The organism is Pseudoalteromonas sp. 20-92 (assembly GCF_030847595.1).
GTDB classification, from domain to species: domain Bacteria; phylum Pseudomonadota; class Gammaproteobacteria; order Enterobacterales; family Alteromonadaceae; genus Pseudoalteromonas; species Pseudoalteromonas fuliginea.
Map to the genome: position 1 here is coordinate 1 of NZ_JANJGQ010000024.1, position 57,671 is coordinate 57,671.

The window sequence follows — 57,671 nt, forward strand, 5'->3', positions numbered from 1 at the left end:
CTCTGTAAAGGCACTGTACTTACGCAAAAATATGTACAAGGTGAAAAGCTAAGTAAAGCCGAACTTATCTTTTTCAACCAAACAGTAAACGACTACCGCGAGCGCCTATCAAGTATTAGCTGGTTTATGCGGTTGTTAAATGAAGACATTGCCCGCAGAGCAAACAAAGAAGATAACTGCACAGGTAGGTTCTGGGAAGGACGATTTATGTCCCAAGCATTATTAGATGAAGCTGCACTTGCTGCTTGTATGGCGTATGTCGATTTAAACCCTATTAGAGCGAAAATGGCTGATACGCCTGAGGAATCAGACCACACCAGCGTTAAACAACGACTAACATACGCAAAAGAAGGCAAACAACCAAAACGACTACTGCGTTTTGCAGGAATACCACGTCAGATAATGCCAAAAGGGCTGCCGTTTGAGCTTAAATCGTATCTTGAACTTGTTGAGGTAACAGGGCGGATAATACGAGAGGATAAACGCGGGTATATTGATAATATGAACCTACCTTTGTTAGAAAGGCTTAATATCTCCCCAGAAAACTGGTTAAAGCTTACAACCCAATTTACGCGCGTATTTCATGGCGCAGTAGGCAGGCCAGCCTCACAAGCAAGTTACTGTGAAAATTTAAAGCGTAAACGGCGGTCAAATATTAGCAATTGCGAAAAGCTACTCGCATAAAACTTAAGCTACTCAGTAAAACTATTCAGTAATAAATCACAACTGCATTATGCAGTTATTTTCATGCGTGTAATTTAGGTTTAATAGGGCTAATGACTTATTTAACGGATGAAATAAAGTGATCCAGTTATAAAAGATAAATTCTTAACCTGAAGAGCGAATTTTTTGGCATAGTTTTGTTTTTTCAATTAAAGTGGCTGTCTAGTTTAGTCCGGTCTAGTTTAGTCCGGTCTAGTTTAGTCCGGTCTAGTTTAGTCCGGTCTAGTTTAGTCCGGTCTAGTTTAGTCCGCTGTCTAGTTTAGTCCAGTTCTGGGCTTCGCCCAACAACGTTCGCATTTTACCCTTGGCAAAGCGTTAACTTTCTTATTTATTGTATTGGAGTCCAAGTTGGAAAATAAAGAAAAAGAATTTATTAATTTTGGTGATTACAAAGAGTTTTTTGATGGGGAGTTAACCCTCAATCTTGAGCTTAGTTATGAATCAGGAACCGCAATTATCATTGCAAGTCATGATGGATTTGATTCCTTAGATGTAGTGCTAAAAAAAGGTCACAGAAGCGTAGTTATTTTTGATTATTCTTATGAATTGAAATTATTAAAAATTGAAGATAGCTTGAGGAGATCTCAAATCCAAGTATATAGAACTCCCATATCACATTTTGCATATGTTGATATGCTTGATTCTACTGTTTCAGGAGTTGATGATGGAGAAGGAAAATTTGAACAAGTTGAAATAGTTGAACTAAAGCAAAAGTTAGATTATGTAGAAAAACAGCTGACAGAATTAGCCGGTCTTCATAAAGAAGAGTTGGATTACATTAAGGCGGCGTTTCAACTATTGAATAAAAAACTAGATGGGGGCACTAAAACAGCTTGGAAACAAACTGCTTATAGTGTTGCTGCTAGCATCGCATGTACTATCACCCCGCAATATGCCGAACAAATATTTACATTGTCTCATTCGGCTTTTACTCATATTGCAAATGGTGTTAGTTTATTATCAAACAAAAGCTAACAAAAGTAATTGCTGTCAAATCTTTACTTTATACATCAAAGCATAAACTGGTTTAAAGGTTTTGATTCAAGCTATTATCCCCTCTAAAAGCGCAGCGCCTCATACCCACTTTGTGAATTAGTCTTAAAAATAAGATGGCTGTCACATTAAACGTAAAACATCGGCGAATTAGCACTCTAATACACGCCGATGTTTATAACTTATTTAAGTAACTACCTTACTAATAAGGTATTAGCCTTAGTCTTGTTTACGGTAAAGGCTTATTAAACAGATTGCCAAAAGTAACGTTGCAATCATGCCCGAAGCGCCAGCAACACCTGATGGGAGAAATCCATCACGGCCAAAGGTTATTAAAATACCATTGGCTAACATTGCAACTCCGCCAGCTAAGGCTGTAAGGCCTCCAATCGCTTTGCCACCTTTAGCAATAAAAGACAGTCCAAAAACAAGTGCTGCTAATCCCAATAATACTTTGGCTGCGTAGTAAATCATGAATGACAAAGACACCACACCACTAATTAAAGGTTGTGCGCCTTCTACGGTACCCGCAACTTTTCCAAATGTAGAAAACAAAGTTAGGCCAATGCTTACCTGAACTATGTTAAGTACTGCGCTAAACGCGATAGCCGACCAGCCTAGTTGAGCGTTTTTTGCTTGCACCATGGCAGAACCCGCAAAGGCAACAAGTAAAGTAAAAACGAGTGCTTCTAGTCCCCAAGCAAACTGTCTTGAAAAGCTAATTTGAGCACTGTAAAGGGCAGAAAAAATAGCCTGTGATATCGCTAACACCAACAATAAAGATGCTGTAATTAGGATGGTGCGTTTATTCGTAAATTCCATTTGGACCTCTTATAATTTTATATTTAATGCTTTTAAAAGCTGTAATAGCTCTCATACTTGGGTAAAAGACAGGTAAAACGAGTTAATTATTTCATGTAAACCTATAAAAGTATTAATTAATAAAAAATAGCCTAAAGCTATGACTTTTTGAATCAAAATTTAATTGGCAAAATCGTTTTGATTCAAGCAATGTGTGGTCTAAAAGCGCAGCGCCTCTTGAGTATGTGGTTAAACGGCTTATTACTTAAAACGTTATGATAAAAACGTAAAATGAGACCAGTCACTTAACGCTGTAATAGTTTGCTTTGTAGGAGGGGCAACATAGATTAAACCTGCAATGGCAATAATTGAAGCTAGCGTAATTAATTTATTATCAAAGTCAGCTATTTTTAAAGCAGTGCCGAAAGAGCGTTTAATGGTGACATTACTTAAATCGACACTGTAAATTTCATCCAGCAATAAATGAATTAACCCGCCGAGTAAAATAAACCCACCTGTTAACCAAGCAAAGACGGCTGCTTGTGTAGTTGATTGGTCATTTAGTTTCCATGTTACTTGAGTTGTTAATAGCGCGCATAACAGTATAAATAGTAAAGAGTGGCAACTGCCTCTGTGTACTGTGATCCATTCAAAAATGGGTCTAATAATGTATTTCATAAATCCGTAAACCAATAAGGGCACTACGATTAACTCAACAAAGCTAATTTCAATAATGAGCTTGGTGGTTATGTAATGCAGTACCAGTAATACAGCGCTGAGTGCAAATAAGTTAAAAATAGTATCGAGTGACGTGGAGTTATCTGAATCTATGTCGGGTAATAAGCCGCCAATTGAGCCTAAAAACCATAACCAGAGTGCGCCCTTTAAATCAATATGGCCTGCAGATAATAAGGTGGCAGAGCATAAGCCTGTGATGATTACGGCAGTATTAAGATGAGTATTGAAATTTGCCATTGTATCTCTTGATAATAAAATAGGTGGGCATTCTAACAATTGAAAAGTTTATTGTTCACTATTCTTTATAGATTGGTCTTTAAATATGTTTTATCACTTTGATTAGTTGCTGCTTTTTACAATTCTTATTCTTTATCGTGCTTAGTTGTTCCACTAAATGGTAATTTTGGATAGAACAACTTTTCGTTAATTAAACTCAGCACGATGTATCTATTGTTAGCTATGAATATGTTATAGTGTTGCAATTGGTGTTTGATATAGTATAACATTCACGGTATTCTAATTTCCCCTTAATAGAGTTTGAATGTGACAACATCAACAGCAATTAATCAAACATCACCAATAGAACCTCAACGTGTGGAACAAACACGTAATGAAGCATCAAATACGACCCAAGCCACTAAAAACGAAGCGGTTATTGAAGTAGACTCGTTAAGTTTTGGCATTAAAAACAACACCATTTTAAAAAACTTAAGCTTCAGCGTGGCGGCAGGTGAGGTTTATGCGCTACTAGGGGGAAATGGCGCGGGTAAATCAACCACGTTAAAAACGTTACTTGGCTTTAATAAACCAACGCAAGGCTCTGTAAAAGTAGCGGGTAAAGAGGTGAGTAAAGCACTTGATTTTGTACGCGGTAAAACGGCGTACTTACCAGAGTCGGCTACGTTATACCCGCATTTAACAGCACGCGAAAACGTAGAATATTTTTTATCACTCGCTGATATTACAAAATCGTTTGAGCAAATTAACGTGGCTTTTAATCGTGTTGCACTGGAACAAGATGCGTGGGATCGCAACATGCAAACTTATTCAAAAGGCATGAGGCAAAAAACAGCGATTGCACTTGCGATACTGCGTGAAGCACCGATTTTTTTACTTGATGAGCCAACCTCAGGCCTTGATCCAGTTGCTATTGATGAATTTAATCAACTTGTACGTGAACTTGCATTAACGGGTGCGACTATTTTAATGGTTACACACGATGTATATGGCGCATGCCAAGTAGCAAACCGAATTGGTTTACTAAGAGCGGGTGAGCTGGTGGGCGAATTTGATGCACCCGAAAACGGCCGCATTGATACCGAACAAGTTCATGCAGCCTTTGCGCAAAGAGGCGCGTAATGAGCATAAATAACTTTTCAAAAGTGGTTATAGTTGCCAAAGATGAATGGCGCTATTGGCTACGCTCAAAACTAGCAATGACTGTGCTGGCTATTGGTTTATTGCTAACGCTTTCGTCGGTAGTGGTTACCGCCATTACTATGCATGAACTTAGCCATGCTCGCCATGAATTACAAACAACAAGCGATAAAAGCTTTGTTGATCAACCCGATCGCCACCCTCACCGAATGGTGCACTATGGGCACTATGCATTTAGAACGCCGTCGCCACTGAGCACGCTCGACCCAGGTATTGACGCTTACACAGGTAACTCAATATTTTTAGAAGGGCATAGGCAAAACAGCGCAATGTTTGCCGACCAACGACAAGGCACAGCGCTTACCAAATTAGGTAGTTTAACGCCTGCCTTTATTGTGCAAACATTAGCGCCGTTACTTCTTATATTAATTGGTTATAGCTCTATTAGTCGTGAGCGTGAGTTGCAAACGCTTTCATACTTATTAGCGCAAGGTACGTCGGGTATTACGCTTATTGCTGGTAAAGGTTTAGCGCTACTCTCTGTTGCGGGCTTAATTATTGCGCCATTGGCGGTATCGGCTTTATTTACGGTGTCTGCAGGCGAAAGCTTACTAGCCGTTGCAAGTTTTGTTGTGGGTTACGCTTTATATTTAAGTGTGTGGGTATTACTCATTTTATTAGCATCGAGTGTGTTAAATAAAAATAGTAGCAGCTTTACGGCGCTGGCGTTTATTTGGATTTTACTGTGTATTGTTATGCCACGTGTTGCAAGTACTACGGCTGCAACAGCTATACCATCAACCGGTAAAATAGAAACCGATTTTGCAGTTAAAGCTGAGCTTAGAAAATTAGGCGATGGCCATAACACGAACGACCCTGCATTTAAGCAATTTAAACAATCACTCCTTGAAAAGTATAACGTAAATAGCATTGATGAGCTGCCAGTAAACTTTAGAGGGTTAGTGGCCAGTGAGTCAGAGGCAAAACAAACCGATGTACTAAACCAATTTGCCGAGCAGCGTATGCATGCTGAGCTTAAGCAAACGCAAGTGTCGCGTTATTTCGGTTGGGTTTCACCTATGGTGGCTATTCGCTCTCTCTCTATGATTGTGGTGGGTACAAGTATAGAAACACACCATCGCTTTTTACGCGAAACCGAGCAACTACGTTTTGATTTTGTGCAAGGGCTTAACAAAGTTCATATTGAAAAACTTAACTACCAAGACGACATGAACCGCAATGCCAATGCCGCAGCAACTCAAAAAGCACGCGTAAGCGCTGATAATTGGAAAATTCTACAAGAGTTTAACTTTACTGTAGATAGCGCAAATATTCGCACACAAAGAAGTGTGCCTGCTTTTTTACAATTATTACTGTGGATTGCAGTGCTAGTTGGCGGTATTAAATTTGTAGGGAAGCGTTTGTCATGAACTATTTAATTAAGCAATTTACACGTGAATGGGGCTTTTTACTGCGTCAAAAATACGTAGTGGTGTTACTACTTTGTAGCTTTGTTTTATCGGTTTTTTCTATTTACAGCGGGCTAAGCGAAGTAAGCGCGCAGCAGCAAACCATTGAGCGTTTAAAAGTAGCAGATCAAAGCGATCGCGCTAACGTGCAACAAAAGCAAAGTGATGCGGGTATGTTAGCGTATTACAGCTTTCATTTAACGTATTCTCAGCCATCTAACCTTGCATTTGCTGCATTAGGTGAGCGCGATATTTTCCCGTGGAAGCACCGCGTTAATTTGTTGGCGCTTGAGGGGCAAATTTACGAAAGCGATGCACAAAATGCTGAGCTGGCCCAAGCCGGAAAAATAGACTTTGTGTTTGTAATTAGTGCGCTTGCACCATTGGTTATTATTTTGCTGTTTCATGATTTATTTGCAAGCGAGCGCACAAGCGGCAGGCACGATTTACTGGTAACTACAGCTAAGTCTTACTTTGCCTTGTGGGGCGCACGAATAACCGTGAGGTTTGTAGCGGTAATAGTGTGTTTAATGCTGCCATTTTTTGTGGGTGCTTTTATAGCTGGAGCAAGCGCCTTTGAAGTGACGTATGTATCGCTTTTATGCATTGCATACCTTGGATTTTGGGCGGTGCTTAGTGTGTGGCTAGGTAAAAATGCAACCAGTGCGCCGCGTGTTGCTTCAAGCTTAATTGGTTTGTGGGTGTTATTTGCTTTTATTATTCCTATTTTAGGCGACCTGGCTATTAATAAAGCGGTGCACTCTTCTAATGGTGGCGACATTGTCCTTACCCAACGAGAGGCGGTAAACGGAGCGTGGGATTTACCTAAATCAGACACCATGGATGCTTTTGTTAAAGAGTACCCGGCGCTTGCGCCTTACATTGATATGAGCAGCGAATTTGAATGGAAATGGTATTACGCATTTCAGCAAATGGGTGATTTAAAAGCGGCAGAGCTTTCAAAGGCCTACCGCGATGCTGCGGCTAAAAAATATGAGCTAGCGGGGGCTGTATCTTGGTTGTCGCCACCCCTTTTATTACAACGTAGCCTAACGCGTGCAGCTAATACCGACTCGCTTGCCGCTTATAACTACGAGCAGCAAATTAGAGATTACCATCAACAATTGCGCGAGTTTTATTACCCGTGGTTATTTTACAAAGGCGACCCAACTAAAGCGGCACTTGAAAACATGCCACGCTTTGAAAGCACCACGCAAAGCAGCAACTAAAAATACAGCGCTAAACATAGCTGTTTAGCGCAATTACATATTTAAAACACAATTATAAAATACGTACATTACTCACAAGGTAAATCATGAAAACCAATATAAAAGGGCATAAGCTCACCTATTTAAGTGCTTGTTTAGTAAGTTTGTTTAGCAGCCAAACCATGGCCGCTGAGCAAAAACAGCAAGTTAGAAGCGTAACGGATGACACAATTGAAAAAGTAACCGTTGTTGCAACTCGCCAAGCTTACCAAGGTAACTTTAGCCCTTTAGAAACACCGCAGTCAGAGCTTAAAATAGATTTAGAAGTTCTTGAAAACGCAGGCGCAGTAACCCTTGACCAAGCACTTGATTTATCGGCCTCTGTTGCGCGCCAAAACAACTTTGGTGGGCTTTGGAATAGCTTTTCGTTACGTGGCTTTGTAGGCGATGAAAACCTACCAAGTAACTACTTAGTAAATGGCTTTAATGCAGGTCGTGGTTTTGGTGGCTCGCGTGACTTATCTGGTATTGAGTCGGTTGAGGTTTTAAAAGGTCCGCGTGCGGCTTTATTTGGCCGCGGTGAACCAGGTGGAACAGTAAACTTAGTTACTAAACGCCCAACATTTGATACTGCAGGCGAAGTTAAGCTTTCTGTAGGTAGTTTTGATACTTACCGCGCCGATGTTGATTACACAACGCCGCTTAACGACGACGTAGCAATTAGACTAGTTGGTTTTTACGAAGACGCCGAAAGCTTTAGAGATACAATAGAAACCACTAAACAGGGCTTTAGCCCGTCAATAGTATGGAATATTAATAACAATAGCCAACTAATATACGAGCTTGAATATTCAGACCAAGAAGTCCCGTTTGATAGAGGCGTATTAGCAATAGATGGCGAGCTTGGGCTTATCCCTGAAAGTCGCTTTTTAGGTGAACCGGGCGATGGCCCAATTGAAGCTGATGTACTAGGGCATCAATTAGAGTACATTCATGATTTTGATGATAACTGGAGCATTTTATTTGGTGCAAACTACCGTGATACCTCTATGGAAGGCTTTGCAACTGAAACCGGTTTTGGCGGCGTGATTGACGGTGAAGTAAATCGCTTTAGACGATACCGCGACTTTGACGCGAAATACCAAGTATTTAGAACTGAGTTAAGTGGTAATCTTGAGCTTAGCGGGTTTGAGCACCGTTTAATTATGGGTGTTGATGCCGATAAATTTGAAAACGACCAAGTAATTTTACGTGTGCGTGGCGATCAATATATTAATGTATTTAACCCTGTTTATGATGCGTATGAATTACCAACGCCAACAGCTAATACTGACCGTGTAGAAATTCAAGAGTCGGTAGGGGTATTCATTCAAGACCAAATAAGCATTACCGATAAGTTAGATATTCGTATTGGTGCACGTTTTGATGATTACGAGCAGCGCTTAAATAACCGCTTAGCAAATTCCAACACAAAACAAACTGAGTCACGCGTGAGCCCGCAGTTTGGTGTGGTTTATGAAGCCAGTGATTACGTATCTGTATATGGTGCTTATGGAGAAAACTTCCGTCCGCTTTCGGGCGCTGATGCTAATGGAGATGGTTTTGAGCCTAACCAATCTACATCTGCTGAGGTGGGTGTTAAATTTACTCTAAACGATGGCGCCTTATTTGGTACTGTTGCCGTGTTTAAAGTAGAGCAAGACAACATGCTAGTTGTAGATGATGCAACTGCGTTTACTTACGCAGCCATTGGTGAAGCACAAAGTAAAGGTGTTGAGATTGATATTACAGGCGAACTTACTGATACATTAGAAGTTTGGGCGTCATATGCGTACGTTGATGCAACAATTGAAAACTCATTTTTTGATGCCAACTTTGGTTTCACAGTAGAAGCGGGCGCGTCATTATTAAACGTGCCAGAGCAACAGCTTAGTTTACAGTTAGTTCAATCAACAGATCTTTACGGTAAAGCCATTAAGTTTGGTGGTGGTTTATTACATGTGGGTAAGCGCAATGGCTTTTTTGGTACCGACTTTGAACTACCAAGTTACACAACTGCGCGTGCTTTTGTAAATTACGATATAACAAACGCGATTGGTATTACGGCTGAGGTAAATAACTTGTTTGATGAAACGTATTATACAAACTCGTTTGCCGATGCGTGGGTACAACCTGGTACACCCAGAAACGTTAAGTTTTCTGCATCATATAAGTTTTAAACTGTTAATCTAAAACCCAAAAAGGCTGCTTAAATTAGGCAGCCTTTTGTTTTTAAAACCTCTAAAATACGTACTTAAAACGGTGCATAGCCATCATTTGGTTTGTTAGGGTTAATCCAGCGCTGTTTAGCATCAATAGGAATCCGTGGTGCCCCTTGTGCTGGTAATCGACCGCGCTCTCCATACAGCCACAATACAAAGTTAGTTCGCTCGCCACTGGTAATAGGTTTAGCTGCGTGTGCAATATTGCCACGATGTAACATGGCAGTACCTGGCTTAAACGTAAGTGATTTAATGTCACCTGTGTACGGGTGATAAAAGTCAACTTCTGACCCTGTAAACTCTTCGCCTGGTAAGTTTAAGTTAATGTTAAGCGTTACAGCTGATGCGTCGGTATGTGGGCGAATTGACGAATCTGTATTTGGCTCATAATAAATTGAAAAACCAAATGTTTGTGTATCAAACCCTATAACCTCAGGGAACAGCATACGCGAAATAGGGCGCATATAAGTGTTTAGTATTTCGTTATAAAATGCCTGAAAGCTTGGCGCGGCTAAATAACCTTCTGATCGGCTATCAAGCATGGCACCACGGCGATTTAACACTATACCGTATGGCGGGCGCATAGGAATTTGCGAATTCCATACTTGTTCTAAATATCCGCGTAATACTGCTAGGCGCTCAGGATCAAAAAATTGAAATTGAAACACATCAGGCGCTACTTCGTGTAATAACGCTTTTACGGCCAGCTCTTTTGCTGGATCGTCCCATGCTTGTTTTACTGCTTCACGTAGGTTTTTATCAAGTAGTGTGTCGTCAAGCGTAAACGTTGAGCTATCTATTGATGTTGTTTCCCATTCGATCCACGCGTTTGTAGTTAGGTCGGTGTTGCTATTCCAAAAGTGTTGTACTGATTGTTCACGGTAAAGCATGGCTTGTCGTGTTGGTAATTCTAGAGCACGCACTAGCTGTAATTGGTTGGCAAACATTTTGTGTCACTCCAGTTGTTTAATTTGGTTTATATCAATCTAGGAGTGCAATTTATTGCATTTGATTTAGTAGATAAACAGCCTGCTTTGGGAAACAGAATATACTATTTATTGATAATGAAGGTTTGTATACTTATTTGAAGCAGAGAAAGCTAGTTTTGTAGATAAGTAAAAGGCTGCACAATATGCAGCCTTTTGTTGGTGTAATTTAAGTTGCTTAATAAATACTAGTGAGTTGCTCTGTCGCCCCAAATTTCTTCTAGACGGCTGTCGCGACCACAACGCCAACGATAAGTGTTGTATCGGATTGGGTTGTTTTTGTAATAATCTTGATGAAAGCTTTCCCTACCTTTAATAGGGTAAAAGGTACTTGCGTTTAGTATAGGTGTAACCACAGTTTGATTAGGAAACTCGGCTACAACAGCTGCTTTTGTTTTTTCAGCTAATTTACGTTGTTCGTCGTTTTGTACAAATATAGCGCTTAAGTAACTAGGGCCTTTATCGCAAAATTGGCCTCTTGCATCAAAAGGATCAATATTTACCCAGTAATGATCAAGTATACCTTGATAGCTTACTATAGCTGGATCGTAAGTGATTTCTACGGCCTCGTAATGGCCTTTATGATTACCATTGTATGTCGGGTTTTTAAGTTTACCGCCAGTAAACCCCGAAATTACATCGGTTACACCTTCTAGCTTTTCAAAATCACTTTCCATACACCAAAAACAACCTCCAGCTAGAACGGCTTTTTCGGTTTTAGCTGCATGAGTAAATGTGCTAAACAATATTGCGGCAGATGTTAATGCTAATGCGAGTGATTTTTTCATAAAATTATCCACCTGAAGTGTGAGTTTAAATACTTATGAAGTTAGACCCGCTAAGTGCTAATACTATTTCATTGTAGAGGCATAGTTTTAGCTGGCTAACTTATATATGGTGCAAACTAATGTGCTTATGATGTCTTATAAACGTAAAGCAGGTATTTAGATCACTTTTTAGTTAGTAGCACGGTTTAATTGGGTTAGCCAAGTATGCGCTATTTAATGGGGTGTTGAATTATGCTTACGTGTTCATTAAAGTGACAACATTCGTGATATAAATTAGCAGGTGATAAATGAACCAGTTAACAGAAACATCAATAAGCTGTCCTTATTGTGGAGAAAGTATAGAAGTATTACTTGATGCAGCAGATATTGATGAGCAATACATAGAAGACTGCCAAGTGTGCTGTAAGCCTATTTCGTTTGTGGTATTTGAAAATGATGACGAACTAAACGTTAATGTTTACAGCGAAGACGATGCATTTTAACTCGTTAATTAGATAGTCGGCTGCAAAATTGCAGCCTTTTTACTGTGTATGTGTTTGGTTAGCTATTTTGCTCACGTGCTAATTGGTTAGGGAGAAGTTCTTCTACTATTTCGCGTGCTGGAAGTGTATAGCGTGTGCCGTCAAACATTACTGAGGTAAACTCGTTAATATTAGTAATGCCTGTTAAGGTCCAGCCTTCGCCGCGCTTTGGGCAATATACTGTGGTAGTGGGTTGTATTACTTTAAAATCGTCACTCATTACGTTATCCACTCTTTTTGCTTTAAAGATAATGCTTGTTAATGGGGTATGGTAAGTTAATAATGCGTGCCCATAAAGAGCTAATTTAACTAACCACTTAAATAAAATGTTTAATACCACAAAGCTTGAACGCGTTACGCTGCGTTTAATTACCCACAAACACGCTGCGTGTTTATTTAATATTTTAAACCACCCGCATGTGTCAGAATTTAACGACTACGAAACACCGCTTAGCAAAACACAAATCAAACAATTAATACAAGATGATATTAGTGCCTACTACGAAGGCGAAGTGATTAGAGTCGCAATTGAACATAATACATCAGGGAAGTTAATGGGTACTTGTGGGCTTTATAATTTAACGCCGTGTAAAAGTAGTGCCTTTATAGGGTTTGAGCTGCACCCCGACTTTTGGGATAAAGGCATAATGTTTGAAGTAGTGAGCGGTTTTATTGAAACCCTAGTTAAGGATATTGCGCTTAAACATTTGTCGGCTGAGGTGAGTGCACACAATGCACGTTCCCATAATTTACTTATTAAGTTAGGTTTTAGCTTAAGAGAAAATTCTATTTGGCATAAATCACTTTAACTCAAGACGGCAATTATAAGTGCTTATCTTTTTTGAATCCTCAATCCTTAAAGCTCAGTAAATAAAATACAAAAAATAGCGGCTTTCTATTATAGTTAAGCGTAAGCAAATGAATTTGTTACCCGTGTTTTATTAAACATTTACGCTTAACAAGGATTTTATATGCTAGAAAAACTCTCTCAAGATGCGCTTGTAATTTGGGCGACCATTGACCCTATAGGCACTATGGCGCTGTTTGCTTCGCTTACTTCTCATTTAACTGATCAACAACGTCGTAAAACTGCATTTAAAACGGTGCTTTATGCCGGGGGCGTATTATTAGGTTCTATTTTAATAGGACAACTAATACTAAATGCGATGGGAATTAGGTTGGTGTCGTTTCAGTTAGGGGGCGGAATTATATTATTTTTGTTTGGCCTGCAAATGATTTTTGGAAACGATTCTAACAAAGCTAAACAAGACCCCGATCACGATATTGCGGTGTTTCCGCTTGCTATACCTGCAACGGCGACTCCTGGCGCTATTTTGGCGGTAATACTACTTACCGACAACCATATTCACCCAATTACTACTCAAATAGGCACAGCGCTTGTTACACTTGGTGTGTTGGGTATTACTTTAATACTGTTGCTGCTTTCGGGTAAAATTATTAAGCTAATTGGTACTGGCGGCGCGTCTATTTTAACGCGAGTGATGGGCATGATTTTAGCCGCGTTTTCGGTTGAGCTTATTATGACCGCGCTGGAAATAAAACAATGGGTTAAGCTCGATTAAATAACTCCTAAACATTGAAAGGAATGCTGCATGACAATAAAAATAACAAAACACTCTTTTATTAATTTAAGTTTAGCCGTAGTCATTTTTGCTATTGGTATTTTAGCCATACGTTATTACAACCATTATGTATCGGCCTATACAGATGTAACAATTAACTCAAGCGTGCTTAATGAGTCGCGCAAAGTGTTTATAAGATTACCTGCTAATTACAATCCAAAAAAAGCGTATCCGTTAATTATTAAAACCGATGGTAACTTTAATTTAGATACATGGGACAAAGCACTTACAAAACAAGCTAAGAGCGAAAAAGGGGATAAGGCTATATTGGTGTCTATTCCTAATTTGTTTTTTACGGATACACGTAATCGCGATTTAGTGCCTCCTTATGCCCGCCAAGATGTAAATACACAAGCGCGTCCAGAGCACGAAACACTGATTGAACCAAATGGCGAAGCCGACAAATTTTTAGCGTTTATTGAAACTGAGTTACTCCCTTATTTATCAGCAAAATATAAGCTTAGTAATAATCGTGTATTAAGTGGTTTTTCGGCAGGTGGTAGCTTTGTACTTTATACACTGCATACAAAGCCTGAGCTGTTTAATGGCTACTTTGCATTTAGCCCAGCTGCTTGGTACGACGACATGACCGTAGTTAATAATGTAAAAGCATTTTTAACTACTCAAGCAAACAAAGTTAAGGTGCCTACTTATTTATATCTATCGGTTGGTGGGGCAGAGCACCCGTTAATGTTAAAAGCGTTTAATAATTTAGAGACCGCTTTAACAGCCAACCCTAATAATAACCTTGTGTGGCAAAGCGCTGTAAATGAAGGTGCTGAGCACTCAGATAATCCACCACTTAGTGTAGCTAAGGCATTAGCTGGTTATAGTACGTTTATTAAAAAGTAGATTAGATTGATTCAAAGTGTTAACTGTGTGTATATACAGTTAACGTTGTTCTGTGTATTTAGAATGCTTAATCAGCTTTATAGTACTTTACTTAGTTTAATATTATCAACGGCTTACAAAATCAAGCTGGTTTAGATTATTTTTGACAGGAAATACACTTACTGTGTTTATATATAGTACTTAGCTATTGAGTTAGAATGCAGTCAGTACCTATGAGCATATACACATCTATTTGTTACTGCTTTTAATCAGCCTTTCGCCTTTGTGATCAGCAATAAGCAGTGTAAGTACTTTGCAAGTTCAATATAGTTTCAGCATCTTTTTATACTCTTAATGCAGTTAATATAAGTTGGCTGGTGGCTTCATAGCAAAAGAACACATCATACTAAGTATTATTTTAACGCTAAACTTAGCAATAAAGTTAAATTATAAAAAGTAATCAAAGAGGTAGTCAAAATAATAAAGCCTGCGGTAACTACATCCACTAAAAATATAAATGCCGAGTGTGGACTATGAGTGATTAATTAAAGTTTTCCTCGCTCATTGTAATGAGCAGCAAAACGGTAAACGTAAAAAATAGGGGCATCGTGAATGGTGCTATTACAAATTAAAAAAGCAGATAGCAATGCGGCTGTTAATATATTTGTTTAAATAGCCTTAAATGCAAAATTCAGTATTGAAAAAAGTATGGCTGAATAAAAAAAGCCCAGTTAAAAAAGTTAAAAGGGCTAAAAGGGTTGTGCTTAGGGAAGTTATAGTCTTTTTTAAAACTTATATCTAAAACCAAATGCTATACCGTCATCTTCCGACTGCTCCATTTGTGCTTGTTGATCGTCGTTATCGCTTTCAAAGTCGCTAAAGTCTTTACGCGCTTCTACGTAGGCAATAGTGTCTTCGTCAATTAAGTAGTGAAGGCCAATAACAGCAAACTGACGTTTAAATATATCGTCTGGGTCGGCGTTAAAGTTTGGCTGAATTACGTAATCATCACCGGCATCAAACACGTTGTAGGCAATAAAAGGGCGAAAATCGTTATCAAAGCGGTATGATGCAAATGTTTCTACACCGATTGCGTCTTTAATTAAGCGACCAATGTTATCTGTGTCGTGGTTTTTGTTTTTATTTACGTTGGCTGCAACGTATAGGCCGGGCTCATCAATGTTGCCCCACATAATACCTGCACCATAAATTAAATCTTCAACATTACGAGTAGAACCATCGCCAAACGTTAAATCAAACTCACCACGGTTAACACCTGCTGTAAGTGTTAGCATGTTAGTTGGGGTATAAGTTACAGACGCACCAAATGTGTAATTAAATTCAACTTCTTGGGCTGCACTATCGCCAGAGTTCCATAGCGCTTCACATTCTTCTTCTGAAATGTCGGTTACGTCACAGGTATAGAATTCGCTGTTCTTAAGCTGCGCTTGTACTGCAAAACTAAAATCGTTATAGCGATTGCGGTACTGCACTAATTTATCTCCACGGCCAGTGCCATTAACAGCGCCATCGTCTTTGTTATAGGTGTAAACACCAGCCGCATTACCATCCCATACAAAGCTATTATTTGTGCCGTTAACCACGTCATACCATGCACCCCATTGTTTACCAATAGTTAGTTGCCCGTACTTTTCGTGCGAAAGGCCTGCGTAACCTAAACGGTTATACAAAAACTCGTCCTGAATAGACTCAAAACGATTGTTATAAATAATATCACTGCTGCCAACAGGGTTTACACCCCATTCCACGAGTGCAAGGGCAGTCCAGTCTTTCTTAAGCTTTCGGGTAAATCCAAAGTTGATGCGCGAAGTACCGTTAACAACTTCGGTTTCGTTTTGTGTATTAATTACACGTACATCAAGATATCCACCTACTTCAACAGTGTTTTTATCATCTTTGTATAACTCTACTGCCGAAACAGCGGGTGCGAATACAATACTTGCGCTAATAAGTGTTGCTAATTTTTTGCTCATCTTGTGTGTTGCCCTGTGTAAATTGGTCAGTTTTTTACGTAGGTAAAAATTCAGATTCGAAGACTAACAAAGCAATAAACGGCTCAAAAGTGAAAAATACTCAATAAAATTAATCGTTAAACTTAACGGATATTCACTAAAGGTTAATTTTGTTTTTCAGGTGTTGCAAAAGTTTATGTTTTTAATGATTTGATAGGTAAATAGGATGAGGAATTAGCGATGTGTAAAAATTGTAATTTGAATTAATTTCATCTTGGTTAAAAAGTAGTAACTAGTGTAAAAGCTCTAAAAGTACTTTATTTTCATAAATATAACTTTTTATTATTATAGGGTGAACAAAAATGAGTTAAGTAGACACACAAACACGTTAAAAGTGTTTTTACTCTAATTTGTATCGTAATTTCTAATCTCTTATGCCTGTTTATAAAACATACTTTATGGATTTTAATTAGAATAAGTTGAATAAAAATTAACGAAACCATTAAATCTAATCCGTTATTTTTACTACTAACTACATAGCCATAATAAATGGCTAAAACGCAGTGGTTTGCTTTTAAACTTTCATAGAAAAACAGGCCATTTTGGTTTAAACTGCGCGCAATTTAAATACATCATTACTCCTTTGGAGGGTAGCGCTATTATTAGTACAGCTAATGTCACCATGCAATTTGGTGCTAAACCATTATTTGAAAATATCTCAGCAAAATTTGGCGATGGTAACCGTTACGGTTTAATCGGTGCAAATGGTTGTGGTAAATCAACATTTATGAAGATTCTAAGTGGTGAGCTCGAAGCGTCTTCAGGTAATGTAAGTACTGATCCAAATGAACGTGTTGCTAAACTAAACCAAGACCAGTTTGCCTACGAAGAATACTCAGTAATTGATACTGTGATCATGGGTCACAAAGAGCTGTGGAAAATAAAACAAGAACGTGACCGTATTTACTCTTTACCAGAAATGAGTGAAGAAGACGGTATGAAAGTAGCCGATCTTGAAACTGAGTTTGCTGAAATGGATGGTTACTCTGCTGAATCTAAAGCAGGCGAGCTTCTATTAGGCGTAGGTATTGGCACTGACCAACATTTTGGCCCTATGTCAGAAATTGCACCTGGTTTTAAACTTCGCGTGCTACTTGCACAGGTGTTGTTTTCAGACCCAGATATAATGCTACTTGATGAGCCTACCAATAACTTGGATATTTACACCATCAAGTGGTTAGAAGACGTGTTAAACCAACGCGACTGTACCATGATAATCATCTCGCATGACCGTCACTTTTTAAACTCTGTGTGTACTCACATGGCCGATATTGACTACGGTGAGCTACGGATTTACTCAGGTAACTACGACGAATACATGTTTGCAGCAACGCAAGCACGTGAGCAGCTACTTAGCGAAAACGCGAAGAAGAAAAACCAAATTGCTGAACTTCAACAGTTTGTTTCTCGATTCTCTGCTAACGCATCTAAAGCTAAGCAAGCAACATCGCGCGCTAAACGTATCGACAAAATTCAGTTAGACGAAGTTAAAGCATCTTCACGTCAAACGCCATTTATTCGTTTCGACCAAGAAAAGCAGTTATTCAGAAACGCGCTTGAAATGACGAACCTAACACAAGGTTTTGACGACAATACGTTGTTTTCTGGACTTGAAGGTTTAGTAGAAGTTGGCGAACGCATTGCTATTATTGGTGAAAATGGTGTTGGTAAAACAACATTACTTAATACATTAGCAGGGCGCTTAGCGCCTAAAGCTGGTGAGTTTAAGTTTTCTGAAAACGCGAACATTGGTTACTACGCACAAGATCACGCTGATGAGTTTGCAACCGACATGAACTTGTTTCAGTGGATGGAACAATGGCAACAAGAAGGCGACGACGAGCAAGTGGTTCGTAGCTTTTTAGGCCGTATGTTATTCTCTCAAAACGATATTAAAAAATCAGTTAAAGTAATTTCAGGTGGTGAGCAAGGCCGCATGCTGTTTGGTAAAATTATGATGCATAAACCAAACATATTGCTAATGGATGAGCCAACCAACCACATGGATATGGAATCTATTGAAGCGCTTAACTTAGCCCTTGAAGCTTATGAAGGTACATTGATGTTTGTCTCGCACGACCGTCAGTTTGTATCATCGGTTGCGACCCGAATTTGGGAAGTTAAAGACGGTAAAGTTATCGACTTTAGAGGCAACTACGCAGAATACCTAGCGAGTAAAGAAGCTTAATTAGCTATTTACCCGTTAACTCTAAAAAGCCATGTTTAAACATGGCTTTTTTTGTTTTTGTGAGTCGCAATTAAACTTGGTTTGGGTATAATACCCGCCTAAAACCGGACATAAGTCCGCTATTTTTAAAATACATTACTGAGGAGTATTTATGACTGTTGGCATTATTATGGGTTCTAAATCAGATTGGCCAACCATGGAACATGCAGCACTTATGCTAGAGCATTTTGGTATTAAGTACGAAACCAAAGTCGTGTCTGCACACCGCACTCCTCAATTACTTGCTGATTACGCAAGTTCAGCCGCAGAACGTGGTATTAAAGTTATTATTGCTGGCGCTGGCGGCGCAGCGCATTTACCAGGTATGGCAGCTGCTTTTACGTCGCTTCCTGTACTTGGCGTGCCTGTAAAATCAAAAGCATTAAATGGTGTTGATTCACTTTTATCTATTTGCCAAATGCCTAAAGGCGTTGCAGTAGGTACGCTAGCAATTGGTGAGCCGGGCGCAGCAAACGCGGGGTTATTAGCTGCACAAATTTTAGGATGTCAAAATCCAGAAATTTTTGCAAAAATTGAAGCGTTTCGTAAAGCGCAAACCGACACTATATTAGCTAATCCAAACCCTGCAGAGTAATAATGAATATTTTAATATTAGGTGCAGGGCAACTTGCACGTATGATGAGCCTTGCCGGCGCGCCGCTTAATTTAAACGTTGTGGCGTACGATGTAGGCAGCAAGCAAATTAAGCACCCACTAACAGGCGATGTTTATAGCACGTCGCTTGAGCAAGCTATATCAAACGCTGATGCCATTACTGCCGAGTTTGAGCATATTCCTGATGACGTACTAACACTTTGCTGTAACAGCAATAAGTTTTACCCAGGTAAAGCTGCAATTAAAACCGGTGGCGATCGCTCGCTTGAAAAAGCATTGCTTGATAAAACAAACGTAACTTGTGCGCCGTACCAATTAATTACTGAAAAAGCGCATTTAGAGCTTGCCGTTAAAACCCTAGGTAAACCACTTGTAATTAAAACATGCCAAGCGGGTTACGATGGAAAAGGCCAATGGCGTTTAAAATCGGATGATCAAATAGACGAAATTTGGTCACAAATGGCTGATTTTATTGCATCAGGCACGCAGCTTGCGCCACATACGATAATTGCTGAAAAAATGATCCCGTTTGATCGTGAAGTATCTATTATTGGTGCGCGCGACAAACACGGTAATGTTGCTATTTATCCGCTAACAGAAAACGAGCACACCAATGGTGTATTGACGCTCTCTATTGCCGGTAAAAATAATCAAAATGTTGAAGCTCAAGCAAACAATGCATTTACAAAAATAGCAAACGAGCTTAACTACGTTGGCGTATTGGCTATAGAGTTTTTTGATGTTCAAGGCACATTACTCGTTAACGAAATTGCACCGCGCGTACATAACTCTGGCCACTGGACGCAACAAGGTTGCCATTGCTCCCAGTTTGAAAACCACATGCGTGCTGTTGCAGGTTTACCGCTTGGTAATACAGAACTTAAACACGTTACAGCAATGATTAATGTATTAGGACAATCAAGTATACCGAGTGAAATTTTACATATAGCGAATGTTACAAGTCATTGGTACGGAAAAACAGCAAAGCCAGGGCGTAAAATGGGCCATATAAATGTATCGGCTACAAATATAAATGAACTCGCCGATAAGCTTGGCGAACTTTCAGAATACCTACCTGAACAAGAGTACCCTGGTATTTTAAAAGCAGCTGCCAATTTAGTACTCAGTGAATAGTTATTATACCTTGATATAAATACCGGCTTAAGCCGGTATTTTTTTGTCATAAAAATGGGCTTTGAATATGTAATACTGTTAAAGTCTAATTTTAAATTTGTGAAGTAAAACAATGAAACTAAAAACAATATCTGGCGTGCTAGCCATTACTGCATTATTTAGCTTAAATACATTTGCATCAGACTCTCTTCGTGTTGCTACTTTTAATGTAAGTATGGATGCAACTAATCACACACCTAAAGGCGTGCAAGTTAAAAGTGATGCCTTAGTTAACTCACTTAAAGCAAACCACCAGCAAATTAAGAACATAGCGGAAATTATTCAGCGTGTTCGCCCTGATATTATTTTACTTAACGAATTTGATTACATCCCAAAAGAGCAGGGCACTGAATACTTTAATAAACATTATTTAAATGTAGGTCAGCAAGAACAAGCCGCTATTAACTATCCTTACTCTTATATAGCCCCAGTAAATACAGGCCTAGCCACCGAGTTTGATTTAGATAATGATGGCAAAAAAAATGGCGTGATGGGCGATGCACAAGGCTTTGGCTTTTTTGAAGGGCATTATGGTATGGCTATTTTGTCAAAATACCCAATCGATTTTGATAAAGTAAGAACCCTTCAAACTTTTAAATATAAAGACATGCCAAATGCACAAATGCCTGTAATGCCTAAAACAGGTGAAAATTGGTATAACGCACAAGAATGGCAAACACTTAGACTCAGTTCTAAATCGTTTTGGGATTTACCTATTAGCGTAAATGACAAAACCATTCATGTTATTGCATCTCACCCAACACCGCCTGTATTTGACGGTGAAGAGGACAGAAACGGCAAACGTAACCACGATGAAGTAAGGTTAATTGCAGATTACGTTTCAAATGCTAAGTATATTTACGACGATAAAGGCGAAAAAGGCGGTTTAAAAGCTCGCTCTCGTTTTGTTATTTTAGGTGATTTAAACGCAGCCCCAGAGGGCGATAAAGCCCGTACAAATACCACCGACCAATTACTTAAAAACCCATTAATAAATGCTCACTTTGTTCCAAAAAGTGAAGGTGCTAAAGAGCAGTATGATATGCCTTATGCACAAAATTACAGTGCTAATTGGCAAGCCCGTGTTGATTACGTTTTACCGTCAAACTATGGCTTAAAAATTAAGGACGGTGGGGTGTTTTGGCCAACTAAAACCAGTAATGAATACCGTTTAATTAAAGACAGAAACGCATCAAGCGATCATCGACTGGTGTGGCTTGATTTAGTAATTGAATAACGTCTATTACAATTAGTAAACTGAGCTTTACCCTGTTTAATGGCTATTTATCTTAAATAATTGCAATAACTTGAGTGCTTCTGCTTAAATACGGCCTAATTATAATAACCGTATAGAAGCACTATGATTTTTAATTTTTCTTCATCTAAAACATTAGTGGCCTTAGCCGTTGCCTCAAGTATCATGCTTGCAGGTTGTAGCGCTACCGCTAACACCTCTTCAACACAGCAAAGTGCTTTACCAGCAACCAAGGTTGCTGCGGTTGTAAACACACCAGCAGATATCGGCTCACAAAAAATAACGCTAGAACAAGCAATGGCCGATCCCGATTGGATGGGTAATCAGCCAGAGAGCGCTTATTGGGCAAGCGATTCAGCTACTATTATTTATGCTCAAAAAGAGCAAGGTAATACATTACGCAATTTATTTAGCCAATCTGTTAACAGCCAAACAGCAGAGCAGGTAGCACTTAATAAACTTCATACTGTGGGTTCAAATAAAGCTGTTTATTCTAAAAATAAAACAATGGCGGCTTACACATTTAAAGGTAATGTGTTTGTTAAAAACCTAAAAACCGGTGAACTTAAACAAATTACAGCGACATCAACAAGTGAGTCTAAACCACAATTTTTAAACAATGGTGATTTAGTTTACCGCCAAGGTAATGTGTTTTTTAGAGTTGATTTAAAAACAGGTTTAACGAGCGAGCTTGCTAACTTAAAACTTGCTGATGAGCCTAAAGGCATTGAAGAGCCAAGCACGTATATTGCTAAAGAGCAGCATAAACTGATTAAATTTGTGGCGCTTCAGCAAAAAAATAAAAAAGATAAGCAAGCACGTAGTGAGCAAATTAATGAACAAAACGATTCAATTGCTAACACGGCTTACTACTTAGGTGACGGTAATAAAGTTGCAGAGGCACAGCTTTCACCAAATGGTGATGCGTTATTAGTCGTAGTTAAAGAAAAAACTGATTGGCGCGCAGATGGCGATATTATGCCAAATTACATCACTAATGATGCAACCATTGAACCTAAAAAAGCACGCCGCCGTGTAGCTGACGCTAAAGAAGAAACCTCACAGCTTGTCTACATCAATTTAACTAACAAAGAGCAAACATCACTTAGCTTTAATACCTTACCAGGTTTTGATGAAGATGTTTTAGCCGCAGTTAAAAAAGAAAATTATGCACGTGATGGTAAAACATATAAGTCTAAAAAGGCGCCTCGTGGCATTAACGTTATTATGGACTGGGGTTTTGAGCAAAGCCCAATAGTATGGAACGACGACGGCTCACAAGTGGCTGTCATGCTTGAAGCGTGGGACAACAAAGATCGCTGGCTTGCTACCGTTGATTTTAAAAACAACAAACTTGTGTCGCAACATCGCCTACATGACGATGCATGGATTGCTTACGCATTTAACGACTTTGGTTGGTTACATAACTCAAACACGCTTTATTACCTTTCAGAAGAATCTGGTTACAGCCAGCTTTATAAAAAGCCAGTCAATGGTAGTGCAACTGCGCTTACACAAGGCCAATTTGAGGTTTCTAACTTAACGCTTACCAGCGACGACAGCGCAATTTATTACAAAGCGAATGTTGAACACCCAGGCCTGTACGAAATTTACCGTGTTAACCCGCAAACCGGTAAGAGTGAGCAAGTTACTGATTTAAACGGCATGACCAATTACACGTTAAGCCCTGATGAAACCAAGTTACTCCTTAAGCACTCTACTATTACCATGCCTAATGAGCTTTATGTAGCAGACGCTAAAGCCAATGCAAAAGCAACGCGCTTAACGCATACAGTGTCGGATGAGTTTTTAGCTAAAAAACTAACTGCACCTAAAATTGTTGCCGTGCCATCGAGCCATACTGAACAACCTATATACGCAAAAGTATACTACCCAGCTGATTACGTTGAAGGTGAAGTAGGTAAAAATCGCAAAGCGGTTATTTTTAACCACGGCGCGGGTTACTTGCAAAACTCACATATGGGGTTTTCGGTTTATTTTCGTGAATTTATGTTTCATTCATTGCTCGCTGATGAAGGTTATATAGTAATGGATATGGATTACCGCGCATCTAAAGGCTACGGGCGTGATTGGCGTACTGCGATTTATCGTCAAATGGGCACACCTGAAACACAAGATTTAGCCGATGGCGTTAAATGGATGGCGCAAAATGCCAACGTTGATACCAAAGCAGTCGGTACTTATGGTGGCTCTTATGGCGGCTTTATGACCTTTATGGCATTGTTTACTGCGCCTGAGTTATTTCAATCAGGTGCGGCACTACGCCCTGTTACCGATTGGGCACATTACAACACAGGTTACACGGCTAATATATTAAACCATCCTGATGTTGACCCGATTGCGTATGAACGCAGCTCGCCAATTTATTACGCTGAGGGTTTAAACAAACGTTTACTCATTAATGCCCCCATGGTTGACGATAACGTGTTTTTTCAAGACTCAGTGCGTTTAGTACAGCGCTTAATAGAGCTTGAAAAACAAAACTTTGAAACAGCTATATTTCCTGTTGAACCACATGGTTTTGTACAGCCTTCAAGTTGGTTAGACGAATACCGCCGTATTTATAAGTTATTTAAAGAAACGCTTTAATCTTTACGCTTAAATTATAAAAACAAAAACGCCGCATTGGTTGACTAAACTAATGCGGCATTTTTATTGGATTAAACAAAATCTAACTTTATTTTTTCTTTTTAAGGTTCTTTTTAAAGAACTCTATAACCAGTGGTATGGCAAGCAGAGTCCCGCCAATAACACCAATTAAATGTGCATCAATAGCTACAGTTGAGTTAATAAGCTTTCCTATATCAGCATTAGGGCCGCTAAATTGCTCAAACGCTATTTTAATCCATACGCCTATAAATAATAAATACCCCGACTTAAGCCCTACAGTTATATCTTTAACTGCCCCCCAAATAATTACGCCATGCAGCAGAGCACTTAATCCGGTATAAATATGTATGCTTGGGCAAAACCAATACACGCCAAGTCCACACCACAGTGCCAGCGCACTTATATTAACGGCGTAACGAGTAGGTGATGTGTATTCGCCATGCAGTAACCAAATTAATAAAACACCACTGGCATTTAATCCCAAATGAGCCCAATTAGCATGAACAAATTGGCTAGAAAAAATTCGCCACAGTTCGCCTTGATTAATTAGCTCTCGGTTAAATTCAAGTAAATTATTTAAATCAAATGCAGCAAAAATGGTACTAAAAAGCAGCAGAATAATAGGCGGTAATATATAACGAGGTTGAATAGGTAAATTAAGCATTTTATTGTAATTTTTTAGTATAAATTTTTGCATATTGTGCCCGTTTAACTTTAAGATGCCAATTACCTTATCGTTATTAAGTGTTTTTAGACTTTTTATGCATTTTAAACTTAACTCATTATTTGCTATTGGACTGTGCGCAATAACATTGCCTTCTTTTGCACAGCAACCGATAGAAACTCGCGAACCAGAAGCAGCAACGGGCCTTAGTCACAAGCAAGTTGTGGTAGGTGACAAGTACATGGTTGCAGCGGCAAATCCGTATGCTTCAAGAGCCGGTCAACAAATTTTAGCCCAAGGCGGCAGTGCCGTTGACGCTGCAATAGCAACTCAACTAGTGCTTACTTTAGTTGAACCGCAATCCTCTGGTATTGGCGGTGGTACATTTATGATGTATTACAACAAAGCTAACAATAAATTGACTAGTTTTGATGGCCGCGAAACCGCACCTGCAAATGCAGATGAAACGCTGTTTTTAGATAAACACGGTAAAGCCGTTAAATGGATTGAAGCCGTTGTAGGCGGACGCTCTGTTGGTGTACCCGGTATTTTACATGCCTTTGCAAGTGCGCATAAACAATACGGTATATTGCCATGGGAAGCGCTTTTTAAACCCGCTATTGAACTTGCTGAGCAAGGCTTTGTAGTTTCGCCGCGTTTACATGGCTTATTAGCCCGCCAGTTAAACCCCGGTGTAATGAGCATGCCGATAATCAACGAATACTTTTACCCAAATGGTAAACTGATTGAAGCGGGCACAATTAAAAAGAATCAACCGCTTGCAGATTTATACAAAGACATTGCAAAGCAAGGCATTGATGCATTTTACAAAGGCGAAAACGCTAAACAAATAGTTAATGCTGTACAGCGCTCTAAAATTGCCCCAGGCAAATTAAGCGTACAAGACTTAGCAGATTACAAAAGCAAAGAACGCGATGCGGTATGTATACAATACCGTGCCTATAACGTGTGTTCTATGGCGCCACCAAGCAGTGGCGGTGTTGCGGTACTGCAAATGCTAGGCTTACTTGAACATAAAGATATGAGCGCACTTAAGCCAAACGGCGAAAAGGCGATTCATTACTTTAGCCAAGCTTCGCGCATAGCATTTGCCGATCGCGATATGTACATGGGCGATCCCGATTTCACCCAAGTACCTACAAAAGAGCTCCTAAACAAAGATTACATTGCCTCGCGCGCTAAATTAATTACAGAAACAGATCAAAAAGCCATAGCTGGTAATCCTGTAGGGTACTTAAGTTATGCAATGGATGATTCATACGAATTACCTTCTACCTCACACGTATCTGTTGTAGATTGTAAAGGCAATGCCGTTTCGATGACCAGTTCAATTGAAATGGCGTTTGGCTCTACGGTTATGGTTAATGGTTTTATTTTAAATAACCAACTAACTGACTTTTCGCTTTCGCCACGTAAAAACGGCAAGCTTGTAGCAAACCGTGTAGAGGCTGGTAAACGCCCGCGTAGCTCTATGTCACCAGTAATGGTATTTAACAAAGATGGCAGCTTACGTTTAGTTGTGGGTTCTCCTGGTGGTAGTCGCATTATTGATTATGTTGCGCAAGTGGTTGTTGGCGTTATTGACTGGAACTTATCAGCGCAAGACGCTATAAACTTACCACGTACAACAAATCGTAACGATTACACCAGCCTTGAAAAAGGCACAACGCTTGAAGCTATTGCACCTTTGCTTGCTAAACGCGGACACAATGTACGTGTTCTCGATTTGAACTCAGGCTTACATGCCGTTGAAATTAAAAATAACAAATTGTATGGCGGCGCCGATCCGCGCCGTGAAGGTGTTGCATTATCTGATTTAACTGATAATCACGTCACTATCAAATTTTAATTTATGTATAATACACTTGCAGGCAGTGCGGCTTGCAAGTGTTTTTCTCAATGGTCTGACCAACTTAATTGTCATTGCAATTAAACTTCTAACAATGATAATGACAGATCATAACTTAAGACTCCGTTAAAGCTTGGAAATATGACAACAAATACTGATCCTAACTACTTATATATTCATCATTCTGGCCCTGGCCTAATTGAAACGCCGCTATTAAACAAAGGCAGTGCCTTTAGTAAAAAAGAACGCGAAAATTTCAATCTTGCTGGTTTACTTCCTCCACGCTTTGAAACAATTGAAGAGCAAGTGGAGCGTTGTTATCAGCAGTATTCTAGCTTTACCGAAAATTTGAATAAGCACATTTACCTGCGTGCAATCCAAGATAACAACGAAACACTGTACTACCGTTTAGTGCGTGACCATCTTGAAGAGATGATGCCTATTATTTACACGCCTACAGTTGGCGACGCTTGTGAAAAGTTTTCAGACATTTATCGCAGTGCACGTGGCTTATTTATTTCGTACGAAGACCGTTTTCAAATTGATGACATTTTACGCAACGCTACCAAAGGTAAAGTAAAAGTTATTGTTGTTACCGATGGCGAACGTATTTTAGGCCTAGGCGATCAGGGTATTGGTGGCATGGGTATCCCAATTGGTAAATTGTCACTTTACACAGCGTGTGGTGGTATAAGCCCAGCATACACATTACCTGTAATGCTTGATGTAGGTACTAATAACGAAAAGCTTTTGAACGATCCTATGTATATGGGCGCACGCCATAAGCGTATTGCTCAAGACGAATACGATGAGTTTTTAGATTTATTCATTAAAGCGGTTAAACGTCGCTGGCCAAATGTATTGCTGCAGTTTGAGGATTTTGCACAGCCAAATGCAATGCCATTACTTAAGCGCTACCGCAATGAAATTTGTAGCTTTAATGATGATATTCAAGGTACGGCGGCTGTAACGGTTGGTTCTTTACTTGCTGCGTGTCGCGTTAAAAATTCAACACTGAGCCAACAAAAAGTGGTATTTGTTGGTGCTGGTTCTGCTGGTTGTGGTATTGCTGAGCAAATTATTAGCCAAATGGTTTTTGAAGGCATTACAGAAGCACAAGCGCGTAGCCAAGTATTTATGGTTGACCGTTTTGGCTTGCTTAGTGAAGGTATGGAAGGCTTACGCGACTTCCAACAAGCACTTGCACAACCTAAAGGCTCGTTAAGTGATTGGACTTACAGCGGTGAATACGCATCACTTCTTGATGTGATGCACTGTGCAGAACCTGATATTTTAATTGGTGTTTCAGGCCAACCAGGTTTATTTACCGAGCAGGTAATTCGTGCAATGCACGCAGGTTGTGAGCAACCTATTATTTTCCCATTAAGTAACCCATCTAAGCAGGTAGAAGCATACCCAGAAGATGTAATTAAATGGACAGATGGTAAAGCGCTTGTTGCAACCGGTAGCCCATTTGCACCCGTTGAGTACAATGGCGAAACGTTCCCAATTCCACAATGTAACAACAGTTATATATTCCCAGGTATTGGCTTAGGGGTTATTGCCGCTAAAGCAACGCGTATTACGGATGCAATGTTAAGTGTGTCTAGTGAAATGCTTGCAGAGTCGTCGCCGCGTGCCAATACAGGTAAAGGTAGTTTGTTACCTGCGCTTACTGAAATTGAAACGCTAAGTAAACGTATTGCATTTGCTATTGCTAAAAAAGCGATTGAAGAAGGTGTTGCACTTGAGATCACTGATGATGCTTTATGGGCCGCAATAGACAAAAATTACTGGTTACCAAAATACCGTAACTATAAGCGTTGTAGTGTTTAATTAGATTTATACGTAATTAAAAATAAATAACGTTGTAGGCACAGTTACAATGCTTAACAAAAAACAGGCAAATGCCTGTTTTTTTGTGCTTGTTCATATTTAATTAACCGCGTACGGTGTTTACTGGGTTTAACAAAATTAAAGGATCGACTTAATGAAAACTCTTACCCTTGTTTTAGGTAGCGCGCTGGCTTTAAATGTACTTAGCTTTGATGCACTTGCTGCAGCTACTCCCGATGCCCCTCATATTTACGTAAAGGGCGAAGCCACTCTTACCACAATGCCGGATTACGTACAGCTTAGTGTAGGTATTACCGAAGTTGATAAGGACTTAATTGCAGCTAAAAATAAAACCGATTTAACCATCGCTAAAGCAATTAAGCTCGTAAAAGAAGTAGGGGTTAGAGAAGGTGATATAAATGCTGGGCAAATTTCAATAAACCGTGATAGTCAATATAACCGCACAACCGGTAATCAAGACTTTAAAGGCTTCAAAGTTTCTCGCACATTAACAGTAAAACTCAACGATATAAATAAATACCCAGAGTTACTACAAAGCTTAGTTAACAACGGAATTAACGAAATTAACCAAACGCAATTTTTAGCAAGTAACTACAACGAACTACATAAAAAAGCGCAAAAATTAGCAATAAAAGATGCACGCGATGCAGCAAAAGAGTTTAGTGAAGATTATGGCGTTGATTTAAAAGGTTTGTATAGCGCATCACTAAGCCCACTCAATGTGCAATCACAGCCTTATATGCGTGCAGAAAAAGTAATGATGGCTGATAGCGCACCAAGTAATTATGTACCTGATGCCTACCATGCCGGAGAGATTAAAGTAACAGCCTCAAGCTATGCTGTGTACTACATAGATTAAAATATAGGTTCTTCCTAGGGACGATTAACTCTATGTTGCTCGGTTTTTACTTAGCCCACTAGGTTACAAACCTCGTGCCGCGATTTAATCGCCCCTAGATTGAACAAATTTCAATCTAAATAATTCAACACGCCCTAGTGGTGCTCAAAACGTGCCACCAACTTCTCACCTTGCTCTTCGCTAATGCGGGCAATTGCATTGAGCATATTAGTTATTTCTCTCCTGTCGTATTCATTTGTGACATGTTCATTGATGTCATCAACAATCGCATTTAAATAATTAAACAAGCTGTTTCGTGCATCAGTGTCTTTGTGTGCAATAAACAAAATGTTTTTAAACGCCTCAAGCACGTTTGTCATTACGTATGCATCGCCTTTTGCGTAATTACGAAGCGGCGTAAAGTTGTCATGTAATAATTCGTCAAAGCTTGTTTCATGAAGGTATAGCAATGGGGCATTGTCACTGTGCTTAAACGAGTAGTTAATATCGTTAATTGAAAGCCTTTGAATAAGTAAAATGCTCAGCATATCAATTGATTTAACCGCAGTACCTGGATCGTTTATGCCTGGGCTCATTGCTTTAACCGCAATTTCTGATATTTGCGTCAACCCATAACGATAATGATCGCTAATGTATTCTTCTATATAAAAAATAAAGCAGTCGAGAATTTTATTTATCAGCTCTTCATCGTTTGCTATATCTTTATTACATTTTAAAAACGGGTAACCTTTAACGGTAAAATAACCTTGGTTAACAGAGATATATACCTTTATATCTTGCTCTGCCAAAATGGCACACAGCTTATCGGTATGTACGCCTTTATAATATCCCTCTGTTTTACTGACAACAGAGTGCCACTTGCTAAAGTCTGGAAAGTCTTCAACTGGGTTATCTGATTGCCTTTGTATTATTGTTTTAATTTCGTTTTTAGTTTGGCTAAATAAGCCATTTAATACGTTATCAACCTGGATCGCACGAGATATTGAATGTATAAAAAATACAAATAAACCTAATGAAATCAAGCCAAAAATAAGTGCGAACAACACACCAATTGAAGGAATTGCCGTACTGCCACCATCAAGCTTATTAATATTTATAAGCATAATAATTGAGTAAATTATGCTGCCTAAATAAAAACCCAAAACCATTTGGTGTGATTTACGCGTAATAAGCCCTGGCACTACGCGAGGCGATAAACTCGCACTGGCCGAATTTAAAACAACCATTACCATCGAAAAACTAAACACGGTAAGCGAAATAATACTGCCTGCTAAAGTGCTTAAAATAGTACGCGCGTTTTCGGCGCTATCAACAAGTACAACCGATATAAACGATTTTAGCTGCTCAATAGGGGCTAAATATTCAACCGACATAGTTATAATGGCAAATACTAAAAAGCCCACTGAAAGCATCGAAGGGTAAAAGCCAATACTGTTAATCATTTCACGGTAACTGTCGGCTACTTTGCGAGGTACAAACATAAAATCCTTATGTAATTTTCTACTTACTTAATACCCTTAGCTTAGCATAGGCATTTATTAAACTTCTGATAATGCTGCTCAAATTTATATGTTATTATCACGCCCACAATAATAAAGCGCATGCTTATGCGATAAAATAACAGGAAAACGCCATGATCATTTCAACTTATGCTGCATTACTTGCATTGTTTTACATTTATTTGAGCTTTAACGTAATAAAAGTGCGCCGAGCGGAGCAGATATCACTTGGTGATAATGGTAACGCAACGCTGCAACGTGCTGTGCGTGCCCATGCTAACTTTATGGAGTACGTGCCAATTGCTTTAATTTTACTTTTTTTGGCAGAATACCAAGGGCTTGCTAGCCATTACTGTCATATATTAGGTGGTGCGTTATTAATAGGGCGTGTGTTTCAAAATATAGGCATAGTAGAAAAAAACCTGAAATATCGCCAAATTGGTACTATTGCGACATTTTTAGTGATTATTGTTAGCGCCTTTTTATTGCTAGTAACACGTGGCTAATTAAAGAAAAGTTAATGAGCAAAATATTTATAATAGGTTTACCGCGTACCGGCACAACCAGTGTGTGCCACGCATTTTTAGAGCTTGGTATTACAACGGCGCATACCGCGTATACTAATGCTTGCTTTGAAAATGCCAGCGCAATTGCCGACACTCCCATATTTAACGATTTTAAAGCGCTTGATATTCATTATCCAAACTCTAAGTTTATTTATTTAGAGCGCGAATTGAGTGCGTGGCTTGCATCAATAAAGCAGCTTTTAACGCGTATGCACACTAATTTAACACGCGGCGACGGGGGCTTTAATATTCATATAAAACGCTGTTATTTAAACACATTTAGTGAGCTTTCGCTTAATAATATTAGCAACGATAGTTACTTAACTCACTGCTATAAAACACATTTTAATGACGCTCAAACGTACTTTAATAACCGCGACAACGATTTTTTATCCATTGATATAGCAAAACCAGAAAGCTACAAAAAGTTATGCAACTTTTTAGCATTAAAAAGTGATAAAACTGATTTTGAAAAAATGAATATGGGCGGTAAAGTCACCGCATGGAACGATATTAAACACCCGTTAAAAGTTGAATCTACGGCTAAAGGGCGCATAGATAAATTACTGCCTTACAAGATTTTTTAAATCAAATACGTTAAAATCCCCCGCATTATTATTTAAGTTGTACAGAACATGTTTGAATTAAAATATCACACCCCATTTGAATGGACCGAAGTTGTCCTTGCTGACTTTAATACTTTTTTACAAGATCACGCTGCTGCAGAAAAAAAAGCATCGGGTATGGCTATGTCTATGCTTTCGCATTACCCAGACAAACGTAAATTAGTAAAAGCTATGACCGACTTAGCGCTAGAAGAATTAATACATTTTAAACAAGTACTTAAATTACTTTTAGAGCGTGATGTAAACTTAGGCGATGACAAAAAAGATCCGTATATAAAACAAATTCGTGCACTGTTTAGACATGGTCGTGATGGTTTTTTAATGGACCGATTACTGGTTGGCGGTGTAATTGAAGCAAGAGGGCACGAGCGTTTTTCTTTAGTTGCACAAGCACTTCCTGAGGGTAAAGAAAAAGACTTTTATGTTGCTATCGCTAAATCAGAAGAAAAGCATAAAAATCTTTTTGTTGAACTTGCTTACGAGTACTTCGAAAAAGAGGAAGTGGATATACGTTTAGAAGAATTGCTTATAGCTGAAGCAAAAATCTGTGAAAGCATCCCGTTCACGGCAGCACTGCATTAAAACTATTTTAGTTAAACTGTAAAACATAGATAATCAAGTCTGTGTTTTACTTCCTATACAGTAAAAACACCCGCCTTTCTGAACCTCACGGATAACAGCTTAATAAAATTAATTTTGCATCGCAATTTGCTAATCACAATTAAAAATCTTATTGAGCAGTAAATAAGTTACTAATTTTAAACATAAATTACTTGGGCCAATAATTGCTTTATATAAAGAACAGTGGTTATATATTATTAAGTAAATTCTTCAAGCTGCCGATATATACCTACATAGTAAGTAATTAATTTTATATAAGTTACAAACTCAAAAAATACTAGGAGTAAATTATCGCTGCCATTAAATATTTTAAATCATCAAGTAAAGAACCACTAGTATTAGCCAATAGAGTAATATCAATGTCATCAGAAAGTAATGTTAAAGAGTTTGTAAAACCAAAGCCAGCTAATAAAGCGATGCCGAATAACATTTCCTCCATAACACAAAGCCAAAATAAACTTATCAATGTATTGTTGGTAGATGACGATCTTTTAATTGAGATTGTTATAAAAAAAATGCTTGAAGATGAATGTTTTAACGTTGATTTTGCTTCAAGTGCGGCAGAAGCACTTATTATGGTTTCACAAAATAATTATGACATTATTTTAATGGATATAATTATGCCTGAATTTACGGGCACAGATGCGATGCTAAAAATAAGAAAGCACATTGATAAAACCACAACAAAAATTATTGCACATACTTTTAGTGAAAATAAATATATTAATTTAGGTTTTGATGGCCAATTATTAAAACCAGTTAAAAAAAATGTGCTTATTGAAAATATTAAATCCTTATTGGACTGATTTATAAAAAACAGTAGGGCGGTTCACTGTTTTTATCTATAGCTTACTAAAAACTTAAATTTTAATTTTCAAAGCGCTAATATTTATTTAGCGCTTTTGTGTATATTAAACCTTTAATTTATTTAAACTTGTAAAAATCCTTTAATAACAATAATTACTTCAAATTATTCCTTCAAAGTATTAGCAACTTCGCTTTTGTAATTGTTGCAAATATAAGAGCAAACGTTTCCTCTATAATAATAAAAACAAATAAACTTACTTAGCCTTAAGCCCAGGTATCGCAAGGGTTTGACTTTAAATTATTATAATTTTTTAATAACTAATAAATGCTCATCTTGGGATGGAATTTACTTTATAAGGCTATATTCCAATTTTATAGTTTAATAAACATTATAATTTTTTAAATTAACGAGGCACAAGCATGAGCAAAACACAGTACGTTACAGTAGAAGGTCATCAAATTGCTTATCAAGAAATGGGACAAGGAACACCTTTATTATTGATACACGGAATACCAACCAATAAATTTTTATGGCGAAATGTGATGCCAAAACTTGCATCAAAATATCGGGTAATAGCACCAGATTTACTTAACTTTGGTGAATCTGATATGCCAATTAACACTGATGTATCTATAAATGCGCAATGTAGAATAATGTGTAAGTTTATGGAAGAACTCGGTATTTCTAAAGTTAATATTGCTGCACATGATATTGGTGGTGGTGTTGCTCAATTAATTGCTGTAAATCATCCGGAAAAAGTAAACGGGTTGGTTTTAATTGATAGTGTATGTTTTGATTCTTGGCCAATACCAGAATTTGAACCTTTGCTAGAACCAGGTGTGGAAGAAAAAGCAACGGTAGCCGAATTTGTGGATACATTAAGAGATTTCATGCCCAAAGGCGTTTATGACTCAAGCGTGATGACTGAAGAGTTGATGAAAATATACTTAACACCATGGAGTAATGAAAAAGGAAAAGCCGCTTTATTTAGTAACATGCGTAGGCTCAATAAAGAATATACCGAAGCTATTACAGGCGATCTTAAAAGCTTACCTCATGAAACACTCATAATATGGGGTAAAGGAGACGAGTTTCAAAAGCCAAAGTATGCACCAATGTTAGAAGAAGCAATTCCAAATTCGTCATTGGTTTGGATAGATAAAGCCGCACATTGGGTTATTGATGAACATCCAGATAAAGTGTCTGAGCTCATTGAAGAGTTTATGAAAGACAAAATGTTTTAACATTTTTATTTGGTTTTGCTTTGTTTTGTTTTGTTTAAGGTATTAATAAATAAAGCTTTAGCATATAAACCAAGATACTAAGCATTTTTAATAAAAGACTCATAAAATACCGTTTGATTGCAATAACCATCAAACGGTATTTTTTATAGAGACACATTTCCATTATCCACTAGTAATAACCAAAAAAACACAGTTCAACGTTAAATAATGAAGCGCAGTTATGTTGATTAAATTTATTAGTGGCCAATTTAACATAATTAAAATGGCCGCTAAAATCATTCATAGCTAATTAATTTTTACAACCAACCCCATGCCTTGTTACTTGCTTAAGTTTAATAACTTAATTTATACAACAGGTTAGCTTATTATTTGAAATGGGTGTCATGCTAACTCTCACAAGATAAAGCAACCGATTGGTTATGGACTTATAATAATGAACGCCCTAACATGGGCATAGGTGGCATTACACCCATACAAAAACTGGAAACGTTAAACAACGGAAACTCTACAGATAGCCTCCATTAAAAATGGGGGGATTACCCGCCCACGCTATAAAAACAACGTTACCTGTAATACCTCATAATCAGATTATGAGGAAACATTCCTCTTTTTCACATCATAAAACAGCCTATCCCAAGAATAATACTTATAATTGGCAATAGCTTACTGAATCTGCTATTAATATACATTCATAAAATAAGGACATTATCGCGTGAAAATAAGGCAAATGTCCTCTGATTAAACTGTTGAGGCTGTAGAATTACTCAAAAGTTGAAAGTAACGGATAATTTTTGTGTTCACACAGCCCGTAAAATTCACTTTCTAGTTGATTATTCCCTCAGATTTTACGTAGCAACGCAATTTGAGGCTAAATGTTTAATAAATTCTGAGGCTGTTTTTTCTAAAATAGAAATTCTACAGTCTCGTTAGGCGAACCTAGAGTTTGCATCACAAGGACGTTGATATGAAAATACTTAAATTACACATCGAAAACTTTAGATCTTATAAAAATGAAACAATTTCATTTGAAAATTATAATTGTTTTATCGGAGCAAATAGCTCAGGGAAATCAACAGCACTAAATGCATTAAATTTGTTCTTCAGAGAAAATAAAAATACACAAACTGATTTAATTAAATTAACAGAAGACGACTTTCATCATAAAAATACGGAAGAGCCAATAAGAATAACCGTTACTTTTGGTGAGCTAACTGATGCAGCAAAAGATGATTTATCTGCATATATACGTCAAGATGAACTTACAATTACAGCTGAAGCTACATTTGATGAGAGTACTGGTTTTGCTAGCGTGAAGCAGTATGGTCAACGTAAAGTTATTTCTGACTTTTCACCATGGTTTTCAGCAGCTAAAAATGGCGAAAAAGTTCCCGAATTAAAAAAGATATATGCTTCGATTAAATCACAAAATAACTATGCAAAATTACCAAATATAGTTACTAAAGGTGGAATGGAGGATGCACTAAGAAGTTTTGAAGAAGCAAACTCGGCTCTTTGTACACCTATGCCTAGTGAAGACCAGTTTTATGGTGCAACTAAAGGAGCAAACCGTTTAGCATCACACATACAATGGGTATTCATACCTGCGACAAAAGATATTTCAACAGAAGGTGAGGAAAGTAAAAATTCAGCTTTAACTATTCTTCTTGAGAGAACTGTACGGGCAAAGGTTAACTTTGATGATGATGTAACTAAAATTTATGATGATGCTAAAGAAGCTTATCAAAAAATGCTAGATGCTCAACAAGGAGTATTATCTTCAGTATCTTCTTCAATTGAAAAACGCTTACAAATTTGGTCAAAACCAGATATTAAAGCTAGAGTGAAATGGAATTATGACGACCAAAAAACGATCAAGGTAGAGGATCCCGCAGCTCAAGTATTAATTGGAGATAATGGGTATGAAGGTGAGTTAGCTCGATTTGGGCATGGAATGCAGCGTTCATATATTTTTGCATTGCTTCAAGAGCTTGTAGGGATGGTTGATTCTGCTAGCCCTACTTTATTAATGGCGATTGAGGAACCTGAACTCTACCAACACCCTCCACAAATGAAGTATCTAGCTGAAACTCTTTTTAAACTTGCAAATGAAAACTCACAAATAGTTTTATGCTCACATAGTCCATATTTTGTCCCATCAGATAACATAACGGCATTAAGAATAGTTAGAGAATCAGGTTTACCTAGTGAAACGTTAGTGTCTCAGGTGTCATATACCGATATTTCAACCAAGTTAAGTACCGTAGAAACAAAGCCTACTTCACCTTCAGCGCTTGTTGCAAAAGTTAGTCCTGCTTTAAGTCCTGAGCTTAATGAGATGTTCTTTTCACAAAAGGTCATTTTTGTTGAAGGTATAGAAGATGTTTCAATTTTAACTACTTATCTTCATTTAATGGGGAAGTACGATGAATTTAGAAGACAAGGTTGTCACATAGTTCCTGTTCATGGAAAAAGTGAGATTATTCGTCCGTTGTGTATTGCTCAGTTATTGAAAATACCTGTATTTGTTTTAATAGACGGCGATGCTAATAAACAAGCGGAATACGACTCAATTAAAGATGACCAAGATGCAGCTAAAGTGAGAAAGTCAGCCCATTTACTTTCTGAAATAGGAAAACATAAAAAAGATAATGCTTCTATTTTGAAGCTTTGTGAGCAAAGCGACCTACTTAATTGGCCAACAGAAGAACATGTTTTCTTTCCAAACATTACCATTTGGAAAAGTAATATTACGGATACCTTAATATCTGAATTAGGCGACAAGTGGGATGATCACAAAAACAAAGCTTCTGAAAAATATGGACGAGCCAAAGGTTTAAACAAAAACCCACTTGCAGTATCTGATGCTTTAGAGTCTGCTTGGAATGATAACCTAAAATCATCATCCTTAATAAAAATGATTGAAATCATGCTTGGATTAACTACTCCGGAAATAGGAGAAACCAGTAAATTATCTTCTCATAATGAACTAAATGACGACATTTATCAGTGATAGGAACAACTATGTATCAAGATGATATATATAAACTCACACCTAACCAATGGGAATGGTTCGCACAGGACGTTTTATTTCACTTAGGTTATACAGTCCAGATTGGACCATCTGAAGGTGTAGATGATGGATTGGATATGATTGTTGAACTTGGAGGTACTAAATACCTAGTCAGTTGTAAGCATAACTTTAAAACGAGAAAGAATGTTGGAGTCAGAGCTGAATCTGATATTAGAGATCGTATGGAGCAGCACAGTTGCGGAGGATTTATAGCATTCTATTCAACTAGCGCAACAACGGGGCTGAAGAATAAATTACTATCTCTAAAAAATAAAGATTATGAACTTGTAGAGATTTATCTCGATAACATACTAGACATAATTCCAACAATGCGAGGGTTTATTTTACAAAAACATTTCTCACGACCACAAGAGCTACATCATCAGTTACTCCAAGAAACTGAATATAAGCCCCTAATTTGCATGAAAGAAGATTGTGAAAAAGATATTATCAGTCAAGGTAATATCCCGTGGTCGATGACTGGCTTTTATCATGAGGATAATAAAATACACCTAATTTATGGCTGTAAGCATTGCGTAAGTGATTATGCAAATTATCCATACTGGGCTGAAATTAGTCAAATACGATACATAGAGCAAATGTTAAATTGGCGGTCAGTTGTTGATAATATTAAAACTAAGAATATCGAGTTATCTGAAGAGTTTTATGAGCATTGGGCATACCTACAAGAAGCTATATTACAAATACAAATACCCCAAGGCTGGGGGAGGTGGATTTGAATTCGGCTCGCCTAACAAGACCTTTAAACGGACAAAAAACAGTTTGCTTTTGCTCGTTCCTCGCTATTTTAGTCCGCTTAATTAGGTTTTAGAATTACTCTAACCCATAGGCTTAGAAACAGCATCAATCTATAGTTATAGCAATTACCAATAGGGCACTTGCTATAACTTTTATGCTAGTTAGATTAATTACTTAAGAGCTTAAGCTCTTTTTTTATCCCCATATTTCAACACTATATCTTTAAGCGTAAATTGTTCACTCATTTTAATTAAATCATTACCTATGGCCTTCAATGTATCGCTGGCTTCAACCAATTCATGTAAGTGGTCAATTTTATGCTGTAGGGCGTTTACATGGCTTTCATTGTAGCGGGCTGCACGTTGTAAAAACTCTATTTTGTTTATGTAGTCAGGTTCGTAGCGTTTTCCGCGTGGTGTCCACAAATAACCATCACGGCAAATATAAAACCCATCCCAATTTTTATGAAAGCTCATTCCGCCATTTATCCGTTGTTCGAGCATAAGCACTGCACGCGGGCACGGCTTGTCAGTGCTTATCCAGCGCTCTAAAGTTCGCTCAGTATTAATAAGTAAAAACTCCATTGCAGCGCGCTTATCTAGTTTATCAAAGTTCATAAAACCAGCATGAAACAATAAATTTCTAAATGTATTCATAAAAAAAGTAATCCATAAAATAATAACCCGAGAGGATTCTCAGGGGCGTTCATTGTGTTATCGTTTACTAATTTTTAAAGTGATCATCATTGATAAGCGTGTTTTTATAAATAAACATGTTTTATTTTTTACGATTTAACCGAACGCGCAAGAAAAATAGAAAACATATAAAAACAAGGCTTAGGGGAGGTATTTTGACTGAACCTAAATGCCGGCTAAATATCACCCAAATTCAGCGACAAAATGACGGGGATTACCCATACAAATCCATCCACAAGCTATTTAACATAATATAAATTATAGGTAGTTTATGTGTATATAGAAAGAGCGCTTAAATGCGCCCTTACTATGTCCAATACTAGACGGTATCGGACATTAAGTGATTTTATTACAATAACAGGTATTATTAATACAGATAATTTATTTCTCAATTTGTTTAATCAATACTTAATAAACGCTCAGCTGTATATTCGTTAGTGATTAATCCACTGATCATGTTTGACCTTACTGCGCCCAAAATGGCTAACACTTTTTCTTCACCAGCAGCTATCGCATAAATCTGTTTGTTAGCATTTGTTTTTAATGGCGTACTTGCTACACGCTGATTAACTGTGCAATCTAAAAGCTTACCGTTTTTATCAAACACCCAACTAATCATTTCACCAACAGCACCAAGATCTTGTAACTCTTTAAGTTCTTGCGCATCAATAAAACCATCTATATGTAATGGCGACTTTTCACCTAAGCTACCAATACCCACAAATGTTACATCGGCATCTTTAGCGAGTTTTAAATTACCGGTAATATTTTGTTGTGCGTGTAACTGTTCTTTTTCTTCAATGCTTCTGGGTAAAACTGGCAATGGCATTGGGTAATGTTTTGCATTGGTGTGTTCGGCCATTCTTACTACAACATCATAAGGTGAAGCCGATCCATCCAAAGCCATATTACCTAGCATTGCTACAATTTTATGTTGCGGACAATCAACAGTTCTTAGCTCATCTACACATGAACGTAAAACTCGACCTGTTCCCATAGCAAGTACTTTGGGTTGTTCTGATTTTAAATGACGTTCTATTTCAGCCGCGCCAGCTTGAGCCAAACCTAGTGTAGATGAAGGTTCAGACGGATCACTCGGTACAACTTCACACGAATCTAACCCAAAACGGCTTTTTAATTTTTCGGCCAAATCCATACATTTGGCAATCGGGTGGTCAAGTCTAACTTTAATTAATCCTTGGCTCACAGATAATGCGACCATTCTTTGTGCAGATTGGCGAGATATATTTAGCTTTTTAGCAATTTCATCTTGTGTGTTACCGCCAACATAATATAACCACCCTGCTCTGGCTGCATCATCTAGCTTTCTAATTTCTGTATTTGATAGCTTTACCACGTAAACCTCTTAAAATAGAAGGAAAACTAAGTCCTTATTTTCATTACATAATTTCAATTATATGTGCTGCTATATAAATTATTTTATTAATTTTGGAGTATCTATTTATTAATAACGTTTTTGTTATTTATAGTTGTAAATATACCATTCCTTAATAAAAAATACCTAGGTTTCATAGGATTATGTAATTAGAATTTAGTTAATAGCACCCTTATAAAGGTGCTATTTAAGGTAATTAAAGATTGGCTCTAGCGAATTGTTAAACCGTTATTATCAAACTTTAATACTTTATCAGCCGGTGCGCTTAGGTAAATACTGTCGCCATATTTTAACGGACAATCACCATCTGCCTTTACTGTTACGGTCCCTTTGCCTTCAATATTTATATGTAAAAAGCTCTCCGATCCTAAATGCTCAATTACACCGACAGTACCATCCCACGTTCCTTGCTCAGTAGAGAGTGTTATATGCTCTGGTCGTATACCAATACAACTAACATTCGCATCTTCATTTTGTGGAGCATCTATAAAGTTCATTTTTGGAGAGCCAATAAAACCAGCTACAAATTTGTTTACTGGGTTTTTATAAAGCTCTAAAGGTGTGCCTACCTGTTCAATAATACCGGCATTAAATACCGCGATTCTATCTGCCATTGTCATAGCTTCAACCTGATCGTGCGTAACATAAATCATTGTTGTAGCTAAACTTTTATGTAATTCAGATATTTCTAAACGCATATTTACACGTAGTGACGCATCAAGATTTGAAAGCGGTTCATCAAATAAAAATGCCGAAGGCTGACGAACAATTGCGCGCCCTATCGCTACACGCTGGCGCTGACCGCCCGATAATTGCCCAGGCTTTCGGTCTAAATAATCGGTCAAATTAAGAATTTTAGCGGCGTTAGCAATTTTACTTTCGATTTCTGCAGGGCTAACTTTGGCTCTTTTTAAAGGAAAAGCAATATTGTTACGCACTGTCATATGCGGATATAACGCGTAGGATTGAAACACCATTGCTAAGCATCTTTTTGCAGGCGGTGTTTTTGTAGCGTCAATGCCGTCAATTTCTATATTACCACTGGTGGTATCTTCAAGCCCTGCTATCATACGAAGTAATGTCGATTTACCACAGCCTGATGGCCCAACAAATACGATAAACTCACCGTCTTTAATTTCTAAATCTAGCGGTTTAATTACGTTAACTTCATCAAAGTTTTTAGTGACTTGTTTTAGTGTGATGCTGCCCATGTGTATTCTCCTATTTTACTGCGCCGAAACTTAATCCACGCACTAATTGTTTTTGACTAAACCAACCAAGTATTAAAATTGGCACAATGGCCATGGCAGATGCTGCCGATAACTTAGCGTAAAATAACCCCTCAGGGCTTGAGTAACTGGCAATAAATGCCGTTAAAGGTGCAGCATTTGCAGCGGTTAAAATAAGTGTCCAAAATGCTTCGTTCCACGACAAAATTACATTTAACAATAGCGTTGAGGCTATACCCGGTAAGGCTATTGGTAATAGAACATGGAATATTTCTTCACCAATTGTTGCGCCATCCATACGTGAAGCTTCAAGTATTTCGTTTGGTATTTCTCTAAAGTAGGTGTACAGCATCCATACCATTATTGGTAAGTTAATGAGTGTCATTACAATCACTAAACCTAATTTTGTATCGAGTAGCGCAAAGTCTCGAAACAATAAATAAATCGGAATAAGTACCCCTACTGGCGGTAACATTTTGGTTGAAAGCATCCACATTAATAAATGCTTTGTTTTTTTAGTTTGTACAAAAGCCATAGACCAAGCAGCAGGTACAGCAATTAATAAACCCAGCAAACTTGAACCTAACGATATAACCACAGAGTTCCAAAAATGGTTAAAGTATGGCGAACGTGACAGTACATCGCGGTAATTTTCGAGCGTCCAATCAAACGCATATAAGCTTGGGCTTGCTGATATTGCTTCGGCTTCCGTTTTAAAGCTGGTGATTAACGTCCATAAAATTGGAAAGAAAATCATGCCGCTTATTGTCCATGCAGCAATGGTATAAATTAGTTTGGAACGACGGCTATCTTTTATAGTCATAATTAACCCTCCAAGTTTTTGCCAATTAAGCGCATTAAAAATATAGCGACTATATTTGCAATAATAACTGCAACTATGCCCCCTGCCGAACCGCCGCCTACATCAAACTGAAGTAGCGATTGCGTATAAATTAAGTACGTTATATTGGTCGACGAATAACCAGGACCGCCACTAGTTGTGACTAATATTTCAGCAAAAATTGACAGTAAAAATATAGTTTCGATTAATATAACCGCAGTTACAGCGCGCGATAAGTGCGGTAAAACGATGTAAAAAAACTTACTAAATGGGCCAGCTCCGTCCAAATCAGCCGCTTCTAATTGTTCACGGTCGAGTGATTGTATTGCTGTTAGCAGTATTAATGCTGCAAACGGTAACCACTGCCAAGACACAATAATGATGATTGAAAATAATGGCATTTGAGCAAAAAAGTCGATAGGTTCAAAGCCAAGCCAAATTGCAAAGTGTGCAAATAAGCCATTAACTGGGTTCATTAGCATGTTTTTCCATACCAATGCCGACACAGTTGGCATTACAAAAAATGGAGCTAGTACCATAATGCGAACGTAGTTTCGTCCCCATATGGCTTGGTCTAGTAAAATAGCTAAGCCAATACCACCACAAATAGTGATAAGTAAAACCCCAGTTACTAGGTAAAGCGTGTTAAAAAATGATTCAAAAAAAGCCGGATCAGTTAGGAAAAATTCATAGTTTAAAAAGCCTACAAACTCTTTATCCCCTGGAACGAGTAAGTTGTAATCAATAAATGAAAAATACAGTGTCATACACAGCGGAACTATCATCCAAGCAAGTAATAAAATTACACTAGGAAGAAGCATAAACCGAGCAAGCGTGCGCGAGTTAGTTGTTGCCATAAAGGTGACCTTAAAAAAGCCAATTCTATATACTTGTTAACTATCAAGTGAAAATCAGAAACCCTTGATAGTGTTTATAACTAACAAGTAAATAGAATTGACATAAAATATTGGGTAAGTTTGAGTACTTACCCGCCCATTACATGCTATTTAGGATAGCGAGCTTTACGCATTGTTCGCTCAACAAGGTGCTGAGACGTACTAAGCGCTTGCTTAACGGTCATTTGGCCAGTTAATGCTGCTGAAAATTGTTGCCCAACAGCTGTACCAATTCCTTGAAACTCAGGAATAGCAACAAACTGAATACCTACATAAGGCACCGGTTTAACGGTTGGATTTTTAGGATCTGCAGATTGAATAGAATCTAAGGTAATTTGCGCAAACGGTGCTGCGTCCATGTACTTTTGATTACTGTAAAGTGATTTACGTGTACCTGGCGGTACTTTTGCCCAACCTTTCTTGTCGGCTACAAGTTGAGTGTATTCTTTAGATGTTGCCCAGCTAATAAATTTCATTGCGGCATCTGGTTTTTTGCTGCTTGCCGGTACGGCTAAAGTCCAAGACCATAACCAGTTACCGCGTTTACCTAGGCCATTATCTGGTGCAAGTGCAAACCCTACTTTATCGGCAACTTCTGAGTCTTTTTTGTTAGTAACAAATGCGCCTGCAACGGTTGCATCAATCCAAATACCACATTTTCCGGTTTGAAATAGTGCAAGGTTTTCATTAAAACCGTTTGCAGATGAACCAGCAGGACCAGATTCTTTCATCACATCGACATAATACTGAAGGGTATTTTCCCACTCTGGGGTATTAAACTGAGGTTTCCAATTTTCATCAAACCAACGCGCACCAAACGAGTTTGCCATGGATGTAATAAGCGCAACGTTTTCGCCCCAACCTGCTTTACCACGTAGACAAAGGCCATAAACACCTTCTTTTTTATCTGTCATCGCTTTAGCAGCTTTGCGTATAAAGTCCCATGTTGGGGCTTTAGGCATAGTCAGCCCTGCTTTTTCCATTAAGTCAGTGCGGTACATAACCATTGAGCTTTCGCCATAAAATGGCGCAGCATAAAGTTTGTCATTAATCGTTAAACTGCTTCGAATTGCCGGAATTAAATCGTCTAAATCGTAGTTTTCACCTAAATTATCCAGCTCTTTTAACCAATTTTGCTTGCCCCAAATTGGTACTTCATAAGTACCTATGGTCATAACATCGTATTGGCCGCCTTTTGTTGCAACATCGGTTGTGACACGTTGGCGAAGAATGTTTTCCTCTAGAGTGACCCATTTTAGATCTATATCCGGGTTTTGGCTGGTAAAGTCACTGCTTAATTCTTTCATGGTGATCATGTCACCATTGTTAACAGTCGCTATTGTAATTGTTTCTTTTGCCGCAGCGCCCATGCTTATAAAGCCACACACGAGCATAATTAATTTATTTTTCATCGGGTATTCCCCATACACGTTATGTTTTAACAAGTGCTATTAAATTCCAATCTATTGCCAATTCTATTTATGGCAGTTTTAACGCATAAAACTGCCCGCAAAGTTCCTTTTTAGGTCCTTTGTTTAAATAGTTAGACTAGTTGGATAATGATTTAAAATTTAACAGATATTTCAGAAGTGAAGCCGTCAAATCCTTTACCGATTTGTCCGCCCGAATTAACACCTTCTTCTTGGTTAACATACTCAACTTTTAAAAGCGTTTTATCGTTAAACCAGTAACCTGCGGCTACTTGAATACGCTCTACTGTGTTGTCTGTTTGTTCAATTAAGTCGGAAGTGTTTTCGGCTTCTGCATAACGAGCCGCTACATATAGCTTTTTAGGGATTAGATATTGTTGTGCTTCAAACACGAAGTACTCAACCGATGAGTCGCCTTCTATTACACTGTTTGAATCAAAAGTAGTGCCATTTTCATCTACTATACCGTTTGTACCAAAGTAGGTAATACCGGCAACTGCATTACCAGCGGCATCTGCAAACGTGTAGTCATCAGACGATTTACCAACCATAAAAATTAAGCTAGTTTCGTCAGATGGTTGATAAGCTAAGTTAAGCTGGATGATTGATTGCTCAAGCCCGGGCATTGCGCCAACGTGAGTGTCACGCTCGTTCGAAGGTGACGCTGAGAAATTATAGTTTTCACCATCGCCAAAGCGATAGTTTGTTGTGGTTACACCATCAAGACTTGCTACGCCATTTTCAAAACGTAACTGGTCGCCTTGATTGGCTTTTAATAAGTTTAAACCTGCTTTAAAGCCACCTTCAAACTCTAGAGTACCTTGAAGTCGGTAGTTATAACCTCTGTCTTCTTGAAATGCTTCACCGAAACTTGAAGTCGTAATGTGACCTGTAACATTATAAGCACGTACTACACCACTATCGAAAGTTTCGCTGTAACTTAGCTGTGCACCGTTTTCTGCGGTTGCGTAATCGGTAATACCATTACCAATAAGAGCATTACTTTGGTTATCTGCGCCGTCTTGAAAACCTTTAAATTGGAAAGGCGACCCACCAATGTTACCTAAACGCAGTGTTAAATTTGCGTTTTCTTTTGGTGTGCCATAAAGACCTAGTAAGTCAAATTCAACACCTGCAAAATCGTTGTGAAATGAAAAGTCACGATCTTCGCCACCAAAGTCATTAGGCTCTTCTGCAATATCTATATCGGCAGTAATGAACTCGTTAATATGAAATTTAAGCATTAGATTTGCTCTAATACGGCCAAAACCTGATTCTTGTTCTTCATCTTCTGGACGAAATGCACCATCTTTAGCCTGAATTGACTGAAAGTTTTGCATTAGTAAAAAGTCTACGTCAACGCGATCTAAATATTCAGAAATATCAGCCTGTGCTGGAGCCGATGTAGCCATAGCTGCCGCTATGAGAGAAATTGCAAATTTAGTCTTTTTATTATTCAACATAATAAGCTCTTTATTTAGTGTGGTGTGTGATGCCAACTTTATTAAATTGCATATTCATTTAATGAAATTGGTATTAATTCAGTGTGTAGATGAGGCTGACTGAGCAAAACATTAAATAGTTAATGAAATTGCACTTGTGAGCATAAGCTCATCTGGTGGGCATAATCACAGAATGAATTTAGAAGGTCAACGATTTTTTATTACAAAACGTTTACAAAAAATCGAATTTATATGTAAATATGTTTGAATCAATAAGTTAAGTAGCAAATTTGTTACATCAAATTTTGAGGAAATAAGGTTCTGGATTAAGGAATTTGTTGTAGATACATCATTATTGCTCAATACAATTCATGAAAACATAAGTTAGTAGAAGATATAAAAGCAGGTGATCCTTTTAAAATAGGCTGTTGGTCAGACCTATAAACTGTTTATTTATTAGTGTTTTTTAAGTAACGTTCTTGAGCTTATGAAGGGGTTAGCTTAGTATTAAAGCACTTAGATGTATTCAAAATAGAAGTAACCTACATATGGAATTTGTTCGCCCGCTAGAGCCCATCCTCATCATTGACGATGTTAAAGAAATACGTGATTACCTAAACCAGATTTTAACCGAACTAGGTTATGAAGATATTTTAGAAAGTGTAGACTTTAGTTCAGCTAAACCGGTTATTGATGAAAAATCGCCTAACGTAATATTTTTAGATGTAGATTTACCTGACTCTGATGGCACAGATATCCTAGAGTTTATTAATATTACCTATCCTCACGCACATGTTGTAATGTGCTCTGGTCATAACAGTTTTGAAAATGTGCAAAACACGTGGGAGCTAGGTGCTAAAGGGTTTATTGCGAAACCATTTAATGCAAAAAAAGTAGACACCGTAATGAAGCGCCTCGAACTAATAGAATAATAGAAAGGTTAGCATGCAAAGTACTGTTACTGCGATTATAGACGATCTTTCGAGTGTTATATTTGGTAAACAACAACAAATAAAACTGGCACTTACATGCTTATTTAGCGAAGGGCATTTACTCATTGAAGATTTGCCTGGTATGGGGAAAACCACTCTTTCCCATGCATTGTCAGCTGTGTTAGGTTTATCGTATCAACGTATACAATTTACCAGTGATCTTCTGCCTGCCGATATTTTGGGTACTAATGTTTTTAACTCTACCGAACACAGTTTTACGTTTCATAAAGGCCCTATTTTTAGCCAAGTTGTTTTAGCTGATGAAATAAACCGTGCTGGCCCTAAAACACAAAGTGCGTTGCTTGAAGCAATGGAAGAACAACAAGTAACAGTCGATGGTAAAAAATACACGCTGCCAAATCCATTTTTTGTGATTGCAACACAAAACCCGCTTTACCAATCAGGTACCTACCCGTTACCTGAGTCGCAATTAGATCGGTTTTTAATGCGTATTAGCTTAGGTTTTCCACCTAAAGAAGCCGAAAAACGCTTAATTTTGAATATGCAAAAACGAGATTACAGCCAATTACCTAAGCGTATTAACCAACAAGAGTTAGCGGCAATTCAAAGTCAAATAAACCAAATCACTTTAAGCAGCCCGGTTATTGACTACATCATAGAGCTTGTTAATTACACACGCACAAGCAACGCTTTTACTGCATCGTTATCACCTCGAGCCAGTATGGCTCTGGCTAAAGCGGCTAGGTCGTGGGCCTTTATTGATGGTCGTGATTTTGTAATGCCAGAAGATGTTCAAGCCGTATTTGCAAGTGTGTGTCAGCATCGATTAGGTTTGCATAACGAGTCAGGTGAAGCACAAGTAAACGATATTTTAAAAAACGTATTAGTTCCGGTATAAATTTTTATGCAAAAAAAAACAGCTAAGCGCCCTTCTTTATTTAAGTCATTTAAGCAAAGTGTATTTAATAAGTTATTAAAAAATAAACATTTAAAAAACTCAATTACACTTGAACACAGAACAATTTATGTATTGCCATCATCCCTTGGTTGGTACTTTATAATTGTGGCAATTTTAAACTTTGTGATGGGCATTAATTATCAAAATAATTTAATTTTAATAATGTCTTATCTTATGTTTGTGGTAATGATTATTGCTGTATTAATGGGCTACAGTAATGCTAAAGGCTTAACAGTTAAATTTAAAGATGCATTTAATAGCTACGCTCCTCAAAAACCGAGTATTGTATTTGAATTACAAAGCCCTTCTGTTACCCAATCTATTAATTTAACATATCAAGGTAGTGAGCAAACTCACAAACATACCGGCCAAGTTGATAGTAAACCTCAGTTACTTACACTCAACCTACCCTACAGCTCACGCGGTAAGTACTCAGTGCAACGTATTAAAATAGCGAGTAACTATCCCTTTGGCTTAATAACTGTTTGGAGCTACATTCAATTACAAGAAGATGTATTTGTATATCCGTCGCTTGAACAAGTACACAGTGATGCGAATGTTTCTATGCTTGATGAGCAAGCCGATAAAGGTATTTCTACACAATCTGGTAGCGAAGAGTTTGAGTCTCTTATCCCACACTTACCAGAAATGGGCTTGCAAAGAGTGTCGTGGAAGCATTACGCAAAAACACAGCAGTTGTTAGTTAAAGAATTTGTAGACTTTAAAACAGCGAATGCGCTCTTCGATTTTACGTTAATGAATGGAGATACAGAGCAGCGCTTAAGCCAGTTATGCTTTTTAGTGTGTGAAGCAACCGACAAAAACACCCCTTTTATGTTAAAGCTACCGAATAAAACAATAAATACAAATACCGGACAGCAGCATAAGCAGCAATGCTTAGAATTATTATGCTCATTTAATGGTGATGTGTAATGGACATACTTAAAAACGAAAAAGTAATAAATTATTCGCTGTCTTTTATATATGCATGTTTGATTGTATTTTTTGTATCACATTTACCGCTTGTTTTTGTTGGTGTACTTTCACTTATTTGTGCCTGGAATTTTTACATAACGCTGAGTAATAAACCAAAGCCAAATGCTTGGCTGGCAAATATACTCGCAGGTGTGTCATTAGGTTTAATGCTCTACACAGTAGGCATGTCGGATACGGTTATTTTATTTGTGGCCATGCTGCTACTTGCTAGTTTATTTAAGCTGCTGCAGGCTAAAACCAAAAAACACTATCACGTAATTACAACGCTTACGTTTTTTTCACTCTCATCGGTGTATTTATTTAACCAAAGCATTTTAACGACTTTAACTGTAAGTAGTTTATACATATTAAACTTTGCAGTACTTGGCTTACTCGAGTCCAAACATAATTTAAAAATCGCCTCTAAGCAAAGTGGTAAATTACTACTCTTAGCACTTCCTTTAGCTATATTTTTACTGCTTTTTTTACCAAAAATGCCCGCCTTTTGGCAGCTTCCTGGGCCTAAGCTTGCAAAAACAGGGCTTTCTGAACAAGTCGACCCATTCGATATTGCAAAGCTGTCAAACTCAGATGAACTTGTGTTTAGAGTTAAATTTAACGAAGAAAAACCTGTAGCGCCTTATTATTGGCGAGCAATAGTCCATGATGAGTTTAATGGTAATGCGTGGCTTACGTCTGACTTTTTAAAATACAATAATGTAAAAACAAATACACAGAGCGAAAGTGATGAGCAACTTATTGCAAGCTACTCAGTTATTACGGAGCCTGCTACACAAAAATGGCTCTATGGTTTAGCCTATTCCAGTAGTAACTCACAAAATGTTGAAGGTAATTCGCTAGGTTTATTACGTAAAAAAAGTCGCCAAGCTAAAAACTTACAATACGATGTAAATAGCTTTAACTTCACAACTTTACCGCTTGGCGAATTTGAAGAAAAACGCTACAAATACCTCGCTTATAAAAAGAATGTAAAAACATCATCACTTGCTAAAACCTTAAAGCAAAATACACACTCTGATCGCGATTTTTATAACCGATTATTACAATACTTTGCAGGTACGGGATTTACTTACACATTAACACCCACTCCTATGAGCGGTGATAATACAATTGACCAATTTTTATTTGAAAACCAACGTGGCTTTTGTGGCCACTATGCCAGTGCCGCCGCGTACATTTTTAGAACCGCAGGTATACCCGCTCGACTAGTAAGTGGCTATTTAGGCGGTGAATTAAACCAAGATAATAATACGCTCACTGTTCGCCAGTACGACGCACATGCATGGGTAGAAGTATATTTACAAAACGAAGGTTGGGTTATTTTTGATGCAACTGCTGTTGTCGCACCAGAGCGTTTAAATGGCTCACTTTCGCAAAACGAAGAGCTGAATGACGAATTTAAAAGTAACCTTGATTTTGGTTTAGTGAGTTTAAGTAGTTTCCCCGCTATTAATTGGTTAAGGTTGGAACTTGAAAATCTCGATTATCAATGGTCTAGCTGGGTACTTGGTTTTGACGAAGAAAAACAAAATGATTTTCTAAAATCAATTTTTGGTAGTAAAAACATTTGGCTTGTACCATTAATGGTTTTACTAACAGCTGGTTTTTGTTTTGTAGGTTATTTTGTTTATTTAAACTTACCAAAACGCCCGGCTAAATTAGCGCCTATGGTTAAAGAGTTTTATGAAGTAAAAGCATGGGCTAAAAAACAAAAAATAAACACACCCGATAATTTAACACCGAGTCAGCAGTTACATTTTTTTGCTGACAAACTCCCTCGTTCTGCACAATCTATAAACACTTTTAGTCAGTTATTTAACCAAGTACGCTATGGTAAAAAACCTTTTACGAAAGAGCGTAAAACTCAGGCTAAAGATCTGATAAAATTAATTAAAATTTCCAAATAGAGAATACTATGAATGCTGTTGTTATAGGCGTTATTTTAATGCTCGGGCTATCTCTGGCTCGCGTTAACGTCATTGTTGCCATGATAATAAGCGCGTTAGTTGCAGGTCTTACTGCAGGCTTGGGTATAAAAGAAAGTGTTGATGCATTTAACTCTGGCCTTTCTGCCGGAGCTGAAATAGCACTAAGTTATGCCATGCTCGGTGCATTTGCCGTTGCGATTTCTAAGTCGGGTTTAACACGCATTCTCGCTGATAAGCTACTTGCTAAAGTAAATGCTAAAGGCAGCGGGAATGAAACGTTTTTAAGTTACTTCATTTTATTAATTATTTTAGGTTGTGCGATTTCTTCGCAAAACTTAGTACCCGTACACATAGCGTTTATTCCTATTTTAATTCCACCGTTACTCGTTGTTTTTAATCAGTTAAGATTAGACAGGCGTGCTATAGCGTGTATTTTAACATTTGGATTAGCAACGTCTTACATGGTGCTTCCTTATGGTTTTGGCGGTATTTACTTATATTCGATTTTGCACAAAAACCTAGTTGATAACGGTCTAGGCATTGTAAATACCCAAGTCCCTATGGCGATGATAATTCCTGCATTAGGTATGTTTATTGGATTACTTATTGCGGTATTTATTACCTACAGAAAACGTCGCGAATACACCGAGCTCCCATTAACAACTGTGAGTAAATCAGCTGAAGTAGAAAACCCTAGAAAAGTAATGATTGTCGGGCTTTTTGCAGTACTTGCCTCACTTGTTGCACAAAACCTAAGTGGCTCAATGATTTTAGGTGGCTTAGTAGGTGTAATGATATTTAGTGTTTTCGGTGTAGTTAAGTGGGAAGAAAACGGCGACGTATTTAGTAAAGGCGTTGCGATGATGGCCATGATTGGCTTTATTATGATATCGGCACAAGGTTTTGCATCGGTTATGCAAGCCACTGGCGATGTAGCAAGCTTAGTACACAGCGCAGCCGCCCTTTTTGATGGTAATAAACCTTTGGCCGCCGGTGTTATTTTGTTAGTCGGGTTATTAATTACAATGGGAATTGGCAGTTCGTTTTCAACAGTGCCTATTATTGCAACTTTGTTTGTTCCTTTATGTTTAGACCTTGGGTTTTCTGTTATGGCTACCGCTGCACTTGTTGGTACTGCGGGCGCTTTAGGTGATGCAGGCTCCCCTGCTTCAGATTCAACGCTTGGCCCAACATCGGGTTTAAATGCCGATGGCCAGCACGACCATATAAGAGACTCTGTTATTCCAACGTTTATTCACTTTAACATTCCGCTGCTGATATTTGGCTGGATTGCAGCAATGGTGCTTTAAGTAGTATTTATGTAATTGTTGATAAATGTGATTAAAAGCTAAATATAACCAAAAAGGTATGTTAAAAGCATACCTTTTTAGTATCCAAACCCAACAACTCTCCCCCCTATCAATTCCCCCAGTTTGATTACTTTCTTTTAGTTAATACTAACTATGTCGTTGAGGTTATATTTAATAAATATTTAGTATGATGTGTTCTTTTACTGGTTTTATATAAGCACCAATTAAGGTGCTTATATAAATTTACTTTAGCGTATATTTAAAGCTTTAAGTTAATCAAAACCATAAATCATTTTGTCGCATACTACCGGAGTCGGTCTGTGGTTATCATCAACTGCAACAAACGTAAAGCTGCCACTAATGGCTGAATGCTTATCGTCTTTGTGCATGGTTTCTAATAATATATCTACATCAACTTTTAAGCTGGTGTTACCTACATGCACTACTTTAGCTATTAACTCTGCAAAAGTACCTGCTGGTATGGCTTCTTTAAAGTCGACTCTATCAGAAGATATAGTTACCAAAGGCTTACGGCAAAAACGAGTCGCTGCTATAAATGCCACTTCATCCATCCACGCCAGTGCATCACCACCAAATAAAGTATTGTGATGATTAGTACGCCCTGGAAACACTGTTTTAGTTACCGATGTGGTTGAGTCTTCAATACGCTGAGCAATTATTGCATCGCGATTTACGTCAGTCATAATCTCTACTTTTTGTTTGCTAATGTATCTTGCATTAGTAATGCAGGATCAAGGCGTTCGCCTTTCCAGTTAAAACGCCAATCTAGGTGAGGACCCGTTACACGCCCTGTTGCACCAATTTCAGCCACTTTGTTACCTTGCTCAATTTTATCACCCACTTTTACATCAAGCTTACTTAAGTGAATGTAAGTTGAGGTAATACCATGGCCATGATCAATAATTAATGTACCGCCAGAGTAGTATAAATCAGGTTCAGCAAATACCACGGTACCACTAATAGGCGCGTAAACAGGAGAGCCTGTTTTATTGGCAATGTCTAAGCCAAAATGCGGACGACGTGGCTCGCCATTAAAATAGCGCTGACTACCGTAAACACCCGATATGCGCCCTTCTGCAGGCTTTAAAACAGGGTCTAAAAAGTACAATAAATCAGACTCTACTTCTCTGGCTTTTCGTACCGCAACTGCTTCGCGGCTTATACGCGCACTAACTTCTTTTGGCGGAGAGACATATTTTTTAGCTACGCCGGTAATTTTATCAATTTTATATTCGCGCTTAGTGATAGCTATTGGCTGTGAATGCGATTTACCATTGTTATCTACCCATTTTAAAGTATGAGTAGTTTCAGCGTCACGACCAAAACCAAATACAAAATCACCCTTTGGTGAAAGTTTTAAGCTTTTGCCATCTAAGCTTACTGATTTAGCGTTTTCTAGCTTTCCAGTAACTAAACCGCCTTGTGTTAAATGTCCTTTTAACTCAAGCGCCATAGCACTAAAGCTAGCAGAGGCAACAAGCGCTGTTGCTAAAAGTGTTTTAAACATAACTAATCGATCCTTTTCCAACACCTTCATAAGCGGTTACTTTCACTGCTTTTTCTGGATATTGGGCTTTAATTTGAGCAGCTACATGTTCTGCAATACATTCTACAGTAGTATCTACTGGCAAAATGTCGCAACGAGACTCGCTAATAGCCATTTCAAAATAGCCTTGTGCCGATGTATAAGCAAAACATACATCACCCGCTTTGGCTGGTATGTGTTTTAAATCAGCTGCGTTAATTTGATCTTCACTGGTGGCTAAGTAAATATCTTCCCACTTTTGAGACCATTCTTTTTGCAAGCGTGGCATAGAAATACCATCTAGGCTAATACCAATTTGAGAACGATGCCCATGAATAATACGCTGGCAATTACCGTCATGTTTTTTAAGGCCATGGCTATAATGATAGTAAAAACTTTGGCTGTGTTCAGGCTTAAGAGACAGCTCTATTTTTTCAATGTTATCTGGTAGCTTCGGTAAAATAGTCGCAATTAAAAATTCGGTAACCGATTCAACAGTTACTTCGTCTGCGTTAATCATGCAATAAGCTTGATGAGGAGCGCTCATAGCTAAGTGATTATTTTCACCAAATGTACAGTCGAGTGTTTTATGCTCGTCAAATTCAGATACAGTGCCATTAAGCCCTGTAGGAATTGCTAAACGGTGATCAATACACTCATCTATAATGCCTTTAATTTGCTTTTTAACTAAACCAAAGTCTAAAACCATAGACTCTTCGTTAAGTTTACCGTGCAAAGTTAAATCAACAATCCAGCTCTCGCCAACGGCGCCGCGTTTGTTACATAAGTAAGAAAAATCAATCACAGTTAGTGAGTTAACAAAAAGGATCATAAACTTCCTTTAGACTGGTTATAAGACAGCGTTAATTATAATGATTTCTGATTGTAATTGCGCGGTTTTATAGTGCAAAAACCAATCGCGTTGATTGATTGATGATTTAATATGCAATATTTTGATTTTTTAACTGCTCCGAGTTGTTTAGCGTACAAGTGTACGCTAAAGTACTTGGCAATTTCTAAGCGAAGATAAGTGTTATGGAACCTAAAAATAGCTATACAAAAGAAGAGTTGATCCTGTGTGGTCAAGGTGAAATGTTTGGTGAAGGTAACTGCCGTTTACCAAGTGACAACATGTTAATGATGGATCGCATTACCTCTATTACTGCTGATGGCGGAATTCATGGTAAAGGCGAAATTGTTGCTGAGCTTGATATTGACCCTAGCCTTTGGTTTTTCGATTGTCATTTTAAAGGCGACCCAGTAATGCCAGGTTGTTTAGGCTTAGATGCTATGTGGCAACTAGTTGGTTTTTACTTAGGTTGGTCTGGTGGCCCTGGTCTTGGCCGTGCGCTAGGTGTGGGTGAAGTTAAATTTACTGGCCAAATTTTACCAACTAATAAAAAAGTAACTTACCGCCTTGTAATGAAACGCGTAATTAAACGTAAATTGTTCATGGGTGTTGCAGATGGCACTGTAGAAGTAGATGGCCGAGTAATTTACGAAGCAAAAGATTTAAAAGTGGGCTTGTTCCAAGACACTAGCGCGTTTTAATTTTTAAATGCGTACAAAAAGGCCTCCAACGTGGAGGCCTTTTTGCTTAAATTCGATTATTGATTTTAGGTTTTGTACATGTTGCGGTTTTCAATCGCTTCACGCCAACCTCCTAACCACTCTGATTTGGGATCTACTTGTTGATAAGGGCATAGCTCTTTTGAGCGACCTGCTAAACCTGCTTTAAAACCTTGAGAATGAGCTCTTTCTAAACGATCTCTTTTCTGTCTCTTCATCGGTAATATCCTCACCTTTTTTATTTATATATTGTGTAGCATTAGTGAAAGCTACATTTAATGAATAGTTAATAAAAATGTAAAATTCAAATCATAAAAGCAATTAAATTGTTTGACTTTAACTAAGCTGCTGATGCAAAAATGAATTAACATTTAAAAAAGTAAGTGGTCATACAACATTTAATTTGACCGGTTTTATGCTAAATAAAATGCGACTCAATAATCGCTAAAAAGCACTTATGTGCTTTAATTGTGACCGACTAATATAGACTAAGTTCCAAACAAAAATGTAATCGTGACACTTTTATTTCATTAATCTTAAATTAGTAGCCCGCCCCTAACTTGAAGTATTTTTAAACAATTTGAATTTATACTTGATTATTTAAAGTCGACCGGTCTAATATGTGTGCATGAACAAAAATACATCAACACCAATACGCCGTGGTCGCCCACCTAAAATAGCCAGAGAGAACGCCGATACCAAAGCGTTACTTATTCGCACGGGCCTAGAAACCTTAACTGAATTTGGCTTTAGCGCCACGGGACTCGATACTATTTTAAAAAAAGCGGCTGTACCTAAAGGCTCTTTTTATCATTACTTTAAAAGTAAAGAAGCCTACGGCATTGCGTTAGTTGATGCATACGACAGTTATTTTATTGCCAAGCTTACCCATTACCTACAGCAAGAAGATGTTCCCCCACTTGAACGAATCGTTAATTTTACCCAAAGCGCAATTAAAGGGATGAAAAAATACGATTATAAACGTGGCTGTTTAGTCGGTAACTTAAATCAAGAACTTAACCATTTAAGTGAAGAGTTTAAAATCAGGTTAATGCAAAGCTACACTGCTTGGCAAAACCAGGTAGAGGTTTGCTTAAACCAAGCTAAGCAACAAGGCACTATTGCAAGCCATGTAAATACAAAATTGATGAGTGAGTACTTTTGGATTGGTTGGGAAGGTGCTGTTATGCGCGCAAAGCTCACAAAATCAAATACTCCACTTACTTTGTATACAGAAATGTTTTTACGCGCATTACTAACCTAATGCGTTTTTATTTACCAATTAAAAGACGATCGGTCTAAAAGGATATCCTATGAGTACCCCAATTAAAGCCATTGTTATTAATAAAGAAGATAATAACTATAGCGCTTCATTATCAACTATCGAAAATAGTGATTTACCAAACGAAAACGTATCTATCGACGTGCTATACAGCACACTTAACTATAAAGATGGTTTAGCAATTACTGGTAAAGGCCCCGTTGTACGCAGTTTTCCTATGGTGCCAGGTATTGATTTAGTGGGTACGGTTACAAATTCCACCAGCGATGAATTTAAAAACGGCGATAACGTAATATTAAATGGCTTTGGTGTAGGTGAAAAACATTGGGGCGGGCTTGCTCAAAAAGCGGCACTTAATAGCGATTGGTTAATCCCCTTGCCTGCAGGTATTTCACCAAAACAAGCAATGCAAATAGGCACTGCGGGTTATACCGCTATGCTAAGTGTTATAGCACTTGAAAAACAAGGTATTACGCCTGAATCT

General features: G+C 38.0%; 52 protein-coding genes (1 of these 52 running past the window's edge). 33 read left to right on the plus strand and 19 right to left on the minus strand.

All coding sequences use genetic code 11. The features are described 5' to 3' along the window. Together NRL14_RS16985 and NRL14_RS16990 are read left to right on the plus strand one after the other, a co-directional pair. On the plus strand, nt 1-684 hold a 684-nt coding region (locus NRL14_RS16985), incomplete at its 5' end, for a transposase (RefSeq protein ID WP_306725192.1). Nucleotides 685-1,071: 387 nt separating this feature from the next. Continuing rightward, entirely contained in the window at nt 1,072-1,698 is a 627-nt protein-coding gene (locus NRL14_RS16990) for a hypothetical protein (RefSeq protein ID WP_007377185.1), read from the plus strand. Between the two features lie 237 nt (nt 1,699-1,935). On the opposite strand, the gene NRL14_RS16995 is transcribed toward NRL14_RS16990, so the two are convergent. Further along, nucleotides 1,936-2,538 (minus strand): thiamine biosynthesis protein ThiC, encoded by a 603-nt coding sequence (locus tag NRL14_RS16995; protein ID WP_033039095.1) that lies wholly within the window; start codon nt 2,536-2,538, stop codon nt 1,936-1,938. Between the two features lie 252 nt (nt 2,539-2,790). Continuing rightward, nucleotides 2,791-3,492 carry a metal-dependent hydrolase gene (locus NRL14_RS17000; protein WP_033039098.1) on the minus strand — a complete coding sequence of 234 codons (702 nt, stop codon included), beginning with the start codon at nt 3,490-3,492 and terminating at the stop codon, nt 2,791-2,793. Nucleotides 3,493-3,798: 306 nt separating this feature from the next. Here NRL14_RS17000 and NRL14_RS17005 point away from each other — a divergent pair, with 306 nt between their 5' ends. From NRL14_RS17005 to NRL14_RS17020, 4 genes are all read left to right on the plus strand, one after another. After that, on the plus strand, nt 3,799-4,614 hold the full coding sequence (locus NRL14_RS17005; protein WP_306725193.1) for an ABC transporter ATP-binding protein: 816 nt from the start codon (nt 3,799-3,801) through the stop codon (nt 4,612-4,614). Further along, nucleotides 4,614-6,062 (plus strand): DUF3526 domain-containing protein, encoded by a 1,449-nt coding sequence (locus tag NRL14_RS17010; RefSeq protein ID WP_306725194.1) that lies wholly within the window; start codon nt 4,614-4,616, stop codon nt 6,060-6,062. Before NRL14_RS17005 ends, NRL14_RS17010 begins: the two co-directional genes overlap by 1 nt. Further along, nucleotides 6,059-7,330, plus strand: coding sequence for a DUF3526 domain-containing protein (locus NRL14_RS17015; RefSeq protein ID WP_306725195.1), 1,272 nt, complete (start codon nt 6,059-6,061; stop codon nt 7,328-7,330). Before NRL14_RS17010 ends, NRL14_RS17015 begins: the two co-directional genes overlap by 4 nt. An 86-nt stretch (nt 7,331-7,416) precedes the next feature. Next, nucleotides 7,417-9,528: a TonB-dependent siderophore receptor gene (locus NRL14_RS17020; protein ID WP_306725196.1), complete on the plus strand. Its 2,112-nt coding sequence runs from the start codon at nt 7,417-7,419 to the stop codon at nt 9,526-9,528. Nucleotides 9,529-9,602: 74 nt separating this feature from the next. On the opposite strand, the gene NRL14_RS17025 is transcribed toward NRL14_RS17020, so the two are convergent. Together NRL14_RS17025 and msrA are read right to left on the minus strand one after the other, a co-directional pair. Continuing rightward, entirely contained in the window at nt 9,603-10,517 is a 915-nt protein-coding gene (locus NRL14_RS17025; protein ID WP_306725197.1) for a 2OG-Fe(II) oxygenase family protein, read from the minus strand. 227 nt (nt 10,518-10,744) lie between these two features. Then, on the minus strand, nt 10,745-11,344 hold the full coding sequence (msrA, locus tag NRL14_RS17030; RefSeq protein WP_149614186.1) for a peptide-methionine (S)-S-oxide reductase MsrA: 600 nt from the start codon (nt 11,342-11,344) through the stop codon (nt 10,745-10,747). 287 nt (nt 11,345-11,631) lie between these two features. Between msrA and NRL14_RS17035 the strand changes: the two genes are divergently transcribed. Further along, a complete protein-coding gene (locus tag NRL14_RS17035; RefSeq protein WP_002962627.1) occupies nt 11,632-11,826 on the plus strand; it encodes a CPXCG motif-containing cysteine-rich protein in 195 nt (64 codons plus the stop codon). 58 nt (nt 11,827-11,884) lie between these two features. Here the strand turns inward: NRL14_RS17035 and NRL14_RS17040 are convergent, their stop codons facing one another. Beyond that, complete coding sequence (locus NRL14_RS17040; protein WP_002962626.1) at nt 11,885-12,085, minus strand: hypothetical protein; 201 nt, start codon at nt 12,083-12,085, stop codon at nt 11,885-11,887. 106 nt (nt 12,086-12,191) lie between these two features. Between NRL14_RS17040 and NRL14_RS17045 the strand changes: the two genes are divergently transcribed. The 3 genes from NRL14_RS17045 (at nt 12,192) to NRL14_RS17055 (ending at nt 14,360) form a co-directional block, all read left to right on the plus strand. Then, complete coding sequence (locus NRL14_RS17045) at nt 12,192-12,674, plus strand: GNAT family N-acetyltransferase (RefSeq protein ID WP_149605296.1); 483 nt, start codon at nt 12,192-12,194, stop codon at nt 12,672-12,674. Between the two features lie 162 nt (nt 12,675-12,836). After that, entirely contained in the window at nt 12,837-13,448 is a 612-nt protein-coding gene (locus NRL14_RS17050) for a MarC family protein (protein WP_306725198.1), read from the plus strand. A 30-nt stretch (nt 13,449-13,478) separates the two neighbouring features. Then, nucleotides 13,479-14,360, plus strand: coding sequence for an alpha/beta hydrolase (locus tag NRL14_RS17055; protein WP_033029581.1), 882 nt, complete (start codon nt 13,479-13,481; stop codon nt 14,358-14,360). 764 nt (nt 14,361-15,124) lie between these two features. On the opposite strand, the gene NRL14_RS17060 is transcribed toward NRL14_RS17055, so the two are convergent. Further along, a complete protein-coding gene (locus tag NRL14_RS17060; RefSeq protein WP_306725199.1) occupies nt 15,125-16,333 on the minus strand; it encodes a porin in 1,209 nt (402 codons plus the stop codon). 637 nt (nt 16,334-16,970) lie between these two features. Here NRL14_RS17060 and NRL14_RS17065 point away from each other — a divergent pair. The 5 genes from NRL14_RS17065 (at nt 16,971) to NRL14_RS17085 (ending at nt 24,252) form a co-directional block, all read left to right on the plus strand. Beyond that, entirely contained in the window at nt 16,971-18,560 is a 1,590-nt protein-coding gene (locus tag NRL14_RS17065; RefSeq protein WP_096794111.1) for an ABC-F family ATPase, read from the plus strand. A gap of 151 nt (nt 18,561-18,711) precedes the next feature. Beyond that, on the plus strand, nt 18,712-19,194 hold the full coding sequence (purE, locus tag NRL14_RS17070; RefSeq protein WP_002962540.1) for a 5-(carboxyamino)imidazole ribonucleotide mutase: 483 nt from the start codon (nt 18,712-18,714) through the stop codon (nt 19,192-19,194). Nucleotides 19,195-19,196: 2 nt separating this feature from the next. Continuing rightward, nucleotides 19,197-20,348, plus strand: coding sequence for a 5-(carboxyamino)imidazole ribonucleotide synthase (locus NRL14_RS17075; protein WP_149605294.1), 1,152 nt, complete (start codon nt 19,197-19,199; stop codon nt 20,346-20,348). Between the two features lie 112 nt (nt 20,349-20,460). Further along, nucleotides 20,461-21,624, plus strand: a complete 1,164-nt coding sequence (locus NRL14_RS17080) for an endonuclease/exonuclease/phosphatase family protein (protein ID WP_306725200.1) — start codon at nt 20,461-20,463, stop codon at nt 21,622-21,624. 123 nt (nt 21,625-21,747) lie between these two features. Continuing rightward, a complete protein-coding gene (locus tag NRL14_RS17085; RefSeq protein WP_306725201.1) occupies nt 21,748-24,252 on the plus strand; it encodes a prolyl oligopeptidase family serine peptidase in 2,505 nt (834 codons plus the stop codon). Between the two features lie 88 nt (nt 24,253-24,340). On the opposite strand, the gene rrtA is transcribed toward NRL14_RS17085, so the two are convergent. Next, entirely contained in the window at nt 24,341-24,970 is a 630-nt protein-coding gene (gene rrtA / locus NRL14_RS17090; RefSeq protein ID WP_008135163.1) for a rhombosortase, read from the minus strand. Nucleotides 24,971-25,034: 64 nt separating this feature from the next. On the opposite strand from rrtA, the gene ggt reads away from it, so the two are divergent. The 3 genes from ggt to NRL14_RS17105 all read left to right on the plus strand — a co-directional run bounded on the left by ggt (nt 25,035) and on the right by NRL14_RS17105 (nt 29,523). Continuing rightward, on the plus strand, nt 25,035-26,807 hold the full coding sequence (gene ggt, locus NRL14_RS17095) for a gamma-glutamyltransferase (RefSeq protein ID WP_306725202.1): 1,773 nt from the start codon (nt 25,035-25,037) through the stop codon (nt 26,805-26,807). Nucleotides 26,808-26,948: 141 nt separating this feature from the next. Next, a complete protein-coding gene (locus tag NRL14_RS17100) occupies nt 26,949-28,643 on the plus strand; it encodes an NAD-dependent malic enzyme (RefSeq protein WP_007377162.1) in 1,695 nt (564 codons plus the stop codon). Between the two features lie 154 nt (nt 28,644-28,797). Beyond that, nucleotides 28,798-29,523 carry an SIMPL domain-containing protein gene (locus NRL14_RS17105; RefSeq protein WP_149605288.1) on the plus strand — a complete coding sequence of 242 codons (726 nt, stop codon included), beginning with the start codon at nt 28,798-28,800 and terminating at the stop codon, nt 29,521-29,523. Between the two features lie 134 nt (nt 29,524-29,657). Here the strand turns inward: NRL14_RS17105 and NRL14_RS17110 are convergent, their stop codons facing one another. Next, complete coding sequence (locus NRL14_RS17110) at nt 29,658-31,004, minus strand: DUF2254 domain-containing protein (protein ID WP_306725203.1); 1,347 nt, start codon at nt 31,002-31,004, stop codon at nt 29,658-29,660. A gap of 152 nt (nt 31,005-31,156) precedes the next feature. On the opposite strand from NRL14_RS17110, the gene NRL14_RS17115 reads away from it, so the two are divergent. From NRL14_RS17115 to NRL14_RS17145, 7 genes are all read left to right on the plus strand, one after another. Continuing rightward, a complete protein-coding gene (locus tag NRL14_RS17115) occupies nt 31,157-31,528 on the plus strand; it encodes an MAPEG family protein (RefSeq protein WP_306725204.1) in 372 nt (123 codons plus the stop codon). A 14-nt stretch (nt 31,529-31,542) separates the two neighbouring features. Further along, a complete protein-coding gene (locus tag NRL14_RS17120) occupies nt 31,543-32,175 on the plus strand; it encodes a sulfotransferase (RefSeq protein WP_306725205.1) in 633 nt (210 codons plus the stop codon). A gap of 48 nt (nt 32,176-32,223) precedes the next feature. After that, entirely contained in the window at nt 32,224-32,796 is a 573-nt protein-coding gene (locus tag NRL14_RS17125) for a tRNA-(ms[2]io[6]A)-hydroxylase (protein WP_007377157.1), read from the plus strand. A gap of 398 nt (nt 32,797-33,194) precedes the next feature. Then, the gene (locus NRL14_RS17130) at nt 33,195-33,641 is read left to right on the plus strand and encodes a response regulator (RefSeq protein ID WP_007377156.1); all 447 of its coding nucleotides are present in this window, start codon (nt 33,195-33,197) and stop codon (nt 33,639-33,641) included. A gap of 421 nt (nt 33,642-34,062) precedes the next feature. Beyond that, the gene (locus NRL14_RS17135; RefSeq protein WP_306725206.1) at nt 34,063-34,887 is read left to right on the plus strand and encodes an alpha/beta fold hydrolase; all 825 of its coding nucleotides are present in this window, start codon (nt 34,063-34,065) and stop codon (nt 34,885-34,887) included. Between the two features lie 964 nt (nt 34,888-35,851). Further along, nucleotides 35,852-37,897, plus strand: a complete 2,046-nt coding sequence (locus tag NRL14_RS17140) for an ATP-dependent endonuclease (protein ID WP_306725207.1) — start codon at nt 35,852-35,854, stop codon at nt 37,895-37,897. Nucleotides 37,898-37,908: 11 nt separating this feature from the next. After that, the gene (locus NRL14_RS17145; protein WP_306725208.1) at nt 37,909-38,697 is read left to right on the plus strand and encodes a restriction endonuclease; all 789 of its coding nucleotides are present in this window, start codon (nt 37,909-37,911) and stop codon (nt 38,695-38,697) included. 201 nt (nt 38,698-38,898) lie between these two features. Here NRL14_RS17145 and NRL14_RS17150 read toward each other — a convergent pair whose 3' ends face one another. From NRL14_RS17150 to NRL14_RS17180, 7 genes are all read right to left on the minus strand, one after another. After that, complete coding sequence (locus NRL14_RS17150) at nt 38,899-39,372, minus strand: DUF3653 domain-containing protein (protein ID WP_306725209.1); 474 nt, start codon at nt 39,370-39,372, stop codon at nt 38,899-38,901. Between the two features lie 436 nt (nt 39,373-39,808). Then, entirely contained in the window at nt 39,809-40,768 is a 960-nt protein-coding gene (locus tag NRL14_RS17155; protein WP_002960874.1) for a sugar-binding transcriptional regulator, read from the minus strand. Nucleotides 40,769-41,016: 248 nt separating this feature from the next. Continuing rightward, complete coding sequence (locus NRL14_RS17160) at nt 41,017-42,018, minus strand: ABC transporter ATP-binding protein (RefSeq protein WP_306725210.1); 1,002 nt, start codon at nt 42,016-42,018, stop codon at nt 41,017-41,019. Between the two features lie 10 nt (nt 42,019-42,028). Then, nucleotides 42,029-42,859 carry a carbohydrate ABC transporter permease gene (locus NRL14_RS17165; RefSeq protein WP_002960878.1) on the minus strand — a complete coding sequence of 277 codons (831 nt, stop codon included), beginning with the start codon at nt 42,857-42,859 and terminating at the stop codon, nt 42,029-42,031. 2 nt (nt 42,860-42,861) lie between these two features. Beyond that, on the minus strand, nt 42,862-43,734 hold the full coding sequence (locus tag NRL14_RS17170) for a carbohydrate ABC transporter permease (protein WP_002960879.1): 873 nt from the start codon (nt 43,732-43,734) through the stop codon (nt 42,862-42,864). A 146-nt stretch (nt 43,735-43,880) separates the two neighbouring features. Beyond that, nucleotides 43,881-45,185 (minus strand): sugar ABC transporter substrate-binding protein, encoded by a 1,305-nt coding sequence (locus NRL14_RS17175; RefSeq protein WP_306725211.1) that lies wholly within the window; start codon nt 45,183-45,185, stop codon nt 43,881-43,883. Between the two features lie 152 nt (nt 45,186-45,337). Beyond that, nucleotides 45,338-46,666, minus strand: coding sequence for a hypothetical protein (locus tag NRL14_RS17180; protein ID WP_197188765.1), 1,329 nt, complete (start codon nt 46,664-46,666; stop codon nt 45,338-45,340). A gap of 527 nt (nt 46,667-47,193) precedes the next feature. Here NRL14_RS17180 and NRL14_RS17185 point away from each other — a divergent pair. The 5 genes from NRL14_RS17185 to NRL14_RS17205 are packed head-to-tail and all read left to right on the plus strand — an operon-like array spanning nt 47,194 to nt 52,790. Next, entirely contained in the window at nt 47,194-47,577 is a 384-nt protein-coding gene (locus NRL14_RS17185) for a response regulator (protein WP_007377149.1), read from the plus strand. Nucleotides 47,578-47,590: 13 nt separating this feature from the next. Then, the gene (locus tag NRL14_RS17190) at nt 47,591-48,496 is read left to right on the plus strand and encodes a MoxR family ATPase (protein WP_306725212.1); all 906 of its coding nucleotides are present in this window, start codon (nt 47,591-47,593) and stop codon (nt 48,494-48,496) included. 6 nt (nt 48,497-48,502) lie between these two features. After that, a complete protein-coding gene (locus tag NRL14_RS17195; RefSeq protein WP_306725213.1) occupies nt 48,503-49,489 on the plus strand; it encodes a DUF58 domain-containing protein in 987 nt (328 codons plus the stop codon). After that, on the plus strand, nt 49,489-51,459 hold the full coding sequence (locus NRL14_RS17200) for a DUF3488 and transglutaminase-like domain-containing protein (protein WP_306725214.1): 1,971 nt from the start codon (nt 49,489-49,491) through the stop codon (nt 51,457-51,459). The genes NRL14_RS17195 and NRL14_RS17200 overlap by 1 nt, the downstream gene beginning before the upstream one ends. Before the next feature lie 8 nt (nt 51,460-51,467). Next, the gene (locus NRL14_RS17205; protein WP_306725215.1) at nt 51,468-52,790 is read left to right on the plus strand and encodes a Na+/H+ antiporter family protein; all 1,323 of its coding nucleotides are present in this window, start codon (nt 51,468-51,470) and stop codon (nt 52,788-52,790) included. Nucleotides 52,791-53,062: 272 nt separating this feature from the next. Here NRL14_RS17205 and NRL14_RS17210 read toward each other — a convergent pair whose 3' ends face one another. The 3 genes from NRL14_RS17210 to NRL14_RS17220 are packed head-to-tail and all read right to left on the minus strand — an operon-like array spanning nt 53,063 to nt 55,168. Next, nucleotides 53,063-53,494 carry an acyl-CoA thioesterase gene (locus NRL14_RS17210; RefSeq protein WP_002960891.1) on the minus strand — a complete coding sequence of 144 codons (432 nt, stop codon included), beginning with the start codon at nt 53,492-53,494 and terminating at the stop codon, nt 53,063-53,065. A gap of 5 nt (nt 53,495-53,499) precedes the next feature. Continuing rightward, on the minus strand, nt 53,500-54,318 hold the full coding sequence (locus NRL14_RS17215) for a M23 family metallopeptidase (RefSeq protein WP_182672646.1): 819 nt from the start codon (nt 54,316-54,318) through the stop codon (nt 53,500-53,502). Continuing rightward, nucleotides 54,311-55,168 (minus strand): 6-carboxytetrahydropterin synthase, encoded by an 858-nt coding sequence (locus tag NRL14_RS17220; protein WP_306725216.1) that lies wholly within the window; start codon nt 55,166-55,168, stop codon nt 54,311-54,313. Before NRL14_RS17220 ends, NRL14_RS17215 begins: the two co-directional genes overlap by 8 nt. 203 nt (nt 55,169-55,371) lie before the next feature. Here NRL14_RS17220 and fabA point away from each other — a divergent pair, with 203 nt between their 5' ends. After that, the gene (gene fabA / locus NRL14_RS17225) at nt 55,372-55,887 is read left to right on the plus strand and encodes a bifunctional 3-hydroxydecanoyl-ACP dehydratase/trans-2-decenoyl-ACP isomerase (protein ID WP_002960896.1); all 516 of its coding nucleotides are present in this window, start codon (nt 55,372-55,374) and stop codon (nt 55,885-55,887) included. 65 nt (nt 55,888-55,952) lie between these two features. Here fabA and rmf read toward each other — a convergent pair whose 3' ends face one another. Then, entirely contained in the window at nt 55,953-56,123 is a 171-nt protein-coding gene (gene rmf / locus NRL14_RS17230) for a ribosome modulation factor (RefSeq protein WP_002960897.1), read from the minus strand. A gap of 410 nt (nt 56,124-56,533) precedes the next feature. On the opposite strand from rmf, the gene NRL14_RS17235 reads away from it, so the two are divergent. Then, complete coding sequence (locus tag NRL14_RS17235) at nt 56,534-57,169, plus strand: TetR/AcrR family transcriptional regulator (protein WP_033029609.1); 636 nt, start codon at nt 56,534-56,536, stop codon at nt 57,167-57,169. A 49-nt stretch (nt 57,170-57,218) separates the two neighbouring features. Further along, nucleotides 57,219-57,671: the 5' portion of an MDR family oxidoreductase gene (locus tag NRL14_RS17240; RefSeq protein WP_306725217.1), read on the plus strand. It continues 540 nt past the right edge of the window; the window shows 453 of its 993 coding nt (coding positions 1-453); the start codon lies at nt 57,219-57,221; the stop codon falls past the right edge of the window.

What these genes read in the sequence shown, in the direction of transcription:
- NRL14_RS17145 (WP_306725208.1), top strand. Translation starts at nt 37,909, where the DNA reads ATGTATCAAGATGATATATATAAACTCACACCTAACCAATGGGAATGG.
- NRL14_RS17235 (WP_033029609.1), top strand. Translation starts at nt 56,534, where the DNA reads ATGAACAAAAATACATCAACACCAATACGCCGTGGTCGCCCACCTAAA.
- NRL14_RS17020 (WP_306725196.1), top strand. Translation starts at nt 7,417, where the DNA reads ATGAAAACCAATATAAAAGGGCATAAGCTCACCTATTTAAGTGCTTGT.
- NRL14_RS17010 (WP_306725194.1), top strand. Translation starts at nt 4,614, where the DNA reads ATGAGCATAAATAACTTTTCAAAAGTGGTTATAGTTGCCAAAGATGAA.
- NRL14_RS17120 (WP_306725205.1), top strand. Translation starts at nt 31,543, where the DNA reads ATGAGCAAAATATTTATAATAGGTTTACCGCGTACCGGCACAACCAGT.
- NRL14_RS17220 (WP_306725216.1), bottom strand. Translation starts at nt 55,168, where the DNA reads ATGATCCTTTTTGTTAACTCACTAACTGTGATTGATTTTTCTTACTTA.
- NRL14_RS17075 (WP_149605294.1), top strand. Translation starts at nt 19,197, where the DNA reads ATGAATATTTTAATATTAGGTGCAGGGCAACTTGCACGTATGATGAGC.
- NRL14_RS17175 (WP_306725211.1), bottom strand. Translation starts at nt 45,185, where the DNA reads ATGAAAAATAAATTAATTATGCTCGTGTGTGGCTTTATAAGCATGGGC.
- NRL14_RS17025 (WP_306725197.1), bottom strand. Translation starts at nt 10,517, where the DNA reads ATGTTTGCCAACCAATTACAGCTAGTGCGTGCTCTAGAATTACCAACA.
- NRL14_RS17160 (WP_306725210.1), bottom strand. Translation starts at nt 42,018, where the DNA reads ATGGGCAGCATCACACTAAAACAAGTCACTAAAAACTTTGATGAAGTT.
- rmf (WP_002960897.1), bottom strand. Translation starts at nt 56,123, where the DNA reads ATGAAGAGACAGAAAAGAGATCGTTTAGAAAGAGCTCATTCTCAAGGT.
- NRL14_RS17140 (WP_306725207.1), top strand. Translation starts at nt 35,852, where the DNA reads ATGAAAATACTTAAATTACACATCGAAAACTTTAGATCTTATAAAAAT.
- NRL14_RS17210 (WP_002960891.1), bottom strand. Translation starts at nt 53,494, where the DNA reads ATGACTGACGTAAATCGCGATGCAATAATTGCTCAGCGTATTGAAGAC.
- NRL14_RS17180 (WP_197188765.1), bottom strand. Translation starts at nt 46,666, where the DNA reads ATGTTGAATAATAAAAAGACTAAATTTGCAATTTCTCTCATAGCGGCA.
- NRL14_RS17200 (WP_306725214.1), top strand. Translation starts at nt 49,489, where the DNA reads ATGGACATACTTAAAAACGAAAAAGTAATAAATTATTCGCTGTCTTTT.
- NRL14_RS17100 (WP_007377162.1), top strand. Translation starts at nt 26,949, where the DNA reads ATGACAACAAATACTGATCCTAACTACTTATATATTCATCATTCTGGC.
- msrA (WP_149614186.1), bottom strand. Translation starts at nt 11,344, where the DNA reads ATGAAAAAATCACTCGCATTAGCATTAACATCTGCCGCAATATTGTTT.
- NRL14_RS17205 (WP_306725215.1), top strand. Translation starts at nt 51,468, where the DNA reads ATGAATGCTGTTGTTATAGGCGTTATTTTAATGCTCGGGCTATCTCTG.
- NRL14_RS17170 (WP_002960879.1), bottom strand. Translation starts at nt 43,734, where the DNA reads ATGGCAACAACTAACTCGCGCACGCTTGCTCGGTTTATGCTTCTTCCT.
- NRL14_RS17085 (WP_306725201.1), top strand. Translation starts at nt 21,748, where the DNA reads ATGATTTTTAATTTTTCTTCATCTAAAACATTAGTGGCCTTAGCCGTT.
- NRL14_RS17150 (WP_306725209.1), bottom strand. Translation starts at nt 39,372, where the DNA reads ATGAATACATTTAGAAATTTATTGTTTCATGCTGGTTTTATGAACTTT.
- NRL14_RS17115 (WP_306725204.1), top strand. Translation starts at nt 31,157, where the DNA reads ATGATCATTTCAACTTATGCTGCATTACTTGCATTGTTTTACATTTAT.
- ggt (WP_306725202.1), top strand. Translation starts at nt 25,035, where the DNA reads ATGCATTTTAAACTTAACTCATTATTTGCTATTGGACTGTGCGCAATA.
- NRL14_RS17195 (WP_306725213.1), top strand. Translation starts at nt 48,503, where the DNA reads ATGCAAAAAAAAACAGCTAAGCGCCCTTCTTTATTTAAGTCATTTAAG.
- NRL14_RS17040 (WP_002962626.1), bottom strand. Translation starts at nt 12,085, where the DNA reads ATGAGTGACGATTTTAAAGTAATACAACCCACTACCACAGTATATTGC.
- purE (WP_002962540.1), top strand. Translation starts at nt 18,712, where the DNA reads ATGACTGTTGGCATTATTATGGGTTCTAAATCAGATTGGCCAACCATG.
- NRL14_RS17110 (WP_306725203.1), bottom strand. Translation starts at nt 31,004, where the DNA reads ATGTTTGTACCTCGCAAAGTAGCCGACAGTTACCGTGAAATGATTAAC.
- NRL14_RS17130 (WP_007377156.1), top strand. Translation starts at nt 33,195, where the DNA reads ATGTCATCAGAAAGTAATGTTAAAGAGTTTGTAAAACCAAAGCCAGCT.
- NRL14_RS17055 (WP_033029581.1), top strand. Translation starts at nt 13,479, where the DNA reads ATGACAATAAAAATAACAAAACACTCTTTTATTAATTTAAGTTTAGCC.
- NRL14_RS17190 (WP_306725212.1), top strand. Translation starts at nt 47,591, where the DNA reads ATGCAAAGTACTGTTACTGCGATTATAGACGATCTTTCGAGTGTTATA.
- NRL14_RS17045 (WP_149605296.1), top strand. Translation starts at nt 12,192, where the DNA reads ATGTTTAATACCACAAAGCTTGAACGCGTTACGCTGCGTTTAATTACC.
- NRL14_RS17035 (WP_002962627.1), top strand. Translation starts at nt 11,632, where the DNA reads ATGAACCAGTTAACAGAAACATCAATAAGCTGTCCTTATTGTGGAGAA.
- rrtA (WP_008135163.1), bottom strand. Translation starts at nt 24,970, where the DNA reads ATGCAAAAATTTATACTAAAAAATTACAATAAAATGCTTAATTTACCT.
- NRL14_RS17185 (WP_007377149.1), top strand. Translation starts at nt 47,194, where the DNA reads ATGGAATTTGTTCGCCCGCTAGAGCCCATCCTCATCATTGACGATGTT.
- NRL14_RS17215 (WP_182672646.1), bottom strand. Translation starts at nt 54,318, where the DNA reads ATGTTTAAAACACTTTTAGCAACAGCGCTTGTTGCCTCTGCTAGCTTT.
- NRL14_RS17060 (WP_306725199.1), bottom strand. Translation starts at nt 16,333, where the DNA reads ATGAGCAAAAAATTAGCAACACTTATTAGCGCAAGTATTGTATTCGCA.
- NRL14_RS17135 (WP_306725206.1), top strand. Translation starts at nt 34,063, where the DNA reads ATGAGCAAAACACAGTACGTTACAGTAGAAGGTCATCAAATTGCTTAT.
- NRL14_RS16995 (WP_033039095.1), bottom strand. Translation starts at nt 2,538, where the DNA reads ATGGAATTTACGAATAAACGCACCATCCTAATTACAGCATCTTTATTG.
- NRL14_RS17105 (WP_149605288.1), top strand. Translation starts at nt 28,798, where the DNA reads ATGAAAACTCTTACCCTTGTTTTAGGTAGCGCGCTGGCTTTAAATGTA.
- NRL14_RS17165 (WP_002960878.1), bottom strand. Translation starts at nt 42,859, where the DNA reads ATGACTATAAAAGATAGCCGTCGTTCCAAACTAATTTATACCATTGCT.
- NRL14_RS17015 (WP_306725195.1), top strand. Translation starts at nt 6,059, where the DNA reads ATGAACTATTTAATTAAGCAATTTACACGTGAATGGGGCTTTTTACTG.
- NRL14_RS17125 (WP_007377157.1), top strand. Translation starts at nt 32,224, where the DNA reads ATGTTTGAATTAAAATATCACACCCCATTTGAATGGACCGAAGTTGTC.
- NRL14_RS17080 (WP_306725200.1), top strand. Translation starts at nt 20,461, where the DNA reads ATGAAACTAAAAACAATATCTGGCGTGCTAGCCATTACTGCATTATTT.
- fabA (WP_002960896.1), top strand. Translation starts at nt 55,372, where the DNA reads ATGGAACCTAAAAATAGCTATACAAAAGAAGAGTTGATCCTGTGTGGT.
- NRL14_RS17050 (WP_306725198.1), top strand. Translation starts at nt 12,837, where the DNA reads ATGCTAGAAAAACTCTCTCAAGATGCGCTTGTAATTTGGGCGACCATT.
- NRL14_RS17000 (WP_033039098.1), bottom strand. Translation starts at nt 3,492, where the DNA reads ATGGCAAATTTCAATACTCATCTTAATACTGCCGTAATCATCACAGGC.